Annotated in this window: 43 protein-coding genes and 1 pseudogene; 26 read left to right on the top strand and 18 right to left on the bottom strand. The window is 72.2% G+C overall.

What is annotated here, in order from left to right:
- Positions 1-338 precede the first annotated feature (338 nt).
- From leuS to AC068A_RS31250, 6 genes and pseudogenes are all read left to right on the top strand, one after another.
- Complete coding sequence (gene leuS / locus AC068A_RS31275) at positions 339-3,209, top strand: leucine--tRNA ligase (protein WP_478589639.1); 2,871 nt, start codon at positions 339-341, stop codon at positions 3,207-3,209.
- A gap of 177 nt (positions 3,210-3,386) precedes the next feature.
- On the top strand, positions 3,387-4,178 hold the full coding sequence (locus AC068A_RS31270) for a hypothetical protein (protein WP_478589638.1): 792 nt from the start codon (positions 3,387-3,389) through the stop codon (positions 4,176-4,178).
- Between the two features lie 152 nt (positions 4,179-4,330).
- Positions 4,331-5,176 (top strand): DegV family protein, encoded by an 846-nt coding sequence (locus AC068A_RS31265; protein ID WP_478589637.1) that lies wholly within the window; start codon positions 4,331-4,333, stop codon positions 5,174-5,176.
- Positions 5,177-5,703: 527 nt separating this feature from the next.
- Complete coding sequence (locus AC068A_RS31260) at positions 5,704-6,342, top strand: ComEA family DNA-binding protein (protein WP_478589636.1); 639 nt, start codon at positions 5,704-5,706, stop codon at positions 6,340-6,342.
- Positions 6,339-8,708, top strand: a pseudogene (locus AC068A_RS31255) (ComEC/Rec2 family competence protein); the annotation flags it as partial. The gene AC068A_RS31260 and the pseudogene AC068A_RS31255, both read left to right, overlap by 4 nt.
- Positions 8,709-8,844: 136 nt before the next feature.
- Positions 8,845-9,726: a YceI family protein gene (locus AC068A_RS31250; RefSeq protein ID WP_478589635.1), complete on the top strand. Its 882-nt coding sequence runs from the start codon at positions 8,845-8,847 to the stop codon at positions 9,724-9,726.
- Positions 9,727-9,734: 8 nt separating this feature from the next.
- On the opposite strand, the gene AC068A_RS31245 is transcribed toward AC068A_RS31250, so the two are convergent.
- Positions 9,735-9,977 (bottom strand): hypothetical protein, encoded by a 243-nt coding sequence (locus tag AC068A_RS31245; RefSeq protein ID WP_478589634.1) that lies wholly within the window; start codon positions 9,975-9,977, stop codon positions 9,735-9,737.
- A gap of 61 nt (positions 9,978-10,038) precedes the next feature.
- Between AC068A_RS31245 and holA the strand changes: the two genes are divergently transcribed.
- The 4 genes from holA (at position 10,039) to AC068A_RS31225 (ending at position 12,321) form a co-directional block, all read left to right on the top strand.
- Positions 10,039-11,037 carry a DNA polymerase III subunit delta gene (holA, locus tag AC068A_RS31240; protein ID WP_478589633.1) on the top strand — a complete coding sequence of 333 codons (999 nt, stop codon included), beginning with the start codon at positions 10,039-10,041 and terminating at the stop codon, positions 11,035-11,037.
- A 423-nt stretch (positions 11,038-11,460) separates the two neighbouring features.
- Positions 11,461-11,736, top strand: coding sequence for a hypothetical protein (locus tag AC068A_RS31235; RefSeq protein ID WP_478589632.1), 276 nt, complete (start codon positions 11,461-11,463; stop codon positions 11,734-11,736).
- Entirely contained in the window at positions 11,733-11,954 is a 222-nt protein-coding gene (locus AC068A_RS31230) for a hypothetical protein (protein WP_478589631.1), read from the top strand. The genes AC068A_RS31235 and AC068A_RS31230 overlap by 4 nt, the downstream gene beginning before the upstream one ends.
- Positions 11,955-12,045: 91 nt before the next feature.
- A complete protein-coding gene (locus AC068A_RS31225; RefSeq protein ID WP_478589630.1) occupies positions 12,046-12,321 on the top strand; it encodes a hypothetical protein in 276 nt (91 codons plus the stop codon).
- A gap of 107 nt (positions 12,322-12,428) precedes the next feature.
- On the opposite strand, the gene AC068A_RS31220 is transcribed toward AC068A_RS31225, so the two are convergent.
- The 14 genes from AC068A_RS31220 to AC068A_RS31155 all read right to left on the bottom strand — a co-directional run bounded on the left by AC068A_RS31220 (position 12,429) and on the right by AC068A_RS31155 (position 22,139).
- Positions 12,429-12,605: a hypothetical protein gene (locus AC068A_RS31220; protein ID WP_478589629.1), complete on the bottom strand. Its 177-nt coding sequence runs from the start codon at positions 12,603-12,605 to the stop codon at positions 12,429-12,431.
- 200 nt (positions 12,606-12,805) lie between these two features.
- Entirely contained in the window at positions 12,806-13,036 is a 231-nt protein-coding gene (locus AC068A_RS31215) for a hypothetical protein (RefSeq protein WP_478589628.1), read from the bottom strand.
- 87 nt (positions 13,037-13,123) lie between these two features.
- The gene (locus AC068A_RS31210; protein ID WP_478589627.1) at positions 13,124-13,960 is read right to left on the bottom strand and encodes a helix-turn-helix domain-containing protein; all 837 of its coding nucleotides are present in this window, start codon (positions 13,958-13,960) and stop codon (positions 13,124-13,126) included.
- A gap of 28 nt (positions 13,961-13,988) precedes the next feature.
- Positions 13,989-14,708, bottom strand: coding sequence for a DUF6879 family protein (locus AC068A_RS31205; protein WP_478589626.1), 720 nt, complete (start codon positions 14,706-14,708; stop codon positions 13,989-13,991).
- A 120-nt stretch (positions 14,709-14,828) separates the two neighbouring features.
- Complete coding sequence (locus AC068A_RS31200; RefSeq protein WP_478589625.1) at positions 14,829-15,191, bottom strand: hypothetical protein; 363 nt, start codon at positions 15,189-15,191, stop codon at positions 14,829-14,831.
- Positions 15,192-15,199: 8 nt separating this feature from the next.
- Positions 15,200-17,542: a phage tail tape measure protein gene (locus tag AC068A_RS31195; protein ID WP_478589624.1), complete on the bottom strand. Its 2,343-nt coding sequence runs from the start codon at positions 17,540-17,542 to the stop codon at positions 15,200-15,202.
- Positions 17,532-17,792, bottom strand: a complete 261-nt coding sequence (locus tag AC068A_RS31190; protein WP_478589623.1) for a hypothetical protein — start codon at positions 17,790-17,792, stop codon at positions 17,532-17,534. The genes AC068A_RS31195 and AC068A_RS31190 overlap by 11 nt, the downstream gene beginning before the upstream one ends.
- The gene (locus AC068A_RS31185) at positions 17,789-18,391 is read right to left on the bottom strand and encodes a hypothetical protein (RefSeq protein WP_478589622.1); all 603 of its coding nucleotides are present in this window, start codon (positions 18,389-18,391) and stop codon (positions 17,789-17,791) included. The genes AC068A_RS31190 and AC068A_RS31185 overlap by 4 nt, the downstream gene beginning before the upstream one ends.
- A 120-nt stretch (positions 18,392-18,511) precedes the next feature.
- Positions 18,512-18,955 (bottom strand): hypothetical protein, encoded by a 444-nt coding sequence (locus tag AC068A_RS31180; protein ID WP_478589621.1) that lies wholly within the window; start codon positions 18,953-18,955, stop codon positions 18,512-18,514.
- Positions 18,956-19,222: 267 nt separating this feature from the next.
- Positions 19,223-19,474 carry a hypothetical protein gene (locus AC068A_RS31175; protein ID WP_478589620.1) on the bottom strand — a complete coding sequence of 84 codons (252 nt, stop codon included), beginning with the start codon at positions 19,472-19,474 and terminating at the stop codon, positions 19,223-19,225.
- On the bottom strand, positions 19,471-20,844 hold the full coding sequence (locus AC068A_RS31170) for an AAA family ATPase (protein ID WP_478589619.1): 1,374 nt from the start codon (positions 20,842-20,844) through the stop codon (positions 19,471-19,473). Before AC068A_RS31170 ends, AC068A_RS31175 begins: the two co-directional genes overlap by 4 nt.
- Positions 20,841-21,113, bottom strand: a complete 273-nt coding sequence (locus AC068A_RS31165; protein WP_478589618.1) for a hypothetical protein — start codon at positions 21,111-21,113, stop codon at positions 20,841-20,843. Before AC068A_RS31165 ends, AC068A_RS31170 begins: the two co-directional genes overlap by 4 nt.
- Positions 21,114-21,319: 206 nt before the next feature.
- Positions 21,320-21,820 carry a hypothetical protein gene (locus tag AC068A_RS31160; protein WP_478589617.1) on the bottom strand — a complete coding sequence of 167 codons (501 nt, stop codon included), beginning with the start codon at positions 21,818-21,820 and terminating at the stop codon, positions 21,320-21,322.
- A gap of 127 nt (positions 21,821-21,947) precedes the next feature.
- Positions 21,948-22,139, bottom strand: a complete 192-nt coding sequence (locus AC068A_RS31155; RefSeq protein WP_478589616.1) for a helix-turn-helix transcriptional regulator — start codon at positions 22,137-22,139, stop codon at positions 21,948-21,950.
- 133 nt (positions 22,140-22,272) lie between these two features.
- Between AC068A_RS31155 and AC068A_RS31150 the strand changes: the two genes are divergently transcribed.
- Positions 22,273-22,830, top strand: coding sequence for a helix-turn-helix domain-containing protein (locus AC068A_RS31150; RefSeq protein WP_478589615.1), 558 nt, complete (start codon positions 22,273-22,275; stop codon positions 22,828-22,830).
- On the top strand, positions 22,811-24,058 hold the full coding sequence (locus AC068A_RS31145) for a tyrosine-type recombinase/integrase (protein WP_478589614.1): 1,248 nt from the start codon (positions 22,811-22,813) through the stop codon (positions 24,056-24,058). Before AC068A_RS31150 ends, AC068A_RS31145 begins: the two co-directional genes overlap by 20 nt.
- Positions 24,059-24,202: 144 nt before the next feature.
- Here AC068A_RS31145 and rpsT read toward each other — a convergent pair whose 3' ends face one another.
- Positions 24,203-24,469, bottom strand: a complete 267-nt coding sequence (rpsT, locus tag AC068A_RS31140) for a 30S ribosomal protein S20 (RefSeq protein WP_179175554.1) — start codon at positions 24,467-24,469, stop codon at positions 24,203-24,205.
- Positions 24,470-24,667: 198 nt separating this feature from the next.
- Here rpsT and lepA point away from each other — a divergent pair, with 198 nt between their 5' ends.
- The 3 genes from lepA (at position 24,668) to hemW (ending at position 30,009) form a co-directional block, all read left to right on the top strand.
- The gene (lepA, locus tag AC068A_RS31135; protein WP_478589613.1) at positions 24,668-26,533 is read left to right on the top strand and encodes a translation elongation factor 4; all 1,866 of its coding nucleotides are present in this window, start codon (positions 24,668-24,670) and stop codon (positions 26,531-26,533) included.
- A gap of 249 nt (positions 26,534-26,782) precedes the next feature.
- Positions 26,783-28,672, top strand: coding sequence for an AMP-dependent synthetase/ligase (locus tag AC068A_RS31130; RefSeq protein WP_478589612.1), 1,890 nt, complete (start codon positions 26,783-26,785; stop codon positions 28,670-28,672).
- A 134-nt stretch (positions 28,673-28,806) separates the two neighbouring features.
- Positions 28,807-30,009 carry a radical SAM family heme chaperone HemW gene (gene hemW, locus AC068A_RS31125; protein WP_478589640.1) on the top strand — a complete coding sequence of 401 codons (1,203 nt, stop codon included), beginning with the start codon at positions 28,807-28,809 and terminating at the stop codon, positions 30,007-30,009.
- Positions 30,010-30,060: 51 nt separating this feature from the next.
- Here the strand turns inward: hemW and AC068A_RS31120 are convergent, their stop codons facing one another.
- Together AC068A_RS31120 and AC068A_RS31115 are read right to left on the bottom strand one after the other, a co-directional pair.
- Positions 30,061-30,861: a DUF3097 domain-containing protein gene (locus tag AC068A_RS31120; RefSeq protein ID WP_478589611.1), complete on the bottom strand. Its 801-nt coding sequence runs from the start codon at positions 30,859-30,861 to the stop codon at positions 30,061-30,063.
- The gene (locus AC068A_RS31115; protein WP_478589610.1) at positions 30,854-31,615 is read right to left on the bottom strand and encodes an MBL fold metallo-hydrolase; all 762 of its coding nucleotides are present in this window, start codon (positions 31,613-31,615) and stop codon (positions 30,854-30,856) included. Before AC068A_RS31115 ends, AC068A_RS31120 begins: the two co-directional genes overlap by 8 nt.
- Positions 31,616-31,759: 144 nt before the next feature.
- On the opposite strand from AC068A_RS31115, the gene hrcA reads away from it, so the two are divergent.
- The 11 genes from hrcA (at position 31,760) to AC068A_RS31060 (ending at position 41,977) form a co-directional block, all read left to right on the top strand.
- A complete protein-coding gene (gene hrcA / locus AC068A_RS31110) occupies positions 31,760-32,776 on the top strand; it encodes a heat-inducible transcriptional repressor HrcA (RefSeq protein ID WP_478589609.1) in 1,017 nt (338 codons plus the stop codon).
- A complete protein-coding gene (gene dnaJ, locus AC068A_RS31105; RefSeq protein ID WP_478589608.1) occupies positions 32,777-33,916 on the top strand; it encodes a molecular chaperone DnaJ in 1,140 nt (379 codons plus the stop codon).
- A gap of 146 nt (positions 33,917-34,062) precedes the next feature.
- On the top strand, positions 34,063-35,154 hold the full coding sequence (locus AC068A_RS31100) for a nitronate monooxygenase (protein ID WP_478589607.1): 1,092 nt from the start codon (positions 34,063-34,065) through the stop codon (positions 35,152-35,154).
- Entirely contained in the window at positions 35,151-35,894 is a 744-nt protein-coding gene (locus AC068A_RS31095) for a 16S rRNA (uracil(1498)-N(3))-methyltransferase (protein ID WP_478589606.1), read from the top strand. The genes AC068A_RS31100 and AC068A_RS31095 overlap by 4 nt, the downstream gene beginning before the upstream one ends.
- Before the next feature lie 154 nt (positions 35,895-36,048).
- Positions 36,049-36,408: a histidine triad nucleotide-binding protein gene (locus AC068A_RS31090; protein WP_478589605.1), complete on the top strand. Its 360-nt coding sequence runs from the start codon at positions 36,049-36,051 to the stop codon at positions 36,406-36,408.
- Between the two features lie 4 nt (positions 36,409-36,412).
- Positions 36,413-37,324 (top strand): ribonuclease Z, encoded by a 912-nt coding sequence (locus AC068A_RS31085; RefSeq protein WP_478589604.1) that lies wholly within the window; start codon positions 36,413-36,415, stop codon positions 37,322-37,324.
- Positions 37,325-37,488: 164 nt separating this feature from the next.
- Complete coding sequence (locus AC068A_RS31080; RefSeq protein ID WP_478589603.1) at positions 37,489-38,592, top strand: PfkB family carbohydrate kinase; 1,104 nt, start codon at positions 37,489-37,491, stop codon at positions 38,590-38,592.
- A 152-nt stretch (positions 38,593-38,744) separates the two neighbouring features.
- Positions 38,745-39,800, top strand: coding sequence for a PhoH family protein (locus AC068A_RS31075; RefSeq protein WP_478589602.1), 1,056 nt, complete (start codon positions 38,745-38,747; stop codon positions 39,798-39,800).
- Between the two features lie 13 nt (positions 39,801-39,813).
- Positions 39,814-40,311 (top strand): rRNA maturation RNase YbeY, encoded by a 498-nt coding sequence (gene ybeY, locus AC068A_RS31070; protein WP_478589601.1) that lies wholly within the window; start codon positions 39,814-39,816, stop codon positions 40,309-40,311.
- Positions 40,308-41,618 carry a hemolysin family protein gene (locus tag AC068A_RS31065; protein WP_478589600.1) on the top strand — a complete coding sequence of 437 codons (1,311 nt, stop codon included), beginning with the start codon at positions 40,308-40,310 and terminating at the stop codon, positions 41,616-41,618. Before ybeY ends, AC068A_RS31065 begins: the two co-directional genes overlap by 4 nt.
- Positions 41,615-41,977, top strand: a complete 363-nt coding sequence (locus AC068A_RS31060; protein WP_478589599.1) for an MmcQ/YjbR family DNA-binding protein — start codon at positions 41,615-41,617, stop codon at positions 41,975-41,977. Before AC068A_RS31065 ends, AC068A_RS31060 begins: the two co-directional genes overlap by 4 nt.
- The last annotated feature ends 181 nt before the right edge of the window (positions 41,978-42,158 follow it).

Raw genomic sequence — 42,158 nt, 5'->3', positions numbered from 1 at the left:
GGGAGAGAGGCAGGTGGGGGGAGCTGTGGAGGGGCAGAAGAGGGGCCAGGGTCTAGCTTCTCCCCGACACAAAAAAGAGAAAGTGGCCCACCCGGGTGGGTCCCCCCGCTTCTCGTTGTGCGGAACGATCGAGCGGCCGCCGGGACCGCTGCGGTACCCTGGCGCCATGCGTGCCGTACGCCTCCTGCTTACCGAGCCGCGCTGATCAGTACCGACCCTTCGACGCGGTCGGCATCGGCGCGGCGCCCCCTCCTGTGCGAGGGGCTTTTTCGTTTGAGCGAGCAGATTCGTTTGAGTGAGCAGAGCCGGCAGAGACGATCGATGGAGCTTCCGAAAACATGAGCGAGACGAACACCCCGGCCCCCGAGGCGGCCGAGGCGCACCGTTACACGGCTGCCATGGCCGCCGACATCGAGGCACGCTGGCAGGACGTATGGGACGCGCAGGGCACTTACGAGGCCCCGAACCCGACCGGCGACCTGGCCGGGGATCCGGCGGTCGTCGCGCGCCCCAAGAAGTTCATCATGGACATGTTCCCGTACCCGTCCGGTGCGGGCCTGCACGTCGGCCACCCGCTGGGCTACATCGCCACCGACGTCTTCGCCCGCCACCAGCGGATGACCGGCCACAACGTCCTGCACACCCTGGGATTCGACGCCTTCGGCCTGCCCGCCGAGCAGTACGCCGTGCAGACCGGCACGCACCCGCGCGTGTCCACCGAGGCGAACATCGAGAACATGAAGGCGCAGCTGCGCCGGCTGGGCCTGGGCCACGACAAGCGCCGGTCCTTCGCGACGATCGACCCGGACTACTACAAGTGGACCCAGTGGATCTTCCTGCAGATCTACAACTCCTGGTACGACACCGAGGCGAAGAAGGCCCGCCCGATCGCCGAGCTGGTCGCCTCCTTCGAGGACGGCTCCCGCGAGGTCCCCGGCGGCCGCACCTGGGCCGACCTGGCCGCCGTCGAGCGGGCCGGCGTGCTGGACGAGTACCGCCTGGCGTACCCTTCGGACGCGCCCGTGAACTGGTGCCCCGGCCTGGGCACCGTCCTGGCCAACGAGGAGGTCACCGCGGACGGCCGCTCCGAGCGCGGCAACTTCCCTGTCTTCAAGGCCCGGCTGAGCCAGTGGAACATGCGGATCACCGCATACGCCGACCGGCTGCTGGACGACCTGGACGGGCTGGACTGGCCCGAGGCCATCAAGCTGCAGCAGCGGAACTGGATCGGCCGCAGCGAGGGCGCCCGCGTCGACTTCGCCGTCGGCGGCGACGCGATCACCGTCTTCACCACCCGCCCCGACACCCTGTTCGGCGCCACCTACATGGTGCTGGCGCCCGAGCACCCGCTGGTCGAGAAGATCGTCCCGGCCGAATGGCCCGAGGGCACGCACCAGCTGTGGACCGGCGGCTCCGCCACCCCCGGCGAGGCGGTGGACGCCTACCGCAGGCAGGCCGCCTCGAAGTCCGACGTCGAGCGCCAGGCCGAGGCCAAGGACAAGACCGGGGTCTTCACCGGCGCCTACGCCACCAACCCGGTCAGCGGAGACCAGGTCCCGGTCTTCATCGCCGACTACGTGCTGATGGGCTACGGCACCGGCGCGATCATGGCCGTCCCGGCGCACGACTCCCGCGACTTCGCCTTCGCGCAGGCCTTCGAGCTGCCGATCCGCTGCGTCGTGGAGCCCTCGGACGACCGCGACGCCGACCCGGCCGAGTGGGACGACGCCTTCAGCTCGTACGACGGCACCATCGTCAACTCGACGGGCCAGGGCATCTCCCTGGACGGCCTGACCGTCGTCGAGGCCAAGGCCGCCATCACCACCTGGCTGACCGAGCAGGGCATCGGCGAGGGCACCGTCAACTTCCGCCTGCGCGACTGGCTGTTCAGCCGCCAGCGCTACTGGGGCGAGCCCTTCCCGATCGTCTACGACGAGGACGGCGTCGCGCACGCGCTGCCCGAGTCGATGCTGCCCCTGGAACTGCCCGAGGTCGAGGACTACTCGCCGCGCACCTTCGAGCCCGACGACGCCGCCTCCAAGCCGGAGACCCCGCTGTCGCGCAACGAGGCCTGGGTCAGCGTCGAGCTGGACCTGGGCGACGGGCGCGGCGTGCGCCCGTACCGCCGCGAGACCAACACCATGCCCAACTGGGCCGGTTCCTGCTGGTACGAGCTGCGCTACCTGGACCCGCACAACGACTCGGCCCTGGTCGACCCGGAGGTCGAGCAGTACTGGATGGGCCCGCGCGAGGGCGCGCCGCACGGCGGCGTCGACCTGTACGTGGGCGGCGCCGAGCACGCGGTGCTGCACCTGCTGTACGCCCGCTTCTGGTCGAAGGTGCTGTTCGACCTGGGCCACGTCTCCTCGGCAGAGCCGTTCCACAAGCTGTTCAACCAGGGCATGATCCAGGCGTACGCGTACACCGACGAGCGCGGCGTGTACGTCCCGGCGGCCGAGGTCGAGGAGCGCGACGGCAAGTACTTCCACGAGGGCCGGCCGGTCAGGCGCGAGCACGGCAAGATGGGCAAGTCCCTGAAGAACGCCGTCACGCCGGACGAGATCTGCGAGGAGTACGGCGCCGACACCCTGCGCCTGTACGAGATGGCGATGGGCCCGCTGGACGTCTCGCGCCCGTGGGACACCCGCGCCGTCGTCGGCCAGTACCGGCTGCTGCAGCGGCTGTGGCGCAACATCGTGGACGAGGAGACCGGCCAGGTCACCGTCGTCGACGGGGAGCCCGGCGAGGACACCCTGCGCGCGCTGCACAAGGCGATCGACGGCGCCGGCTCGGACATGGCGGGCCTGCGCTTCAACACCGCCATCGCGAAGATCACCGAGCTGAACAACTTCCTGACCAAGGCGGGCCGGCCGCTGGAGCGCTCGGTCGCCGAGCGGCTGGTCCTGCTGGTCGCCCCGCTGGCCCCGCACATCGCGGAGGAGCTGTGGCACCGCCTGGGCCACAGCGAGTCCGTCGTCCACCAGGACTTCCCGGCGGCCGACCCGGCGTACGTCGTGGACGAGACCGTGACCTGCGTCGTGCAGATCAAGGGCAAGGTCAAGGCGCGCCTGGAGGTGCCGCCGGCGATCTCCGAGGGCGACCTGGAGCAGCTGGCGCTGGGCGACGCGGCCGTGGCGGCGGCGCTGGGCGGGGCCGAGATCCGCAAGGTGATCGTGCGCGCGCCGAAGCTGGTGAACATCGTCGTCTGATGTCCGGCGCCTGACGGTCGTCGCCTGACGTCTGACGTCTGACGTCTGACGTCTGACGCCTGACGTCTGATGTCGGGGTGTTCCCGTACGGGCAGGTTGGGGGTTCGATGGGAACCCCTGGCCTGCCTGTGGCGTTTACGGTGGAGGGGACGGAAAACGGCAGGGGAAGGGGCCCTCATGGACGCAGGCGCGTTGATCATCATGTTCGCTTTGGTGATGCTGTTCGCCTTCCTGGGGCTCGGCGCCTGGGCCACGGTGAAGGCGGTCGGCGCGGCGAAGCGCGGCGTGGACCGTACGATCACGCAGGCCAGACGGACCGTGGAGGACACCGCCCTGAAGGCCAAGAGCCTCGGCCAGGTCGGGGTCGGCGGGTCACTGGCCCAGCTGCGCCTGGACCTGCGGACGTCGATGCGGGTCACGCGGGATGCGCTGACCGAGGGGGCCCGTACGGATGCCTCGCTGAAGGAGTCGCTCGACCTGTTCGAACAGCTGAGCGCGCACGGGTACGAGCTGGACGACGAGCTGAAGCGGCTGGAGCAGGAGCCGGACCGGGCGCGGGTCGCCCAGGCCCTGCCCGACCTGCGCGAGCGGACGGCGAAGATCACACAGGCTGCGGACTCGCTGCGGTGGGCCGCCCGCGACCGGGCCCGCCGCTTCGCGGAGGACGACCTGTCGACGCTGTCGGCGCAGATCGAGGTCGAGTCGGACGCGCTGCGGGACTGGTCCTCCCGCCGGGACTCGCTGGACGACCTCGCGGCGGCTGCGGCGGCGTGGGAGGCGGGTGCGGGTGCGGGTGCCGATGCGGGCGCGGGGGCCGGAACCGGTGCGGGTTCGGGTGGTGCACCGGGTGCGGGAGCCGGGGACGCCCGGGGGCGGCAGGGTTCGTCCCCCGCTCCGGCGCTGAACCCCTCCGCGCCGGCCCCGCAGTACCCGTGGCAGAAGAGCCCCCGCCCCGAGGCGACGACCTGAGGCGGCCGACACCGAGACGCGGGCCGCGGGCTCGGGCGGTTGCCCGGGCGTGCCCGGGCCGGTGATCCGAGCCGGGTCTCCCGTGCCGTGACGTCCGCGGCAGGGAGGAGTCGGGCTGCCGTTGCAGCCCCTCTGGCGGTAACCTCCGCCTCATGTCCCGCCATGTCGCGATCGTCACCGATTCCACGGCCTACCTGCCCCCACCGGCCATGGCGCGGCACGGAATCACCTCCGTCCCGCTGACCGTGGTCGTCGGCGGCGAGGCCCTCGAAGAGGGCACCGAAATCTCGGCGCGCAGCCTGGCCCAGGCCCTGCAGAAGCGCCGCTCGGTCACCACCTCCCGCCCGAGCCCGGAAGAGTTCGTACGGGCCTACCGGGCGGCCGCGGAGGCCGGTGCGACGGGCATCGTCAGCCTGCACCTGTCCTCGGACTTCTCCGGCACCTACGACGCCGCCGTGCTCGCCGCGAAGACCGCCCCCGTCCCCGTGCGCGTGGTCGACACGGGCATGGTCGCGATGGCCCTCGGGTTCTGCGCCCTGGCCGCCGCCGAGACCGCCGAGACCGGCGGCTCCGTCGACGAGGCCGTGGCCGCCGCGGAGAAGCGGGCCGCGGACATGTCGGCGTACTTCTACGTCGACACCCTCGACTACCTCCGGCGGGGCGGGCGCATCGGGGCCGCCCAGGCCCTCCTCGGCTCCGCCCTCGCGGTGAAGCCGCTGCTCACGCTGGACGGCGGACGCATCGAGATGCTGGAGAAGGTGCGGACGGCGTCCAAGGCCATCGCCAGGCTGGAGGAGTTGGCCGTCGAGCGGGCCGGAACGGCCGAGGTCGACGTGGCCGTGCACCACCTCGCGGCGCCCGAGCGGGCGGAGAAGCTCGCGGAGCGGCTGCGGGAGCGCATCCCCGGCCTGGTCGAGATGCACGTCAGCGAGGTCGGCGCGGTGATCGGCGCGCACACGGGGCCGGGGCTGCTGGCGGCGGTCGTCTCGCCCCGCTGATCACCGGAACGGGTGGCGCGGCTGTCCACAAGCATCCGGAAATCCACCGGAGTTGAGGGTTCCGAACGGCGGCCGGGATTCGTCCCTACCGTCGTGGCATGACTCTTCACACGCGCAGTCCGCACCGCTCCGGAGCCACCGCCGGCCCGGGGCGTCCCCGTTTCTCCGACAGCCGTCTGCGGCACCGTCGCGGCCGCGCCGACGCTCGTTTCCGCAGGCGCGCGGCGCCCGGAGATGCCGCCGCCGCGGCTGTCGTGCGCCGCCGGGCGGAGGCCCTCCTCGGCGGTGGTGCGTCAACAACCGGCCCGGGAGCACCGGCTCCGCCGCCGCCTTCACCGCCGCCGCCTTCACCGCCGCTGCCTTCACCGCCACCGGCGTTGCCGGTGTCGTCGGCGCCTGCGTCACCACCGGCGCCGTGGGCCGCGGAACCCGCACCGCCGGTACTGCCGCCGTCGGCTGTTCCGGGTGAGGCGGGCCTGCCGGAGTCGGGGGTGGCGCGGCCGCCCGGGGGCCTGGGGTGGCTTGCCGTGCGGGAGCGGCTGCCGTTGTGGGTGCAGGACCGGCTGGAGGTCCGGCCGCGTGCCGTGGGGGCCGTCACGGTGGTGCTGGTGGCTGCCGTGGGGTTCGGCGTCCAGCAGTACTGGTCGGCCCGGCCGGAGCCGGTGACCGCGCCCCCGGCCGTCGCCCCGGCCACGGCGCCCGCCCCGACGCCGGGCCCGGCCCCCGGGCCGCCCGGCACCGGCGCCGCGGGCGGCTCCCGCATCGTGGTGGACGTCAGCGGCAAGGTCCGCGACCCCGGGGTGCGGCGGCTGCCCGCCGGCTCGCGGGTGGAGGACGCTCTCGCCGCCGCCGGGGGAGTCAACCCCGGCACGGACACCACCGGGCTCAACCGGGCGCGGGTCCTGGTCGACGGCGAGCAGGTGGTCGTCGGCGGCCCGGCGCCGCCCGCACCCGGGCCCGGAGGGCCGGCCGCCGGACCGCTGAGCCTCGGTACGGCCACGGTCGAGCAGTTGGACGCGCTGCCCGGAGTCGGGCCGGTGCTGGCGCAGCACATCGTCGACTTCCGCACCGCCCGCGGCGGCTTCCGGTCGGTGGAGGAGCTCCGCCAGGTCAACGGCATCGGCGAGCGCCGCTTCGCCGACCTCCGCAAGCTGGTGCGGCCGTGAAGCGGGCGGCGGGCACGGAGCCCGTGGACCTGCGGCTGGTCCTGCCCGCCCTCGCCGCCTGGGCGGCTGCCGCCGTCGCCCTCGGCGTGCCGGCCGGCTGGAGCGCCGTCGGGGCCGGGCTCGGGGTGGCGGCCGCCGGGCTGCTGCTCCTCGCCGGGTGCCGCCGCCCGGACCGGCTGTGGCGGGCCGGTACCGCCGCGGCCCTCGCCCTGCTGTGCGCGTCCGCCGGGGCCGCAGTGGCGGCCCTCGCCCGGGCGGAGGCGCGGGCCGGACCGGTCGGCGGCCTCGCCCGGGACCACGCCCGGGTCCTCGCCGAGCTCACGGTCGCCTCCGACCCGCGGAGCACCCGTACCGGCGGCCCGCCCGTGGTGGTGCTGGACGCCGTGGTGACCCGGGTGACCGTGCCCGGCGGCGCCCCGACGCGGGTTGTGACCCCGGTCCGCGTCCTGGCCGGGCATCCCGGCTGGGGCGGGCTGCTGCCCTCCACCCGGGTCGCGGTGGAGGCCCGCCTCGCGCCGGGGCGGGACGGGGAACGGGCCGTGGCGCTGCTGCGGCCGGCCGGGGACGCCGGACCCCGGGTGACCGGCGGCCCCGACGCCGTCCAGCGGCTGGCCGGGCGGTTGCGGGCCGGGCTGCGCGAGGCCACCGACGGGCTCGCCCCGGACGCCAGGGCCCTGCTGCCGGCCCTCGTCGTCGGGGACACCTCCCGGGTGCCGCCCGAGCTGGACGAGGCGTTCCGGGCCACCGACCTGCTGCACCTGTTGGCCGTCTCCGGGTCGAACCTGACCGTGGTGCTGTTCCTGCTCATCGGCCCGCCGGCCCGCGCGCAGCTCGTCGAGCGGCGGGGGCTCGCCCCGCGGCTCGGCCTCTCCCTGCGGGCCACCGCCCTCGCGGGGACGGCGCTGACGCTGGCGTTCGTGGTCGTCTGCCGGCCCGAGCCGAGCGTGCTGCGGGCCGCGGCCTGCGGGGCGGTCACCCTGCTCGCCCTCGCCACCGGCCGACGCAGATCCCTGCTCCCCGCCCTGGCCGCCGCCGTGCTGCTGCTGGTGCTCTGCGAGCCGTGGCTGGCCCGAAGCCCCGGGTTCCTGCTGTCCGTCCTGGCCACCGGGTCCCTGCTGACGCTCGCCCCGCGCTGGAGCGAGGCCCTGCGGCGGCGCGGGATGCGGCCCCGGCTCGCCGAGGCGCTGGGGGCCGCCGCCGCTGCCCAGGCCGTCTGCGCGCCCGTGGTCGTGGTGCTGTCGGCGCGGGTGAGCCTGGTCGGGGTGCCGTGCAACCTGCTCGCCGAGCTCGCGGCGGGTCCGGCGACGGTGCTCGGCTTCGCGGTGCTCGCGGTGGCGCCGCTGTGCCCGCCCGCCGCGGAGCTGCTCGCCCGGTGCGCTGCCGTGCCGGCCGGGTGGATCGCCGCCGTGGCCCGGGGCGGAGCGCGACTGCCGGGTGCGGAGCTGGCCTGGCCGGGCGGCCTCGGCGGCGGGCTGCTGCTGGCCGCCGTGACGGTGGCCGCCGTGGTCTTCGGAACGCGGTTCCTCCGCCGGCCGTGGGCGTGCTGCGCGCTGTGCCTGCTGCTGTTCCTGGCCGTGCTGCGGCCGCCGCAGGCCACCCGCACGCTCACCGGGTGGCCGCCGCCCGACTGGAGCTACGTGCAGTGCGCGGTCGGGCAGGGCGATGCCGGCGTCCTCGCGGCCGGGCCCGGCACGGCCGTGGTGGTGGACGCGGGCCCCGAACCCGGCCCGGTGGACGAGTGCCTGCGCCTGCTCGGGGTGCGGCGGGTGCCGCTGCTCCTGCTGACCCACTTCCACGCCGATCACGTCGGGGGTCTGCCGGGGGTGCTGCGGGGCCGCGCGGTGGGCGCCATCCAGACGACCACGCTGGAGGAGCCGGCCGGGCAGGCGGGGTTCGTCCGGCGGGCCGCGGCGGCATCCGGCGTGCCCGTGGTGGCGGCAGCGGCGGGGGAGCGGCGCCGGGCCGGGCCGCTCGAATGGCAGGTGCTGTGGCCACCGCCCGGCGGACCGCCCACCGACGGGCCGAACGACGCGAGCGTGGCCCTGCTCGTCCGCACCTCCGGGCTGACCCTGCTGCTCCTCGGCGACCTCGAACCGCCCTCCCAGCAGGCCCTGCTGGGGGACCACCCGGAACTGGGGCCGGTCGACGTCCTCAAGGTCGCCCATCACGGCTCCGCGCACCAGGACGCCGCCCTGCACGAGAGGGTCCGGCCCCGGCTCGCCGTCGTCCCGGTCGGCGAGGGCAACCGCTACGGACACCCGGCCCCGGGCACCCTCCGGCGGCTGCGGTCGCTCGGTGCGACGGTCCTGCGCACCGATACCCACGGCTCCGTCGCGATCACCGGCAGTGGGCCGCGGCTGAGCGCGTTCCCGTCGCGGGGGCGTCGGCGCCGAACCGCCCGTACCGGGCACCCGTGTTCTGTTTGCCCACAACCCGACAGCATGATCGAATGCGTCTTCGCCACAGCGGGACATGTCCACACAGCACGGGGGTGCACCAACCATGTTCGTACGCCGAAGAGGGAAAGACGCGGCCGGAAGCGCCGCCTCGCACACCACCGCGACGCTGACGCTGCCTCATACGGCGCACCTGCTCAGCTGCCGGGTACTCGACACCGTCCACCAGCCGGTCCGCCGGGCCGCGTTCGAGGTGACCGACCCGATCGGCCGGCACGTCGTCAGCGGCGAGACCGACCCGTACGGCGGGTTCGCGGCGACCGTGCCGGAGGGGGAGTACCGGCTCACGGTCACCGCCGAGGGCTACGCCCCGTTCCACGGGGCGACGCTCGTGGGGGACACCGCGCAGTCCGGCACCGCGGAGATCATCCTCGATGCGGTGGAACCGCCGCTGCTGCCGCAGCCCGGGCACTGGGAGCTCGACCCGGCGCACTCTTCGATCGCGTTCACGGCCCGGCACATCGGACTCGCCCGGATCCGGGGGCGGTTCAACACCTTCGCCGGGGCGGTGCGGATCGCCGACCGCATGGAGGAGTCCTCCATGCACGTGATCATCGACGCGGCGAGCATCGACACCGGCCTGAAGATGCGGGACGACCACCTGCGGTCGGCGGACTTCCTGGACGCGGCCCACTACCCGACCGTGGAGTTCTACAGCGAGCGGTTCATCCACCGCAGCGGCAGCCGGTGGGCCGTCGCGGGCGCGCTGACCCTGCACGGCACCAGCCGGTCGGTGACCCTGGACACCGAGTACCTGGGGCTGGGCACGGGCATGGAGGGCGAGCCGCGCGCCGCCTGCCGGGCCTCCGCCGAACTCCACCGCGAGGACTTCGCCCTCAACTGGCAGTCGGTGCTGGCCAACGGGATCACGGCCATCGGTTCGCGTGTGGACGTGACGCTCGACGTGCAGATCGTCCGCAAGGCCTGAGCCGGGCCCTACGGGGCCTCCAGCCAGCCCTCGTACTCGGCGGCGAGGCCGTCCAGCGCCGCGGTGTCGAGCCGCTCCCGCGGGTCCTCGAGGACGACCAGCCACTGGGCGTCCTCGGCGTCGTCCTCGCCGGCGAGGGCGTCGCGGACCAGCTGCGGCTCCTGCTCCAGGCCGAAGCGTTCGACGGCCTCCTCGGCCACCTCCTCCGCGGCGTCGCGGTCGGGCAGCACCAGTACATGTCGCACATTCACGCGACCATTCTCGGGTACGCGGCGCGGGGGACTGTCGGTGCGGCGTGGGATGCTGGGGGCGATGGCCACCAGGAAGAACTCCACCGACGATCTGCTCGCCCCGCTCACCCTCGCGGTGGGGCAGGAGGAACTGCTGCTCGACCGCGCCGTACGGGAGGTGGTGGCGGCAGCCCGCGCTGCCGACCCCGACACGGACGTGCGCGACCTGACGTCCGAGCAGCTCCAGCCCGGCACACTGGCCGAGCTCACCAGCCCCTCGCTGTTCTCCGAGCGGAAGGTACTGGTCGTACGCAATGCGCAGGACCTGTCCGCGGACACGGTGAAGGAGGTCAAGGCGTACATCGCCGCGCCGGTCGAGGAGATCGTCCTCGTGCTCCTCCACGCGGGCGGTGTGAAGGGCAAGGGCCTGCTGGACGCGGCCCGCAAGGCGGGGGCCCGGGAGGTCGCCTGCCCGAAGATGGCGAAGGCGGCGGACCGGCTGGCGTTCGTCCGCGGCGAGTTCCGCACCCTGGGGCGGTCGGCGACCCCGGAGGCCTGCCAGACGCTGGTCGACGCGATCGGCAGCGACCTGCGAGAGCTGGCGAGCGCGGTGGCGCAGCTCTGCGCGGACGTCGAGGGCACCATCGACGAGGCCGTGGTCGGCCGCTACTACACCGGCCGGGCCGAGGCCTCGAGCTTCACGGTCGCCGACCGCGCGGTCGAGGGGCGCGCGGCGGAGGCCCTGGAGGCCCTGCGGTGGTCGCTGGCGACCGGAGTCGCCCCGGTGCTGATCACGAGTGCCCTGGCGCAGGCGGTCCGGGCGATCGGCAAGCTGGCCTCCGCCCCGCGCGGCGCCCGCCCCGCCGACCTCGCCCGCGACCTGGGCATGCCGCCGTGGAAGATCGACCGCGTGCGCCAGCAGATGCGGGGCTGGTCGGCCGACGGGGTCGCCGACGCCCTCCGCGCGGTCGCCGAGGCCGACGCAGGCGTCAAGGGCGGCGGGGACGACCCGGAGTACGCCCTGGAGAAGGCCGTGGTGGCCGTCGCCCGCGCAGCCCGCCCCCGCCGCCCCGCGTACTGACCGCCAGCTCGCTACGGGCCTCCGCGACACTCGGGCGCTGCCGGTGCTGCTTCCACGGCAGCACCGGCCCGCTGACGTGTCGCGCACCGGGATGCACCGGGATAGGGAGACGGACATGCCGAAGGCCCCGGTGCCACCTTGGGGAAAGGGGGCTGCCGGGGCCTTCGGTTACTGCTGGGTGTGCGCCGCACCCGCGTGGCGAACGCAGGCCGCGTGCGCTGGGCGCGCTGAGCCGAGCAGCTAGAAGACCCTCATAGGCCGGTTGACCTGGGGAAACGGTATCCCGCCGTATCCCTCGTTATACCGGCCTCTCTGTGCCTCATGTGTACGGCATGTGTACGGGAACAGAGCGGCGTCGCCGAGCGGGCGCAACCACTCAGCGACGCCTTGGCCGGACCCCTTCTGATCAAGGAGTCCAGACCCATGCCAGAAGCTACACCCCTGCCCGACGCGGATACCCGCGTGCTCCTCATCCAGATCGCCGTCCGCCTCGCCGCCGAGCGCCCGCAGCACCCCATGCGCCCGAGCATCCGCGAGGCACTCGCCCTTACCTTCGCCACCCGCCGCTACGGATACGGCACCGACCGCGCCGCCCGCGCCGAGGCCGGCGTCCTCACCCACGCGCCGGCCGTCGAGGCGGGCATGACCCGCGGCCAGTACGCCCGCCTGCTTCGCCAGACTGCCGGGGGTGACCGGTGACAACGACCGCCGGGCACGAGCCGCTGCGCGACCCGAAGCACGACGCCGACCGGTGGGTCCCGCCCTTGGACATCGCCCTGTCCCGCGCCCGCGAGATCCTCGCCGACCAGCAGCAGGCGAACATCTACGACGACCGGGCCATGCTCCGTGCCGCGGTCATCCTGGAGATCGGCCTTCGCGACCTGCTGGCCGCCCTCGACGCCGAGGCCGACCAGTGACCGGGCCCCGCACCGTCACGGTGCCCACCCTCGGCCACGGCGACGTCACCCTGGCCGAGCGGCTGGCCGCGCCCCGGGCGGGGGGTGCGTGGTGAGCACCCCGCCGAAGGCCGGCAAGTCGTTGTCCGTCCGCGTTGACGAGGCCCTGTCCGACGACCTCGCGACGATCATGCGGACCGGTATGACGGCGTCCGACGCGGTCCGGTACGCCGTCGCATTCCTCGCGCACGGCTACAGCTGGGTGTGGGAGTCCGGTCTCTACCCGAACGGCGTCGCACCTGCGCGTATGGCGGTCCGAGTGCCCGCGTATGACGGCGGTGCGACGCCTACGTCCTCGGGACGTGCGCCCTCGCCCGACCCCCGCTGACGGGGTTCTGCAACAGGGTGCACAAAGGCCCCCGGGATGATTCCCGGGGGCCTTCGCTGCCCTGCCGGACCGCCCCGATTCGCCGCCGTCGCGGACCGGCAGGGAGATCACTTCCAGGGCTTCGGCTGTAGCACCACCTCGCCGGGCCGCACCCGCTCGCAGCCGGCTTCGTGGACGAGCGCGCCGCCCTCGGGCCCGCCGAGCGCCAACGGCTGGGCCCCGCACCCCGGGCACCGCCGGGGTAGGGCGGTGCGGCCGCCGGTCGGGTAGGTTGCCGCAGTCATTCGATGCCCCCTTCGCCTGATGGACAGGACCACACGTCTACGTCCAGGACGTGTACGCCCTGGCGGCCCATTACCAGTCCGCGGTACACGGCGTCCGACAGTCAGCTGCTTGCCGCACGCAACGCAGGCCCGGCCGCGGGCCTGCTCCCAGGTCAGGTCTCGGAGTTCGGGGAGCGGCGCTTCCGCGCACAGCTGCGGAATCATGGCCGTTCCTGCCGAGCGCGGCAGGCCTCGGTGGGCGACTCCTGCAGCAGAATCAGGCCGCGCTGTTCACGGCACGGTGCGCAGGCGTACAGCGGCTTCGGGGGCCCGGAGTTCGATTCCCCCCACTGCACCACGAGCGCGGTCTCCGAGGGCCCGTCGTGCCAGTTGCACCAGCCGCTGGCGAGAACGGGGAACTCCGCCAGGCTGGCCTTCTGATTCATCGCCATGACCAGCACGGTAGGGAGCGCGGCGAATCGCGAGCTGGCGTGATTCTAGATGATTCTCGACTAGCGGCCGCGGATTCCCTCGTGTTCTCACGCGAGGTCGAGGTGAGCGTGGGCCCGGGCGATCAACCGGTGTGCGGCCGGGCCGTACGCCGCGGATTTGCGGAGCGTCTCCCACACCCGCCTGTATAGGGCCACGCTGTCCGCGTCGTCGAGCCACAGTTCGGCGTGCCAGTCCTCGGCGATCACCAGGCGCTCGTCGTACATCCAGAACCCGTTCGCCGGCGGGATCCCGACGGGTGCGCCGAGGGGGACGATCCCGAGCCTGACCGTGTCGAGGCCGATAACGCCGGCGAGGCGGTCGAGCTGAGCAGCCAGGACGCGCGGCGGGCATACGCCCGCGTGTAGGGCCGCCTCCCACATGACGATGTCGAACTGCCGCCCCGGCTGGTACAGGATCTCCTGGCGGCGCATGCGGGCGCGTACCGCGTCCTCAATGTCGCGGAGAGACTGGTGCAGTTCGGCGTAGCGGCTGAAGACGTGCCGGGCATACTCCGCGGTCTGGAGCAGGCCCACGACCATGGCGCCCTCCCAGGCGCGTAGATGGGTGGAGCGCTCGTACTCCACCGTGAGCGTGTCCTGGACAGGGCGGTGTCCGGCACGCAGTTGGCGGCGCCACGACCGGGAGCGTGATTCCAGCCCCTGGAGCCGTGCCCGCAGCTCCTCCGCGGCTTCCGGATGCCCCGTGGCGGCCGCCCACTCGTCGAGATCGGCCGGTGTGGCGGTCTGGCGACCCGTCTCCAGCTTGGACACCTTGGACTGTGGCCACCCGAGCCGGGCGGCCAGGTCGCGCCCGGTGGTCTCGGCTCGCAGCTCTCGCAGGCGCGCGCCGAGGGCCACCCGAGCCTGCTGAAAGTCGGTGCTCACCCTCCGGACGGTACCGGCTTCGTGCCCGTTACGAGGTGCTCGCGTGATGCCAGGCGGCTTCCCGGGCCTGGCAGTACCGCAGGACCCGTACGGGGTCCGTGATGAGCTCCACGCCCGTCATGCGGTCTTCGCCGTCGAAGTGGAGGAGGGCCACGACCCGCGCATCGAAGATCCAGAAATCCTCGTCGGGGAGTCGAAGCTCTTCGGCCTGCGCGCGGGTGAGTGTGCGGATGTCCTCGCCGACGGCTCGGTTGCGGTGGGCGTTGTCGAGCAGGTATCGCTGCCCTTCCGTGGCCGGCTCATCCAGGACGCGGACCCGCTCGAATCGCTTCCCCAGTGCGACCTGCTCGCGGCGCTCGGCGCACCAGGGATCGGTGAGGTCCCATTCGACGCGGCCGGTGGCGGCGAACTCCCAGTAGGTGGCCGTCTCTTCGTCGGACGCGTACCGGCGGCGAGTCTCCAGCCGCCACGCCGAGTGCGCGAGGGTGCGGAACATGCCGTCGAAGTCCTCGAAGCTGACGAACTGCGGCACGTGTACGGGCTCCTTGGGGCCGAAGTTGGCCAGCAGTTCCCGCGGTACGGTCACTGCGCCTTCATCGGGGGTCAGGTGGTCCAGCTGGCCGAGTTCGGCGGGGTCGTCCACTCGCTTGCCCTGGACGACGTAGTTTCCGGTGGCCGGGTCCTCGTACAGGGTTGGGCATCCGTTGTTCCCGCTGTTCGTACCGACCTTCAGGAGTCGTCGAGCCATAGGTCTTCCCATCCGTGCGTCACCGACAGTGTGTGACGCACGGTAGCGGGGGCTCGGCGGTCGCGACAGATGGCCGTGCCCGCCCCCGGGCGTGTAGGGGGCGGGCACGTGGAGCAGCCGTCACGCGGCTGCTGGTCCTGGTGGGTTGTCGCGGATCAGCTGGGCGAGGCGTTGCGGATCTGCGCAGCATTCCTCGTCATGCCGCATCACGTACCGCTCCGGCCCGGTAACCTCCATCGACGCTCCACACAGGCACCTCCCATCCAGGGCAGCCAGCCGGTACCGCTGCATCGCCACCCGCACCACAGGCGGAAAGTCCGCCCGCATTACGGGGAGACGCAAGGTGGCATGGCCCTTCTGCCACACCTCGGTGCTCCCCTCGGTGCGGACGTAGACAGCCTCCGTCTCGATGAGGCTTTCAAGTGCGGCAGCCTGCTCAGCTCGTTCCCTTGCCGCCAGCCGGCGCGCTTCCCGGTCATCCATGCCTGCTCCTACTGGGCTGCCTGGCCGTACATGGCCTGGACGTTGCCCTGCCCGAGGGTGCGTACGGACTTGCGGATCGCGGTGGCGAACGCGGATTCCACCGCGGCGTCGACGACGAGCCGCACTGTCACCACCTGCGGCCCGAACCCGGGCCGGGTGAGCGGCCCGCCGCCGAGCGCCCCTGCCATCTGCTGGCCGGCCGCCGAGGCGAGCCCGGACGCCGGCGGTTGGACGAGGCCGGCCATCGCCGTGGCGACGTCGCCCTGCCGCGCCTCGATCCCGAGGACGACACCGGCCGGGATCCACTGCCCGACCTCGTCGGCGAGCAACTTGGACGGGGAGGCGATCCCAAGGGCCTTGGCGATCGGGCCGGGGATGAGGCTCCGCGCCCAGCCCATGAGGGTGGAACGCAGCCAACCGCCCATGGACTGCATACCGCGCCACAGGCCCATCACCACGGCCTGCCCCTTGCCGACGAGGAGGGAGCCGAGGTCACCAAGCGCTCCGGACAGCATCCCGGGCAGGCCGCGCAGCCAGCCCACCATCTCCTGCGCCTTGGCGATGGTGCCCTGCTTGGCAGATTCCCAGTGCTTGATGATCAGTCCAGGCAGGGTCCAGTTCAAGAACAGGTTGTAGATCATGCCCGGCACCTGGGACAGCCACGCGAGGATCGCGTTCCACGCGGCGACGGCCCCGGCCTTGATCTGCTCCCAGTGCTGCCAGATGATCCCGCCGAGCATCCACGTGACGAAGTAGTTGTAGATCATTCCGGCGATCATCTGGATCTGCGCCCAGATCCAGCCCCAGGCGGCCGCCGTCCAGGCCTTGATCTGGTCCCAGTAGGTGTAGATCAGCGCGGCCAGGGCGACCACGGCCAGGATGATCCAGCCGATCGGGCCCATCGCGATCAGCCACTGCGCGGCCATGGTTGCCGCCCAGGCGATCGCGCGTGCGGCCATCATCGCGAACTGCACCGCCGCCGTGGCACCCGCGCGGACGACCGCGGCGATCCACACGCCGATCGACGTCAGGGCGGACCCGACCCACGCCGCCCCGGTGGTCGCCGCGGAGACGACTGCCGCGCCGGCGATCCGCGCGTAGGCCATCAGGCCGATGCCGGTCATGCGGAGCCAGTTCCCGATCACGGTCCAGCACGACGCGGAGATGACCGTGTGCGCGGCGGTCACCACAGCCGAGACTGCGGAGTACACCATCATCGCGCCGCGCACGACGAGCACGGTCGCGGCCAGAGCGAGGAACGTGTACCCGAGCGGCCGCACGACCTCCTGGTGCTTCATGGCCCACCCGACCACGGCGCCGCCAACCTCGGTCAGCTCGCCCATCACCTTGTTCTTGAACGCGGCCAACTGGTGTGAGGCTGTGCCACCGATCTTCTTGACCATCGCGTCGGCGGACCCTGCCGCATGGTCCATGCCGGCCGCTGCGGCGGCTGTCGCCGGATTGAGGGCGTACAGCGCATCGGCCATCGTGTTCGCAGGGTCACCGAAGAGGGCACTCGCCGCGTTCAGCCGGACCGTCTCGTCTGCCGTGCCCCGCAGCGCGTCCGTGGTCATCTGGAAAGCCTTCTGCGCGCCGGCCCCGCCCTCTTGCATCAGCTTGGCGATGTTCTGGCTGTTCAGGCCAATCGACTTGTAGGCCTCGTCAACGGCCTCGCCGCCCTTGAGTGCGGTCTCACCGAAGATGCCGATCGCGTCGGCGATCTGGTCCGAGTCCCGGGCCCCGGCGGCCATGGCCTGCGCGATCAGGCCGATCGACGTCTTCCCGTCCAGACCGACCCGCCTGAACTGCGTGCTGTACTCGTTGATCGTCTCCAAGAAGTCGTCCGCCTTGTTCGCCGACGACTGGAAACCCGTGGTCAGAATGTCGAACGCCTCGTCGGCACTGGAGGCGAGCCCAGTGCGGAGCAGCTGGCCGACTGCTGCCGTGACTCCCCCCAAGTCCTGGTCGAAGGTCTGCGCCAGCGCCAGCGTCTTGGTGGTGACGGCCTCCAGGCCTCCAGTGGCCGTGGAGACGTCGCCGATGTTCAGGTAGACGCCCCGGATCGCCTCGTTGACCTGCGAAACGCTGTCCCCCCACGCGTGGTGGAACACGCTGGCAGACACCTTGGCGAGTTCGGCAGCCTGCGCCGGCCCAGCGCCCAGCTGCGCCGCGAGCTTCGCGTTCGCCGCGCCCGCGTCCAGGCTCGCCGCGATCCCCGTGGACAGCGCGGCGCCGATCCCGGCCGCGATCCCGGCGGACGCGGTGGTGATCCGCTCCTGGAACTGCTGGATTTGCCCGCTGGCGCGGTCGCGCGCGATGAGGTTGAAGACGAGAGAGGTGTCACTGGCCATCGAGCGCCACCGCCCGCCGACGCAGCAGCTCCACCTTGGCCTGGTGAGGGGTAAGGGAGCGGGGGCCGCCGATCGCGGCTCGGGCCTGGCGCCCGGTCATCCGCCGGGCCCGAGCCGCAGCCTTCCGCCGCTGGTAGCGATACACGGCGACCTCCAGACTCCCGTTCGCCGCGAGCATCCGAACCGTGTCCAGGTCCATGTCCGCGCCCTCGGCCAGGCTGAGCAGCGCGTGACCCGCAATCTCCGTCATGACGTGCGTCCCTTCTCGAAGGTGATGTGCCGCTCCCGACCGAGCCGGGCGGCCAGGGCGAGAACCTCGTCGCGGCGCTCGCCGAGGATGAGCCGCGCACGGCGGCGCGCCCGATGTACGTCGTGGTCCCCGTCGGTGTTCCGCACCAGGACGCGCATGTCCTCACGGCAGCCATCCGCGTCGCCCCGGGGATAGGCCAGGGCGCGGAACTCGGTGATCCACACCTCGGCGGCCGCAGCGATGGCCGCGGCCTCCTCGCGGCCGGCCGTCTCGTACGTCGTGACGCCGTCCCGGCCGTCCTCCCCGATGAACACCTCGGCCACGTGCAGGCCGAGCGCCCGGGCGACCACCACGTGCGCGGCCTCGTGCTCGGCGGTGCGCGCCAACACGAGGTCCGGGTCCGTGCAGAGCTGGCGGCGCTGCCAGTCGACGACGTCATCCGCCGGGACGCGCAGGGGCCGGGCGCTGCCGAGGGCCCGGGAGTTCATCAGGGACGTCACGAGGTCGTTCCCCAGGGACCGCCACGCGTCCACCGCGCGGCGGTCCCTCACCTCCAGGCCGGCGTACAGCTGCCAGGCCACCTCTTCAGAACTTGCCATCACCGCTCCTCATCGCCGGATACGACGGGGCGGCGCCCTTGCTCGGCCGCATCACGACCCGGGACATCTGCCGGGCACGCTGCCAGCCACGTCCCCGGGCGATCTGCCGGGCAACGCCGCTCAGGCTGAGAGACCAGCGCGCACCCTGCGCTGCTCCGCATACGCGAGGACAGCGGACCGGTCCAGTAGCCAGCGGCCCCCGACGAGGCGGCCCATGCCGCCGGCCGCCAACTGCCGGACCCGACGCTCCCCGAGGCCGAGCAGGACGCTCGCCTGGTACGTATCGATCTCATGGGGCGAGAGTGGCCCGATTGCCGTGAGCTGCGTTTCCGCAGTTCCGTCCACGGCAATGGGCAGGCCCTCGTACTCCCTTGCCGCCAGCCGGATCGCCCGCCGCGCTGCGTCGACCTCCAGCCGCATCCAGGCCGGCAGCTCATCGAGCAGGCGCGCCACGTTCGGCGAGGCCAGGACCCGGTCAAGGACGTGCGCGCTGACCCCGTGGACCAGGGCGCCGTGTACGTACCCCGGGGCGCTCACGAGCGTGCTCTGCGCGCTCGGCGGCACGGGTGGCACATCCGCTTGCCCTCGGGCAGCGACCCTGGACCGCCCCACAGCAGGCGGCCGCAGCCGGCGCACGGCACGGTCGGCTTTCTCGGCATGACTCCTCCTTCAAGATCAACGGTTGGCATTCGGGCCTCGGAGAGAAAAAGAAAAGCTGGGCGCGGGGCTTTGGAGACGACCGCTCCAAAAACGGGAGGACCTGCGGCTTGATTTTTTGGTGGGGCCCGTCGGGCGACCTGCGCCCAGTCCTCCGCGTCTCTCCCCGCGGGTTCACATGCTCTTGCGGGCCCTGAACGTCTCGGGCACCTCAGCTGCGCGGACGAGGTCGGGGAACGCGGGCAGGGTGCCGGCGAGGACGGGGCATCCGTCGTCGTGCTCGACGCGTGCCTGTACGGCGCCAGTGGCGTCGTCGGTGACGAGCTGGGTCACCTGGCCGGTGCAGTGGCCGCAGCGGTAGGCGGTGAGCATGGCGGCGAGGACGCGGGGGTCACCCATGGCGTAGGTGATGTGGGCGGTGGTCATGAGGTCCTCCGGACGGACGGGTCGCAGGTGGGGTGCGTGGTCTCGCCCGCGGCCACGTGGACGGGGTCGAGGGGGAAGCGGCAGACGCTGCAACGCACCGGATCCGTGGTGACGTTCGGTGACGGAGATGCGGGCGAAGGTCCCGAAGATGACGAAGATGACGGCTCTACGGAGTCCGGATTCTTCGTCTTCTTCGTCACCTTCGGGGAGTCCGTGTCATCTTCGGTGACGCTGAGTACCCACACCCAGCCCTTCCCGAAGCCGGACTTCTGGGACGTGACGCCTACTTTCGTCCGGGCGCGCTGGATGGTGTGCTTGGCGAACCCGTCCTTCTCGGCGGCCTTGATGACCTCTCCTGCCGAGGCCTCGCCGCCGTTGTCGGCCAGGTAGTCGACGAGCCAGGCGCCGGCCTCGTCGCGCTCGCCGCGGTCGACCTCGGGCCCCTGCGAGAGGATGTCGGAGACGCTGCGGGTGGACTGCCCGGTGAAGATGAACCGCCCGACGAGGGCGGGTCCCTTGCGGGTGGGTACCTCTGTCGTCTCGATGTTGTAGGCGAGCGACGGGAGGTCGGAGCGGCCCAGGCTGTTCTTCGACTGGGTCATGACGCGGCACTCGTTGTCGTCGTCGCGGGCGAACCCGAACACGGCGCGCGGGACGTTCTTGAACGCGCCGGATCCGGTGATGAGCGCGGACGGGTCGGTGCCGGCGCCCTTGCCGAAGTGGGCGATGCCGAGGAGCACGGCGCCGGTGCGGTCGGCCATGCGGGCGAGCGGGTCCAGGGCCGTGCGTACGTCGCGTTCGCGGTGAGTGTCGATGCCCTTGCCGATGCACGACATGAGCGGGTCCAGGACGACGAGGGCCACGTCGTGGTCGCGGATCGCCTGCTCCATCAGGGAGTTGTCTTGCGGCAGGCTGAGCGTTGTCTCGCCGTACTCGGCTTCGACGGCCTCGACGCGGTACACGAGGTCGAGGTCGGCGCCCGCGCCGATGAGGCGGGGCACGATGGTCTGCTTCCACGAGTCCTCGACGGCGACGTAGAACACAGCGCGGGGGCGGCCATGGAGGCTGCCGGGGAGGGTACCGCGGGTGATGTGGGCGGCCATCCACATCCCGAACGAGGACTTGCCGGTGCCCTCCCGGCCGGCGGCCACGGTGAGAGCTCCGGCGGGGACGCGGCCCTCGCCGTCGTCGAGCCAGGCCCAGTTGACCGGTTCGGGCTCGATGTCGGAGGCGCGGGTGAGGCGGAGCGTGCGGCGGGGCTGTTCGGGTGCCGGTTCCGGGTCGCTCCAGTCGAGTGCGGGGGCGCCCGCGAGGCCCGCCCCGAGGATCTCCCCGGGAATGAGGTCTGCGGGGTCGTACGGGATCGTCACGGGCGGTTCTCCTGACCAGGGTGGAGGTAGTGGCCGGGCATGCCCGGGATGGCGATCGGCGGCCAGCCAGGCGTCGCCTTGAGTTCGTGCGGGGGGTGCGACTTGGCCCGTGCATCCCGGATCTCCCGAAGGGAGCGGACGCGGCTGGTTGCCGCAATGAGCTGCGACGCGATACGCCGGGCGTCGCCGTACACCGCGGCGTGCCATTCGGCGTCCGTGAGGTCGGGGTCGGCCTGCATGCGGCGGTATTGCTCGGCGGCCTCCAGCATGGCTGCGTAGCACCGCGGGTCCGTGGGGTGGAGCTGGAGCCAAGCCGCGGACCCGTAGGCCGGCCAAGTGGTTACGCCGAGGGCGGCAATCTGAGTCTCGGCCCGCAGGCATGTGATCTGCCCAGGGGTGGCCTGCGAGGGAACGGAACGCAGGGGCCGCCCCCTCCCGGCGTCAGCCAGGAGAGGGCGGTCTTCGGTGCTGCTCGTCACCGCTCGGACCCGCGGCCGCGCTCGCGCTCGATGATGGCGAGCACCTCGTCGAGGACGGCGACGGAGTCCCCGGCGAGGCGGATCTCTCGGGCGACGATGCCGAGGAAGGCCGCGTAGTTGGCTGGCGCCCCGGCCATCTCCTTCTCGATCTGCTCCAGGACTCGAACCGCACGCGGGGTGAGGGACGGCCCGCCGGTCACTTCGAAGTAGTCGAAGTAGAGGGCGAGGCACACACGGGCCAGCTCGGGCGTGATTTGCGCGGGGTCGTACGCCATGCGGATCTCGTGGCCGAGGTCACGCCACACCATCGGGACGCCCTCGTCGAGAGTGGCCTCCTCGATGCGTGCGGGCATGCGGTGTCGGGGTGCCGGCGTGAGCGCGGCCAGCGCGGCGGCCGCCGGGATCCGGGTGCGCTGGTCGGCGTCGAACGGGTCGAGCCCGGCATCGGGGTGGGCGAGCGCACTGGCGTGCGCGTGGATGGTCGTGGCAGTCTTCATCGTGAAGCTCCTTCACGGCCGCGCATAAGGGACTGGCATCCCGCGCGGCCGTTCGACTGTTCTGGATCGGACGTCGGTGCTTCCGGCCCTCGGGGATAGGTGTTGGCGCACCTGCCGAGGGCCGTTTTCATGCGGCTACGGTCTGCGCGTTGAGCCATCCCTCGATCGCCGAGCGGCGGTAGTGGACTCGACCGGAGCGTCCCGGGCTGGTCTTGATGTACGCGGGTCCGGCCCCGCGCCACCGCCAGTTCGCCAGGGTCTGCACGGACCAGCCGTAATCGGCATGGACCTGCTTCGGCGTCAACAGTTCGTCGCGCACAGGATCACGGCTCCCTCATTCTAGAACCTGTGTTGCTTGTTAGCACCACCTGGTGTTAGATGGAGCCATGAACTTGACTGTAGCGGATCAAGCGGGGATTACAAGGGGATCCCCGGTGCTTACGCTGGTGCCCATGACTGAGCAGCAGAAGGGCCGTAGGGCCATCGAGGTCGGTGCAACCGGGCGGACCGTGGCGGGCAACATCGCCCGGCTTCGTCAGCGGCGCGGGCTCACCACGAGGCAACTGTCTGGATTGCTGGAGCGGGCGGGCCGACCCGTGCCCGCGTCCGGCATCACGCGAATGGAGAAGGGTGAGCGGGTCGTCAATGTGGACGACCTCGCGGCCTTGGCCGCCGTGATGGGCGTGTCCCCCTCGGCGCTCCTGTTGCCACTCAACGATTCACCCGACGTCATGGTGGACGTCACGGGCAGCATTCCTGTCCCCGCGGACCAGGCATGGGACTGGGTCGATGGGAAGCGCCCGCTTCGCCTGCTCAGCGAAGAAGGTGAGGCCCGGCTGGAGTTTGAGCTGTACGGCCGCCCACCCGGCCGCCGGCGCAAGACCAAGGACGTAGCCATGATGCTGCTCGAACTGAGGGACCAGGGTGTCTCTCCGGAGCAGATGATGCGGTTCATGGGCTGGACGCCCGAGACGCGGGATGGGGATGAGGGTGGCCCGAGTCTGGATTGAGGACCGCGCGAACCACGCGGACTACCGCAAGGCGCTGGAGGCGTGGGCCGAGGCGAAGAAGGCCGGCAGCAAGCGGGCCGCGCCCGGTCGTTGGCGGGTCCGGTGGTACGGGCCGGACGGGAAGCCGAAGGCCAAGACGTTCCAGAAGGTGCCGCAGGCCGAGGCTGAGAAGCGCGCCGTTGAGGAGCGCCTCGACAAGGGCACGTACCGCGACCCGAAGCAGGGCAAGACCCTGTTCTCCGAGGTGGCGGAGGAGTGGCACGAAGCTCTACGAAAGCCGTCCGAGAGGACGCGGAACGACTACCGCGAGCTTCTCGACCTGTACGTCATCCCGAAGTGGGGCGCGTGGCAGGTTTCGGCGATCCGGTGGGAAGACGTCTCCGCGTGGCTGACCGACTTGGGCAAGCAGCCCGGGAAGCGCGGCAAGCCGCTCAGCGCCGCCCGGATCGAGAAGACGCATCTGGTCGGCAGCATGGTCATGAAGCGTGCGGTGATGGCTGGCCGGATCCACCTGAACCCGTTCGCCGGTCACGAGCTGACCAAGGCCGACGATGACGACGATCAGGTGTACCTCACGCACGAGCAGCTGGCGGACCTGGCGGACGCGGCCGGGGAGCACCGCACGTTGATTCTGGTGCTGGGGTACTGCGGGATCCGGTGGAGCGAGGCGACCGCGCTCAAGGCAGGCAGAGTGCAGCTCGACGCGCGCCGCCTGCGCATCGTGCAGGCGCACACCCGGGTCAAGGGCGGCATGCGTCTGGGGCCGGTGAAGAACCACGAGAAGCGCTCGGTCCCGCTGCTGCGGTCGCTCGTCGATGTGATCCGACCCCTTACCGCGGGGCGGCCGGCGGACGGGTTGCTCTTCACCGGCGCCGACGGCACGCACCTGAGGTACGGGACGTGGCGGCCCGAGTTCGACGCGGCGGTGAAGGCGGCCGGCTTGGCCGGGCTGGGCATCACCCCGCACAAGCTTCGGCACACGGCGGCATCCCTGGCGATCGCGTCCGGTGCGGACGTGAAGGTGGTGCAGACGATGCTGGGGCACAAGTCGGCGGCGATGACGCTGGACGTGTACGGGCACCTCTTCCCGGATCGGCTGGACGAGGTCGCCGACGCGCTCGACGCCGGACGTGCGTCCGCACTCGCCACCCGAGGTGCGGGCAAGCGGCCCGAGCCACGTGTACAAAATGCGTACTGCCCGCCCGGTGGGGAACCGGACGGGCAGTAGCAACTGGCCTATGACCAGGTGTTTAGCTGTGAAGCTGATGCGCCGCACCCGCGTGGCGAACGCAGGCCGCGTGCGGCGCTGGGGTGCCGGTCAGGAGCGGATGAGAGGGCCCGCTGGGTCCTTCCCGGCGATCACATCGAGTGCTCAGCCCTGGAGGGAGGCAACCTTGGAGGCCAGCGCCGACTTCTTGTTGGCGGCGGCGTTCTTGTGGATGACGCCCTTCGACACAGCCTTGTCCAGCTTCCGCGAGGCGACGCGCGCCGCAGCGGTGGCCTTCTCGACGTCGCCGGCGACGACAGCCTCGTTGGCCTTGCGGATGAAGGTGCGGAGCTCGGACTTGACGGACTTGTTGCGCAGGCGCGCCTTCTCGTTCGTCTTGTTCCGCTTGATCTGGGACTTGATGTTCGCCACGAAAGAGCCTTTTCAGGTTCAGAGTTTGATCTTCCGGTTGTGCCTCGTCCGCTGAGAGGGCATACGAGACACAGCTGCCCAGGCTACCAGGGGCACTCGGGGTGGCCCAAACCGAGCGCACTGCCCCGTCCATGGGACCATGGAACCTGCGTACAGATCCGACCCAACGCTTCTGCGACCCGAGAATCAGGACACTGCGTGCCCGCCATCCCCAGCCACGTGCCCGAGCCGAGCCGTACCGACCCGGCGCTGATCCGCAATTTCTGCATCATCGCGCACATCGACCACGGCAAGTCGACGCTTGCCGACCGGATGCTGCAGCTCACCGGTGTCGTCGACCAGCGGCAGATGCGCGCCCAGTACCTCGACCGCATGGACATCGAGCGTGAGCGCGGTATCACGATCAAGTCCCAGGCGGTCCGACTCCCGTGGGCGCCCACCGCGGGCGACGGGGTGGGCAAGACGCACATCCTCAACATGATCGACACCCCCGGGCACGTCGACTTCACCTACGAGGTCTCGCGCTCCCTCGCCGCGTGCGAGGGCACGGTCCTCCTGGTGGACGCCGCCCAGGGCATCGAGGCGCAGACGCTGGCCAACCTCTACCTGGCGATGGAGAACGACCTCACCATCGTCCCGGTGCTCAACAAGATCGACCTGCCGGCGGCCCAGCCGGAGAAGTTCGCCGAGGAGCTGGCGAACCTGGTCGGCTGCGAGCCCGACGACGTGCTGCGGGTCTCCGCCAAGACCGGTGTCGGCGTGGACGCGCTGCTCGACCGGGTGGTGCAGACCGTCCCGGCGCCGGTCGGCGTCAAGGACGCCCCCGCCCGCGCGATGATCTTCGACTCGGTCTACGACTCGTACCGCGGTGTGGTCACCTACGTCCGTGTCGTCGACGGCACGCTCAACAAGCGCGAGCGCATCCGGATGATGTCCACCGGCGCCACCCATGAGCTGCTGGAGATCGGCTGCAACTCGCCCGAGATGCTGCCCGCCGACGGCCTGTCCGTCGGCGAGGTGGGCTACCTGATCACGGGTGTGAAGGACGTCCGCCAGTCCAAGGTCGGTGACACGATCACCCAGCAGACCGGCGGTGCCACCGAGGCTCTGGGCGGTTACAAGGACCCCAAGCCCATGGTCTTCTCGGGCCTGTACCCGCTGGACGGGTCCGACTACCCCGAGCTGCGCGAGGCCCTGGACAAGCTCCAGCTCAACGACGCCGCCCTGGTCTACGAGCCGGAGACCTCCGCGGCCCTCGGCTTCGGCTTCCGCGTCGGCTTCCTCGGCCTGCTCCACCTGGACGTGGTCCGCGAGCGCCTGGAGCGCGAGTTCGGCCTGGACCTGATCGCCACCGCGCCGAACGTCGTCTACCGGGTCGTCCTGGAGGACGGCAACGAGATCACGGTCACCAACCCGAGCGAGTTCCCCGAGGGCAAGATTTCGGAGGTGTTCGAGCCGGTCGTGCGCGCCACGATCCTCGCGCCGACCGAGTTCATCGGCTCGATCATGGAGCTGTGCCAGAACCGCCGCGGCACCCTGCTCGGCATGGACTACCTCTCCGAGGACCGGGTCGAGATCCGCTACACCCTGCCCCTCGCCGAGATCGTCTTCGACTTCTTCGACCAGCTGAAGTCGAAGACCCGCGGCTACGCCTCCCTCGACTACGAGCCCACCGGCGAGCAGTCCGCCAGCCTGGTCAAGGTCGACATCCTGCTCCACGGCGACAAGGTCGACGCGTTCTCCGCCATCACCCACAAGGACGCCGCCTACGCGTACGGCGTGCGCCTGGTGGCCAAGCTGCGCGAGCTGATCCCGCGGCAGGCCTTCGAGGTGCCGGTGCAGGCCGCGATCGGCTCCCGGGTCATCGCCCGCGAGACGATCCGCGCCATCCGCAAGGACGTGCTCGCCAAGTGCTACGGCGGTGACATCTCCCGTAAGCGGAAGCTGCTGGAGAAGCAGAAGGAAGGCAAGAAGCGGATGAAGATGGTGGGCTCCGTGGAGGTCCCCCAGGAGGCCTTCATCGCCGTCCTCTCGAGTGATGACTCCGGCGGCAAGAAGAAGTAGCACTTCAGCGCCGACAGCCCGGTCGTTGCATACGAGACAGGCCCCCGCGTACACATGCGGGGGCCTGTTTCGTTATGAATCGGCGGCTCAAGGGCTCTTACGCGTCAGGCGGAGGGCACCTACCCTGATCACTGCCGTTGGTTACCCGCCAGTTACAAGCCCTTGGCCGCAGATTCTGCTGCCAGCCCTGTCGGAAGCCGCCGCCCACCCCTGGACGGCCGGCCCTGCCGCGTGGTCCGGAGGACGTCCGTGAGCGACACACAGACCCTGATCGAGAACCGACCGCCCACCGTGGCGGCCCTCTTCCTTGAGCGTGTCGCCGCCACGCCCAACGCCGAGGCCTACCGGTACCCGGTGCCCCCGGCGTCGGGCAGCGGCCCGGACGACTGGAGGTCGCTGAGCTGGGGCCAGGCGGCCGAGCGGGTCTTCGCCATCGCCGCCGGCCTGATCGACCTGGGCCTCAAGGCCGAGGAGCGGGTCGCGCTGGCCTCCAACACCCGCGTGGAGTGGATCCTCAGTGACCTGGGCGTGATGTGCGCGGGCGGCGCCGTCACCACCATCTACCCGAGCACCAACGCCGACGAGTCCGCGTTCATCCTCGAGGACTCGGCCAGCCGGGTGCTGATCGCCGAGGACGCCGCCCAGCTGGCCAAGGCCCGCGAGCGCCGCTCCGACCTGCCGGACCTGAGGCACGTCGTGGTCCTGGAGGCCGCCGACGCGGTCCCCGCCGAGGGCGACCCGGAGGGCTGGGTGATCTCCCTGGCCGCTCTGGAGGCCCGCGGCAAGCAGTACCTCGCCGAGTACCCGGAGGCGGTCGAGGAGCGCATCGGCGCCATCACCGCCGACCAGCTCGCCACCCTCATCTACACCTCCGGCACCACCGGCCGCCCCAAGGGCGTCCGGCTCCCGCACGACAACTGGTCGTACATGGCCAAGGCCACCGTGGCCACCGGCCTGATCACCGCCGAGGACGTCCAGTACCTGTGGCTGCCGCTGGCGCACGTCTTCGGCAAGGTACTGACCTCCGGCCAGATCGAGGTCGGGCACGTCACCGCCGTCGACGGCCGCATCGACAAGATCGTCGAGAACCTGCCGGTCGTCCAGCCCACCTACATGGCTGCCGTCCCGCGCATCTTCGAGAAGGTCTACAACGGGGCCGCGGCCAAGGCCCGGGCCGGCGGCGGGGCCAAGTACAAGATTTTCCAGTGGGCCGTCGGCGTCGCCCGCGAGTACGCCAAGGTCGCCCAGGACAACTACCGCCGCACCGGCCGGGCCACCGCCCCCTTCGGCCTCACCGCCAAGCACAAGATCGCCGACGCCCTCGTCTACTCCAAGCTCCGCGAGGCCTTCGGCGGCCGGCTGCGCGCCGCCGTCTCCGGCGCCTCCGCCCTGGCCCCCGAGATCGGCTACTTCTTCTCCGGCGCGGGCATCCACATCCTGGAGGGCTACGGCCTGACCGAGTCCAGCGCGGCCTCCTTCGTCAACCCCGGCGAGGCCTACCGCACCGGCACGGTCGGCAAGCCGCTCCCCGGCACCGAGGTCCGCATCGCCGACGACGGCGAGATCCTGCTGCGCGGCCCCGGCATCATGCAGGGCTACCACGGCCAGCCCGAGAAGACCGCCGAGGTGCTGGAGGAGGACGGCTGGCTGCACACCGGCGACATCGGCGAGCTCTCGCCCGACGGCTACCTGCGCATCACGGACCGCAAGAAGGACCTGATCAAGACCTCCGGCGGCAAGTACGTCGCCCCGGCCGAGATCGAGGGCCAGTTCAAGGCGATCTGCCCGTACGTGTCGAGCATCGTCGTGCACGGGGCCGACCGGAACTTCTGCTCCGCCCTGGTCGCCCTCGACGAGGCCGCCATCCTGGGCTGGGCCGCCGAGAGCGGGCTGGAGGGCAAGACGTACGCCGAGGTGCTGGCCGCCCCGGAGACGAACCGGCTGGTCGAGACGTACGTGCAGACCCTCAACGAGGGCCTCCAGCGCTGGCAGACGATCAAGAAGTTCCGGATCCTGCCGCGCGACCTCGACGTGGAGCACGGCGACCTCACGCCCAGCCTCAAGCTGAAGCGGCCCGTCGTCGAGCGTGAGTTCAAGCACCTGATCGACGAGATGTACGAGGGCTCCCGCGAGGCCTGAGCCCTGCGGTACGGGGCCCGGCGGCAGGCCGGGCCCCTCCGCCCCGCGCCCGCCCGGGCGCCCGCCCGGCCGGGGCCCCGGCCCGCGTACGGGACAATGGGGGCATGCCTTCCGCACTGCCCGACGGCGAGCCCATGCCCGAAGACGGCGCACTGCCGCCGCACGCCCTGGCGGGTGCCGGGGACCGTCCGCTCGGGTTCTACCTGCACGTCCCGTACTGCGCCACGCGCTGCGGGTACTGCGACTTCAACACGTACACCGCGACCGAGCTGCGCGGCTCCGGCGGCGTGCTCGCCTCCCGCGAGAACTACGCCGACACGCTGATCGACGAGGTCCGCCTCGCCCGCAAGGTCCTCGGCGACGACCCGCGGGCCGTCCGCACGGTGTTCGTGGGCGGCGGCACGCCGACCCTGCTGCCCGCCGCGCACCTGGTCCGCATGCTTGCGGCGATCCGGGACGAGTTCGGCCTGGCGGAGGACGCCGAGATCACCACGGAGGCCAACCCGGAGTCGGTCGACCCCGCGTACCTGGCCGAGCTGCGGGCCGGCGGCTTCAACCGGATCTCCTTCGGCATGCAGAGCGCGAAGCAGCACGTCCTGAAGGTGCTCGACCGCACGCACACCCCGGGCCGCCCCGAGGCCTGCGTCGCGGAGGCCCGCCGGGCGGGCTTCGAGCACGTCAACCTGGACCTGATCTACGGCACGCCGGGGGAGTCGGACGACGACTGGCGGGCCTCCCTGGACGCCGCCCTCGGCGCCGGCCCGGACCACGTCTCCGCGTACGCCCTGATCGTCGAGGAGGGCACGCAGCTCGCTCGCCGCATCCGCCGCGGCGAGGTCCCCATGACCGACGACGACGTCCACGCGGACCGGTACCTGATCGCGGACGAGGTGCTCGCCGCGGCCGGCTACTCCTGGTACGAGGTCTCCAACTGGGCCACGTCCGAGGCCGGCCGCTGCCTGCACAACGAGCTGTACTGGCGGGGCGCGGACTGGTGGGGCGCCGGCCCCGGAGCGCACAGCCACGTCGGCGGCGTGCGCTGGTGGAACGTGAAGCACCCCGGCGGCTACGCGGCCGCGCTGGCCGAGGGCCGGTCCCCGGGGGCCGGCCGCGAGCTGCTGTCCGAGGAGGACCGGCGCGTGGAGCGGATCCTGCTGGAGCTGCGGCTGGCGGAGGGCTGCCCGCTGTCCCTGCTGGCCCCGGCCGGCCTGGCGGCCTCCCGCCGCGCCGTGGAGGACGGCCTGCTGGAGCCGGGCGCGTACGCGGCCGGGCGCGCCGTGCTCACGCTGCGGGGGCGGCTGCTGGCCGACGCGGTGGTCCGGGACCTGGTCGACTGACGCCGGCCTCCCCGTGCGGACCGGCCGCCCGGGGAGGCGGCCGCGGGACGGTCAGGCCGTGACGTGGTCGATCAGGTGCTCCACCGCGCCCAGCAGGGCGGGCTCCAGGTCCTTGTACGAGGTCACCCGGGACAGGACGTGCCGCCAGGCGGCCCCGGGGTGCTCCGGCCAGCCCAGCGCCCGGCAGACGCCCGTCTTCCAGTCCTGGCCCCGCGGGACCTCGGGCCAGGCCGGGATGCCCAGGGCGGACGGTTTCACGGCCTGCCAGACGTCCACGTACGGGTGGCCCAGCACCAGCACGTCGTCGCAGGCGACGGCCGCCGCGATCCGGGACTCCTTCGAGCCCGGGACCAGGTGGTCCACCAGGACGCCCAGGCGGGCGTCCGGGCCGGGCGCGAACTCCGCGACGATGGCGGGCAGGTCGTCGACGCCCTCCAGGTACTCCACGACGACGCCCTCGATCCGCAGGTCGTCGCCCCACACCCGCTCGACCAGCTCGGCGTCGTGCCGGCCCTCCACGTAGATCCGCCCCGCCCGGGCCACCCGGGCCCGCGCCCCCGGGACGGCGATCGAGCCGGAGGCCGTGCGCAGCGGGGCCGCCGGGGCCGCCCGGGCGGGCCGGACCAGGGTGACCACGGCCCCCTCCAGCAGGAAGCCGCGCGGCTGGAGCGGGAAGACCCGCCGCTTGCCGAAGCGGTCCTCCAGGGTCACCGTGCCCGCCTCGCAGGCGACCACGGCGCCGCAGAAGTCCGTACCGGCCACCTCGACCACGAGGTCGGGTTCGGCGGGCACCTCGGGCACGGCCGTGGCGCGCTTCCACCGCGGGGTCAGGTCGGGGGAGTACTCACGCATCGGGCCGGCCCTGGGAGAGCGGGCGCGTGCCGGGGCCGGACACGCCGAACCGGGCCGCCAGGGTGTCGCGTTGCGCGCGGACGAAGGCCGCGTCGACCACCGCCCCGTGCCCCGGCACGTACAGCGCGTCCTCCCCGCCCAGCGCCAGCAGCCGGTCCATGGCCGCCGGCCACTGCTCGGGCACCGCGTCGCTGCCCGCCTGGGGCTCGCCGGACTCCTCCACCAGGTCCCCGCAGAAGACCGTCTCGCGTTCGCCCGGCACGAAGACGGCGAGGTCGTAGGGGGTGTGACCGGGCCCCACATTGGCCAGCAGCACCTGCACGCCGCCCAGGTCCAGCGTCCACTCGCCCGACACCAGGTGCCGCGGCGGCACCAGCAGGTCCGCGGCCTCCGCGGCCTCGGCCGCGTCCAGGCCGTGGCGCACCGCGCCGTCCCGGAGCTCATCGCGTCCCGAGACGAGCTCACCGTCCAGCCCGACCGCCCCGTAGACCTCGGCCCCGGAGAAGGCCGCGCTGCCCAGGACGTGATCGAAATGTCCGTGCGTGAATGCGATATGGGTCACGCGCCGACCCGTCAGACGCTCGGCCTCGGCCCTGAGCGAGGCCCCCTCCCGAACGCTCGAACCGGGGTCGATCATGAGGACGGACTCGTCTCCGACCACCAGTCCCACCGTGCAATCCCACACCGGGAGGCGCTTTCGGCCGGTCCGCCGCGTCAAACGTTCCCAGTCCGTGTCTTCCCACCGTACGTCCATACCGCGACGCTACCTGGCGGGCCACCCTTGCTAGCCGTGTACCACCCCGCCGTACACTGGCCGGGGGATCGCTGGCACTCCGACGAGGCGAGTGCCAAAAGCAGTGGACCACGACGACCCGCATCACAGCTGGAGGTGTGCGCGATGCTCAGTGAACGCAGACTCGAGGTGCTCCGCGCCATCGTCCAGGACTACGTCGGGACGGAGGAGCCGGTCGGCTCCAAGGCGCTGACCGAGCGCCACAAGCTCGGCGTCTCGCCCGCCACCGTGCGCAACGACATGGCCGTCCTGGAGGACGAGGGCTACATCGCCCAGCCGCACACCAGCGCCGGCCGGATCCCCACGGACAAGGGCTACCGCCTCTTCGTCGACAAGCTGGCGGACGTCAAGCCGCTGTCGACGCCGGAGCGCCGGGCCATCCAGAACTTCCTCGACGGCGCGGTCGACCTCGACGACGTCATCGGCCGGACGGTGCGCCTGCTCGCGACGCTGACCCGGCAGGTCGCGATCGTGCAGTACCCCTCGCTGGCCCGCTCCACCGTCCGCCACGTCGAACTGCTCGCGCTGGCGCCCGCGCGCCTGATGCTCGTGCTGATCACCGACACGGGCCGGGTCGAGCAGCGGCTGGTCGACTGCCAGACGCCGTTCTCCGAGACCTCGCTCGCCGATCTGCGGGCGCGGCTCAACAGCAGGGTCGTCGGCCGCCGGTTCACCGACGTCCCGAGGCTCGTGCAGGACCTGCCGGACTGCTTCGAGCCCGAGGACCGGGCCACGGTCGCGACCGTGCTCCAGACGCTGCTGGAGACGCTGGCGGAGGAGGCGGAGGAGCGGCTGATGATCGGCGGCACCGCCAATCTGACGCGCTCCGGGCACGATTTCCCCCTGACGATCAGGCCGGTGCTGGAGGCGCTTGAGGAGCAGGTCGTGCTCCTCAAGCTGCTCGGCGAGGCCGGTGAATCGGGCATGGCTGTACGAATCGGGCATGAAAACGCCTACGAGGGACTGAACTCCACGTCCGTCGTGTCGGTCGGCTACGGTTCGGGCGGCGAAACTGTCGCCAAACTCGGCGTGGTCGGACCGACCCGCATGGACTACCCCGGAACGATGGGAGCGGTACGCGCAGTGGCACGTTACGTCGGACAGATCCTGGCGGAGTCGTAAGTGGCCACGGACTACTACGCCGTACTCGGCGTGCGCCGCGACGCATCGCAGGACGAGATCAAGAAGGCCTTCCGCCGCCTCGCGCGCGAACTCCACCCGGACGTGAATCCGGACCCGAAGACGCAGGAGCGCTTCAAGGAGATCAACGCGGCGTACGAGGTCCTCTCGGACCCGCAGAAGAAGCAGGTCTACGACCTCGGCGGCGACCCGCTGTCCTCCTCGGGCGCCGGCGGTGGCGCCGGCGGCTTCGGGGCGGGCGGCTTCGGCAACTTCTCCGACATCATGGACGCCTTCTTCGGCCAGGCGGCGCAGCGCGGCCCGCGCTCGCGGACCCGCCGCGGCCAGGACGCCATGATCCGCCTCGACCTGGAGCTGGACGAGGCCGCTTTCGGCACGACCAAGGACATCCAGGTCGACACCGCCGTGGTCTGCACCACCTGCTCCGGTGAGGGCGCCGCGCCCGGCACCTCGGCGCAGACGTGTGACATGTGCCGCGGCCGCGGTGAGGTGTCGCAGGTCACCCGGTCCTTCCTGGGCCAGGTCATGACCTCGCGCCCCTGCCCCCAGTGCCAGGGCTTCGGCACCGTCGTCCCGACCCCGTGCCCCGAATGCGCGGGCGACGGCCGGGTCCGCTCCCGCCGCAGCCTCACGGTCAAGATCCCGGCCGGTGTCGAGAACGGCACCCGGATCCAGCTCGCGGGCGAGGGCGAGGTCGGCCCCGGCGGCGGCCCCGCCGGCGACCTCTACGTGGAGATCCACGAACTGCCCCACCCGGTCTTCCAGCGGCGCGGCGACGACCTGCACTGCACGGTGACCATCCCCATGACGGCGGCGGCCCTCGGCACCAAGTGCCCGCTGGAGACGCTCGACGGCATGGAGGAGGTCGACATCCGGCCCGGCACCCAGTCCGGCCAGTCGATCCCGCTGCACGGCCGGGGCGTGACACACCTGCGCGGCGGCGGCCGCGGCGACCTGATCGTCCACGTCGAGGTGCAGACCCCGGGCAAGCTGGACCCCCAGCAGGAGGAGCTGCTGCGCCAGCTCGCCAAGCTGCGCGGCGAGGAGCGGCCGATGGGCCAGTTCGCGCCGGGCCAGCAGGGCCTCTTCAGCCGCCTGAAGGACGCGTTCAACGGCCGCTGACGGCCCGCGGGACACCGCACGCACGGCGTACGAGCCCGGCCCGGGGATTCCCCGGGCCGGGCTCGGCGCATTCCCCGGGGAGGCGGGCCGGGCGGGGGCGTCGCGGTGATTCGGCGCCGTGCGCGGGACGTGGCACGATGCAGGACATGTCCTTGGCACTGAGCGGTCTCCAGCAGTACCCGATCGTGCAGGCTCCCATGGCGGGCGGGGCCTCCTGCCCGCCGCTCGCCGCCGCCGTGTGCGAAGCGGGCGCCCTGGGCTTCCTGGCCGGCGGCTACAAGACCGCCGACGGCATGTACCAGGAGATCAAGCGGCTGCGCGCGCTCACCCGGCGCCCGTTCGGCGTGAACCTCTTCATGCCGCAGACCGGCCCCGTCGACCAGGCCGCCGTCGAGGCCTACCGCGGCCAACTCGCCGGTGAGGCCACCTGGTACGACGTCTCGCTGGCCGAGGAGGACACCCTCGGCACCAGCGACGACGGCTACGACGCCAAGCTGGCGATCCTCCTGGAGGACCCGGTCCCGGTGGTGTCGTTCACCTTCGGCTGCCCCGCGCCCGCCGCCATCGCCTCCCTGCGCAAGGCGGGCACGTACAGCATCGTCACCGTCACCTCGGTCGACGAGGCCCGCGCCGCCCAGGCGGCGGGCGCCGACGCCGTCTGCGTCCAAGGCGTCGAGGCGGGCGGCCACCAGGGCACGCACCGCGACGACCCGCAGGCCGACGCCACGGCCGGGGTCGGCCTGCTCGCCCTCGTGGCGCAGGTGCGCGAGGCGGTGGCACTGCCGATCATCGCGGCGGGCGGGCTGATGCGGGGCTCGCAGATCGCGGCGCTGCTGGCGGCCGGAGCCGAGGCGGCCCAGCTCGGCACGGCGTTCCTCGCCTGCCCCGAGTCCGGGGCGCACCCGCTGCACAAGAAGGCGCTGACGGACCCCCTGTTCCCGCACACCGAGCTCACCAGGGCGTTCTCCGGGCGCCCGGCCCGCGGCCTGGTGAACCGCTTCATGCGGGAGCACGGCCCCTACGCCCCGGCCGCGTACCCGCAGATCCACCACATGACCGCGGGGCTGCGCAGGGCGGCCGCCGCGGCCGGCGACCCGCAGGGCATGGCCCTGTGGGCCGGGCAGGGGCACCGGCTGGCGCGGGCGCTGCCGGCGGGCGGGCTGGTGGAGGTGCTGGCGGCGGAACTGGCCGAGGCGCAGAGCGCGTTGAACGACATGCAGCAGAGGAGTACGTCATGACCGCCCCCGTGTTCGTGGTCGAAGAGGTCCCCGCAGGGCCGCAGTTCGTCCTGGACGGCCCGGAGGGCCGGCACGCGGTCTCCGTGAAGCGGCTGAGCCCGGGCGAGGCGGTGGTCCTCACCGACGGCCGCGGCGGCTGGGCCGAGGCCGTGGTCGAGGCGGCGGAGGGCAAGGACAGGCTGGCCGTGGCCGTGTCCGCCACGGGCCGCGAGCCGGAGCCGGAGGTGCGGATCACCGTGGTCCAGGCCCTGCCGAAGGGCGACCGCGGCGAGGTGGCGGTCGAGACCATGACCGAGACCGGCGTGGACGCGATCATCCCCTGGCAGGCCTCGCGCTGCATCACCCAGTGGCGCGGGGACCGCGGCGCCAAGTCGCTGGCCAAGTGGCGCAACACCGCGCGCGAAGCGGGCAAGCAGTCCCGGCGCGTCCGCTTCCCCGAGGTGGCCGAGGCCATGACCACCAAGCAGGTCGCGGCCCTGCTGGCCGACGCCGATCTGGCGGTGGTGCTCCACGAGGACCGCGACCACCCCTCGGGCGCCCTGGCCACGGCCGACCTCCCGGCCACGGGCTCCATCGTCCTCGTCGTCGGCCCCGAGGGCGGGGTCTCGCCCGAGGAACTGGCCCTCTTCGGGGAGGCGGGCGCCCGCCCCTGCCGCCTGGGGCCCTCGGTGCTGCGCACCTCCACGGCGGGCACCGCGGCGGCGGCGGTCCTGCTGGCCCGTACCGGCCGCTGGTCCTGAAATCCCCGGTGGGGGCGGGGCGGCGCCGGATACGATCTCCAGGCTGATCAACAGCGGCGCGGGCGGCACCGCCCGGGTCGCTCCACCGCACCACCCGTTTCAGCTCACCACACCGCAGCTCACTCACCTCACTCACCTCACGGAAGGCGCATCGATGGCCGGGGAACCGCAGGCGGACTGCCTGTTCTGCAAGATCGTCGCGGGGCAGGTCCCGGCGACCGTGGTCCTGGAGACCGAGACGGTCGTCGCCTTCCGGGACATCAACCCGCAGGCGCCCACGCACGTGCTCGTCATCCCCAAGGCGCACTACTCCGACGCCGCGTCGCTGGCCGCCGGGGCGCCGGAGCTCGTCGCCGACCTGCTGCGCGAGGCCGGGGCCATCGCCGCCCAGGAGAAGGTCGACGACCACGGCTACCGGATCGTGTTCAACACCGGCTCCGGCGCGGGCCAGACGGTCTTCCACGCGCACGCGCACCTCCTCGGCGGGCGCGGCCTCCAGTGGCCGCCGGGATAAGACCGTGTCCGTACGCGAATTCGTGGTCCTGGGCACCGCCAGCCAGGTGCCCACCCGCCACCGCAACCACAACGGCTACCTCCTGCGCTGGGACGGCGAGGGGATCCTCTTCGACCCGGGCGAGGGGACCCAGCGCCAGATGCTCCGCGCGGGGGTGGCCGCGCACGACATCAACCGGATCTGCGTCACCCACTTCCACGGCGACCACAGCCTCGGCCTCGCCGGGGTGATCCAGCGCATCAACCTCGACCAGGTCCTGCATCCGGTCACCGCGCACTTCCCGGCCTCCGGGCAGCAGTTCTTCGACCGGCTCCGGTACGCCACCGCCTACCGGGAGACCGTGCAGCTGCGCGAGGAGCCCGTGGCGGAGGACGGAACGCTGGCCGAGGGGCCCCCGTACGTCCTCGAGGCCCGCCGCCTGTCCCACCCGGTGGAGTCCTTCGGCTACCGGCTCACCGAGCCCGACGGGCGCCGCATGCTGCCCGAACTCCTCGCCCGGCACGGGATCGAGGGGCCCGACGTGGGCCGGATCCAGCGCGAGGGCCGGCTGGGCGGGGTCACGCTCGACGACGTCAGCGAACTCCGGCCCGGCCAGAGCTTCGCCTTCGTCATGGACACCAGGCTCTGCCCCGGCGTGGAGGCCCTCGCCGAGGGGTGCGACATGCTGGTCATCGAGTCCACCTTCCTCGACGATGACGCGCAGCTGGCCGTCGACCACGGGCACCTGACCGCCGGACAGGCGGCCCGCGTCGCCCGCGACGGAGGCGTGCGCCACCTGGTGCTGACGCACTTCTCGCAGCGCTACGGCGACCCCTTCGAGTTCGAGCGCCAGGCGCGCGCGGCCGGCTTCGAGGGCGAGCTGACCATCGCCGCGGACCTCGCCCGGGTGCCCCTGCCCAAGCGGCGCCAGGACTGACCGGGTTCCGCCGGGCGCCGGCGCCGGGCCGATCCGGGGAGCGACCCGGTCGTGACGTACGACACACTGGGGTTTGAGTCCGGTCCGGACGGGCAGGGCTGCCGGCCTTCCGCCGGAACGGCCGCCGGCAGGAACGACCCTTCGCGCCGATCGGGGAGTGCACCGTGACCAACCGGGACAGCCGACCCAGCCGCAGCGACGGCGACGACCTGGACCCGCTCGGTCCGCTGCGCGACCCCCGGGACCCGGGGTGCGACGTCTTCCTGACCGGCACGGTCTTCCTCGACATCATCTTCACCGGCCTCGACTCCGCCCCGGTGCGCGGTACGGAGTCCTGGGCGCGCGGCATGGGCTCCAGCCCCGGCGGGGTGGCCAACATGGCCACCGCCCTCGCCCGGCTCGGCCTGCGCACCTCGCTGGCCGCGGCCTTCGGGGACGACCACTACGGCGAGTACTGCTGGGACGCGCTGGAGCAGGGCGAGGGCATCGACCTGTCCATGTCGCGGACCATCCCCGGCTGGCACAGCCCGGTCACCGTCTCGATGGCGTACGAGGGCGAGCGCACGATGGTCTCGCACGGCCACGAGGCGCCGCCCCCGGCCGGTGCCGGCCCCTTCCCGCAGTGCCCGCCGCGCACGCGGGCGGCCGTGGCCTCGCTGGCCCCGGGCCGGGCGGACGGCTGGATCGGGGAGGCGGCCCGCCGCGGGGCGCGGATCTTCGCGGACGTGGGGTGGGACGAGACCGGGCGGTGGGACCTCGGCGCGCTGGCCGACCTGGAGCACTGCGAGGCGTTCCTGCCGAACGCGGGGGAGGCGATGCGGTACACGCGGACCGACTGTCCGAGAGCGGCGGCCCGGGCGCTGGCCGAGCGGGTGCCCGTCGCCGTGGTCACGCTGGGCGCGGAGGGCTCGTACGCGGTCGACTCGGGGACCGGGGTGACGGCGGAGGTACCGGGGATCGCGGTGGACGAACTGGACCCGACCGGGGCCGGGGACGTCTACGTGGCCGGGTTCGTCACCGGCACGCTGGCCGGGTGGCCGCTGGCCGACCGGCTCGCCTTCGCGGGCCTGACGGCGGCCCTGTCGGTCCAGGAGTTCGGCGGCTCCCTGTCGGCCCCGGGCTGGCCCGAGGTGGCCCACTGGTGGCGGACGGCCCCGGACGGGCTGCGGGCCCGCTACGGCTTCCTGGACGAGCTGATCCCGCGGGACGCGGCCCGGGGGCCCCGGCGGCGGGCGGTCCCGACGATCGGCTTCCGCCACTTTGCGTAGCGGCACCGGCACGCCTGGCCGGTACGACGGCCGGAGGGCTGCTGGAAAACCCCTCGGTGCAGCCGCCTCGGCGACGTAGGCTTGGTACTCCGGAGGTCGTCGATCGGCGCGGCCCCTCAACGGGAGGTATGTGCAGGCCACAGTGCCGGCCCATGACTCAGACATCGACAGCTCACACCCCGGCGCAGGGACAGGCGCGAGCCCACTTCACCGTTCCGGGCAGTCACCCGATGGTGGCGGTGCTCGGTCCCGGTGACGCCCTGCTGCGTGTGATCGAGAAGGCCTTCCCGAAGGCCGACATCCATGTTCGGGACAACCAGGTCAGCGCGATCGGCGAAGCGGCGGAAGTCCGCCTGATCCAGCGCCTGTTCGATGAGATGATGCTGGTGCTCCGCACCGGGCAGCCGATGACGGAGGACGCAGTGGAACGCTCGATCGCCATGCTCAGGGCGAGCGACAACGGCAACGGCCCGCAGGAGACCCCTGCCGAGGTGCTCACGCAGAACATCCTCTCCAGCCGCGGCCGCACCATCCGCCCCAAGACCCTGAACCAGAAGCGGTACGTCGACGCGATCGACAAGCACACGATCGTCTTCGGCATCGGCCCCGCCGGTACCGGCAAGACCTACCTCGCCATGGCCAAGGCGGTCCAGGCCCTGCAGTCCAAGCAGGTCAGCCGGATCATTCTGACCCGCCCGGCCGTCGAGGCCGGAGAGCGGCTCGGCTTCCTGCCCGGCACGCTCTTCGACAAGATCGACCCGTACCTGCGCCCGCTGTACGACGCACTGCACGACATGCTCGACCCGGACTCGATCCCGCGGCTCATGGCCAACGGCACGATCGAGGTCGCCCCCCTCGCGTACATGCGCGGTCGCACCCTCAATGACGCCTTCGTGGTCCTCGACGAGGCGCAGAACACGAGCCCGGAGCAGATGAAGATGTTCCTGACCCGGCTCGGCTTCGACTCGAAGATCGTCATCACCGGTGACGTCACGCAGGTCGACCTCCCCGGCGGCACCAAGTCCGGTCTGCGCCAGGTCCAGTCCATCCTCGAGGGGATCCCGGACATCCACTTCTCGCGGCTCACCTCCGAGGATGTCGTCCGGCACAAGCTGGTCGGCCGTATCGTCGATGCGTACGAGCAGTACGACGACAGCCAGGCAGGCCAGGAACCCCGGCCGGCCCGGAACGGCACCCAGCGGAAGTAGAACCCAGCGCACCATGTCGATCGACGTCAACAACGAGTCCGGAACCGAGGTCGACGAGCGGGCGATCCTCGACATCGCCCGCTACGCGCTCACCCGCATGCGGATCCACCCCCTGTCCGAGCTGTCCGTCATCGTCGTCGACGAGGACGCCATGGAGCAGCTCCACATCCAGTGGATGGACCTGCCCGGACCCACCGACGTCATGTCCTTCCCGATGGACGAGCTCCGTCCGCCGGCCAAGGACGACGAGGAGCCCCCGCAGGGGCTCCTCGGCGACATCGTGCTCTGCCCCGAGGTGGCGAAGAAGCAGGGTGAGGAAGCCCCGACCCGGCACTCCATGGACGAGGAGCTCCAGCTCCTGACCGTCCACGGGGTGCTGCACCTGCTCGGCTACGACCACGAGGAGCCGGACGAGAAGGCCGAGATGTTCGGCCTCCAGGCGGCCATCGTCGACGGCTGGCGCGGCGAGCGCGGCCTGACGGGCCCGTCCCCGGCCCCGACCGTCTCGTGACTGCCCCGCAACTGATCGCCGGGGCGGTCCTGCTGGTGGTGGTCGCCTGGTTCGCGGCTTGCGCCGAGTCCGGCCTCGCCCGGGTGTCCAGCTTCCGCGCCGAGCAGGCCGTACGGGAGGGCCGGCGCGGCAGCGAGAAGCTGCTCCAGGTCGCCCGGGACACCACGCGCTACCTCAACGTCGCCCTGCTGGTGCGGGTGACCTGCGAGATGGCGGCGGGGGTGCTCGTCACGTACGTCTGCCTCGACGCGCTTGGCGAGAACTGGAAGGCGCTGCTCACCGCGATCGCCGTGATGGTCCTGGTCTCCTTCGTGGCCGTCGGCGTCTCGCCGCGCACCATCGGCCGCCAGCACCCGCTCGGCACGGCGACGGCGGCCGCGTACGTCCTGGTGCCGCTCGCCCGCGTCATGGGGCCCATCCCGCAGCTGCTGATCCTCCTCGGCAACGCCCTCACCCCCGGCAAGGGGTTCCGCAAGGGCCCGTTCGCCTCGGAGGCCGAGCTGCGCGCGATGGTCGACCTGGCCGAGAGGGAGTCGCTGATCGAGGACGAGGAGCGCCGGATGGTGCACCAGGTCTTCGAGCTGGGCGACACGCTGGTGCGCGAGGTGATGGTGCCGCGCACCGACCTGGTCTGCATCGAGCGGTACAAGACGATCCGCCAGGCGACCACGCTCGCGCTGCGCTCGGGCTTCTCGCGCATCCCGGTGACCGGGGAGAACGAGGACGACATCGTCGGGATCGTGTACCTGAAGGACCTGGTCCGCAAGACGCACATCAGCCGGGACGCGGAGTCCGACCTGGTCTCCACGGCCATGCGGCCGGCGGCGTTCGTACCGGACACCAAGAACGCGGGCGACCTGCTGCGCGAGATGCAGCAGGTGCGCAACCACGTCGCCGTCGTCATCGACGAGTACGGCGGCACGGCCGGCATCGTCACCATCGAGGACATCCTGGAGGAGATCGTCGGCGAGATCACCGACGAGTACGACCGGGAGCTCCCGCCCGTCGAGGACCTCGGCGAGGACCGCTACCGGGTCACCGCCCGCCTCGACATCACCGACCTCGGCGAGCTGTTCAAGGTCGAGGCCTTCGACGACGAGGACGTGGAGACGGTCGGCGGACTGCTGGCCAAGGCCCTCGGCCGGGTGCCGATCGCGGGCGCCTCGGCGGTGGTCGAGCTGCCCGACGGGCGGCCGCTGCGGCTGACCGCCGAGGCGCCGGCCGGCCGCCGGAACAAGATCGTGACCGTGCTCGTGGAGCCGGTGGCCCCGGCGGAGATCGAGGGCGAGGGGGAGGAGGGGGAATGACCCCTGCGGAGCTGCGCGAGCTGTGCCTGAGTTTCAACGCGGCGGTGGAGGAGTTCCCCTTCAACCCGGAGACCTCGGTGTTCAAGGTGCTGGGGAAGATGTTCGCGCTGTCGTCGCTCGACGCGGAGCCGCTGAAGGTGAACCTCAAGTGCGAGCCGGAGCTGGCGGTGCGGCTGCGCGCCGGGCACGCTGCGATCGTGCCGGGCTGGCACATGAACAAGCGGCACTGGAACACGGTGACGGTGGGCGGGCCCGGCGCCCTGCCCGACGCGATGGTCCGGGAGCTCGTCGAGGACAGCTACGACCTGGTGGTCGCGGGCCTGCCGCGGGCGGAGCGGCTGCGCCTGGACCGGCCCTGAGCCGACCGACGGCCTGAACGGACCGACGGCTCTGAGCGGACCGGGGGGGGGGGGGGGGGGGGGGGGGGGGGGGGGGGGGGGGGGGGGGGGGGGGGGGGGGGGGGGGGGGGGGGGTTTTCGGGGGGGTGGGGGGGGGGGGGGGTCGGAAAAAACAAACCCAAAAAAAAAAAAACCCAGCCCG

Source organism: Streptomyces sp. NPDC043854 (assembly GCF_056436005.1).
The sequence above is the reverse complement of the archived record's forward strand: the minus strand, read 5'-3'. Positions and strand labels throughout refer to the sequence as shown.

What these genes read in the sequence shown, in the direction of transcription:
- leuS (WP_478589639.1), top strand. Translation starts at nt 339, where the DNA reads ATGAGCGAGACGAACACCCCGGCCCCCGAGGCGGCCGAGGCGCACCGT.
- AC068A_RS31270 (WP_478589638.1), top strand. Translation starts at nt 3,387, where the DNA reads ATGGACGCAGGCGCGTTGATCATCATGTTCGCTTTGGTGATGCTGTTC.
- AC068A_RS31265 (WP_478589637.1), top strand. Translation starts at nt 4,331, where the DNA reads ATGTCCCGCCATGTCGCGATCGTCACCGATTCCACGGCCTACCTGCCC.
- AC068A_RS31250 (WP_478589635.1), top strand. Translation starts at nt 8,845, where the DNA reads ATGTTCGTACGCCGAAGAGGGAAAGACGCGGCCGGAAGCGCCGCCTCG.
- holA (WP_478589633.1), top strand. Translation starts at nt 10,039, where the DNA reads ATGGCCACCAGGAAGAACTCCACCGACGATCTGCTCGCCCCGCTCACC.
- AC068A_RS31235 (WP_478589632.1), top strand. Translation starts at nt 11,461, where the DNA reads ATGCCAGAAGCTACACCCCTGCCCGACGCGGATACCCGCGTGCTCCTC.
- AC068A_RS31220 (WP_478589629.1), bottom strand. Translation starts at nt 12,605, where the DNA reads ATGACTGCGGCAACCTACCCGACCGGCGGCCGCACCGCCCTACCCCGG.
- AC068A_RS31215 (WP_478589628.1), bottom strand. Translation starts at nt 13,036, where the DNA reads ATGGCGATGAATCAGAAGGCCAGCCTGGCGGAGTTCCCCGTTCTCGCC.
- AC068A_RS31205 (WP_478589626.1), bottom strand. Translation starts at nt 14,708, where the DNA reads ATGGCTCGACGACTCCTGAAGGTCGGTACGAACAGCGGGAACAACGGA.
- AC068A_RS31200 (WP_478589625.1), bottom strand. Translation starts at nt 15,191, where the DNA reads ATGGATGACCGGGAAGCGCGCCGGCTGGCGGCAAGGGAACGAGCTGAG.
- AC068A_RS31195 (WP_478589624.1), bottom strand. Translation starts at nt 17,542, where the DNA reads ATGGCCAGTGACACCTCTCTCGTCTTCAACCTCATCGCGCGCGACCGC.
- AC068A_RS31190 (WP_478589623.1), bottom strand. Translation starts at nt 17,792, where the DNA reads ATGACGGAGATTGCGGGTCACGCGCTGCTCAGCCTGGCCGAGGGCGCG.
- AC068A_RS31185 (WP_478589622.1), bottom strand. Translation starts at nt 18,391, where the DNA reads ATGGCAAGTTCTGAAGAGGTGGCCTGGCAGCTGTACGCCGGCCTGGAG.
- AC068A_RS31175 (WP_478589620.1), bottom strand. Translation starts at nt 19,474, where the DNA reads ATGACCACCGCCCACATCACCTACGCCATGGGTGACCCCCGCGTCCTC.
- AC068A_RS31165 (WP_478589618.1), bottom strand. Translation starts at nt 21,113, where the DNA reads ATGCTGGAGGCCGCCGAGCAATACCGCCGCATGCAGGCCGACCCCGAC.
- AC068A_RS31160 (WP_478589617.1), bottom strand. Translation starts at nt 21,820, where the DNA reads ATGAAGACTGCCACGACCATCCACGCGCACGCCAGTGCGCTCGCCCAC.
- AC068A_RS31150 (WP_478589615.1), top strand. Translation starts at nt 22,273, where the DNA reads ATGACTGAGCAGCAGAAGGGCCGTAGGGCCATCGAGGTCGGTGCAACC.
- hemW (WP_478589640.1), top strand. Translation starts at nt 28,807, where the DNA reads ATGCCCGAAGACGGCGCACTGCCGCCGCACGCCCTGGCGGGTGCCGGG.
- AC068A_RS31120 (WP_478589611.1), bottom strand. Translation starts at nt 30,861, where the DNA reads ATGCGTGAGTACTCCCCCGACCTGACCCCGCGGTGGAAGCGCGCCACG.
- AC068A_RS31115 (WP_478589610.1), bottom strand. Translation starts at nt 31,615, where the DNA reads ATGGACGTACGGTGGGAAGACACGGACTGGGAACGTTTGACGCGGCGG.
- hrcA (WP_478589609.1), top strand. Translation starts at nt 31,760, where the DNA reads ATGCTCAGTGAACGCAGACTCGAGGTGCTCCGCGCCATCGTCCAGGAC.
- AC068A_RS31100 (WP_478589607.1), top strand. Translation starts at nt 34,063, where the DNA reads ATGTCCTTGGCACTGAGCGGTCTCCAGCAGTACCCGATCGTGCAGGCT.
- AC068A_RS31095 (WP_478589606.1), top strand. Translation starts at nt 35,151, where the DNA reads ATGACCGCCCCCGTGTTCGTGGTCGAAGAGGTCCCCGCAGGGCCGCAG.
- AC068A_RS31090 (WP_478589605.1), top strand. Translation starts at nt 36,049, where the DNA reads ATGGCCGGGGAACCGCAGGCGGACTGCCTGTTCTGCAAGATCGTCGCG.
- AC068A_RS31075 (WP_478589602.1), top strand. Translation starts at nt 38,745, where the DNA reads ATGACTCAGACATCGACAGCTCACACCCCGGCGCAGGGACAGGCGCGA.
- ybeY (WP_478589601.1), top strand. Translation starts at nt 39,814, where the DNA reads ATGTCGATCGACGTCAACAACGAGTCCGGAACCGAGGTCGACGAGCGG.
- AC068A_RS31060 (WP_478589599.1), top strand. Translation starts at nt 41,615, where the DNA reads ATGACCCCTGCGGAGCTGCGCGAGCTGTGCCTGAGTTTCAACGCGGCG.